62 protein-coding genes and 2 riboswitches (2 of these 64 running past the window's edge) are annotated in these 57,671 nt (G+C 41.5%); of the genes, 15 read left to right on the forward strand and 47 right to left on the reverse strand.

Annotated features, from left to right (window positions below):
* The 5 genes in view from thiM to cytX are tightly spaced (at most 25 nt apart) and all read left to right on the forward strand, a layout consistent with a single transcriptional unit that may run on beyond the window.
* Positions 1 to 213, forward strand: the 3' end of a protein-coding gene (gene thiM, locus MOZ64_RS00560) for a hydroxyethylthiazole kinase (RefSeq protein WP_320324675.1). The gene continues 609 nt to the left of window position 1, outside the view; only the last 213 of its 822 coding nucleotides appear in the window; its start codon lies beyond the left edge, outside the window; it ends in the stop codon at positions 211 to 213.
* Positions 200 to 847 (forward strand): thiamine phosphate synthase, encoded by a 648-nt coding sequence (gene thiE, locus MOZ64_RS00565; RefSeq protein WP_320324676.1) that lies wholly within the window; start codon positions 200 to 202, stop codon positions 845 to 847. Before thiM ends, thiE begins: the two co-directional genes overlap by 14 nt.
* Entirely contained in the window at positions 831 to 1,472 is a 642-nt protein-coding gene (locus MOZ64_RS00570; protein WP_320324677.1) for an HAD family hydrolase, read from the forward strand. Before thiE ends, MOZ64_RS00570 begins: the two co-directional genes overlap by 17 nt.
* A 25-nt stretch (positions 1,473 to 1,497) precedes the next feature.
* A complete protein-coding gene (gene thiD / locus MOZ64_RS00575; RefSeq protein WP_320324678.1) occupies positions 1,498 to 2,295 on the forward strand; it encodes a bifunctional hydroxymethylpyrimidine kinase/phosphomethylpyrimidine kinase in 798 nt (265 codons plus the stop codon).
* Positions 2,292 to 3,440 carry a putative hydroxymethylpyrimidine transporter CytX gene (cytX, locus tag MOZ64_RS00580; protein WP_320324679.1) on the forward strand — a complete coding sequence of 383 codons (1,149 nt, stop codon included), beginning with the start codon at positions 2,292 to 2,294 and terminating at the stop codon, positions 3,438 to 3,440. The genes thiD and cytX overlap by 4 nt, the downstream gene beginning before the upstream one ends.
* A 286-nt stretch (positions 3,441 to 3,726) precedes the next feature.
* Here the strand turns inward: cytX and MOZ64_RS00585 are convergent, their stop codons facing one another.
* The 20 genes from MOZ64_RS00585 to cls all read right to left on the reverse strand — a co-directional run bounded on the left by MOZ64_RS00585 (position 3,727) and on the right by cls (position 21,039).
* Entirely contained in the window at positions 3,727 to 4,131 is a 405-nt protein-coding gene (locus MOZ64_RS00585; RefSeq protein ID WP_320324680.1) for a hypothetical protein, read from the reverse strand.
* 5 nt (positions 4,132 to 4,136) lie between these two features.
* Positions 4,137 to 4,559, reverse strand: coding sequence for a PTS sugar transporter subunit IIA (locus MOZ64_RS00590; RefSeq protein WP_320324681.1), 423 nt, complete (start codon positions 4,557 to 4,559; stop codon positions 4,137 to 4,139).
* Positions 4,560 to 4,617: 58 nt separating this feature from the next.
* Complete coding sequence (locus MOZ64_RS00595; RefSeq protein ID WP_320324682.1) at positions 4,618 to 5,439, reverse strand: PTS system mannose/fructose/sorbose family transporter subunit IID; 822 nt, start codon at positions 5,437 to 5,439, stop codon at positions 4,618 to 4,620.
* Positions 5,440 to 5,443: 4 nt separating this feature from the next.
* The gene (locus MOZ64_RS00600) at positions 5,444 to 6,208 is read right to left on the reverse strand and encodes a PTS sugar transporter subunit IIC (protein WP_320324683.1); all 765 of its coding nucleotides are present in this window, start codon (positions 6,206 to 6,208) and stop codon (positions 5,444 to 5,446) included.
* A gap of 33 nt (positions 6,209 to 6,241) precedes the next feature.
* Positions 6,242 to 6,718, reverse strand: coding sequence for a PTS sugar transporter subunit IIB (locus MOZ64_RS00605; protein WP_320324684.1), 477 nt, complete (start codon positions 6,716 to 6,718; stop codon positions 6,242 to 6,244).
* A 29-nt stretch (positions 6,719 to 6,747) separates the two neighbouring features.
* Positions 6,748 to 7,773, reverse strand: a complete 1,026-nt coding sequence (locus tag MOZ64_RS00610; RefSeq protein ID WP_320324685.1) for a Gfo/Idh/MocA family protein — start codon at positions 7,771 to 7,773, stop codon at positions 6,748 to 6,750.
* 159 nt (positions 7,774 to 7,932) lie between these two features.
* On the reverse strand, positions 7,933 to 8,829 hold the full coding sequence (locus MOZ64_RS00615; protein WP_320324686.1) for a MurR/RpiR family transcriptional regulator: 897 nt from the start codon (positions 8,827 to 8,829) through the stop codon (positions 7,933 to 7,935).
* A 245-nt stretch (positions 8,830 to 9,074) separates the two neighbouring features.
* A complete protein-coding gene (locus MOZ64_RS00620) occupies positions 9,075 to 9,359 on the reverse strand; it encodes a hypothetical protein (protein WP_320324687.1) in 285 nt (94 codons plus the stop codon).
* Positions 9,360 to 9,377: 18 nt separating this feature from the next.
* Positions 9,378 to 10,013, reverse strand: a complete 636-nt coding sequence (locus MOZ64_RS00625) for a hypothetical protein (protein ID WP_320324688.1) — start codon at positions 10,011 to 10,013, stop codon at positions 9,378 to 9,380.
* Positions 10,014 to 10,110: 97 nt separating this feature from the next.
* Positions 10,111 to 11,331, reverse strand: coding sequence for an NAD(P)-dependent oxidoreductase (locus MOZ64_RS00630; protein ID WP_320324689.1), 1,221 nt, complete (start codon positions 11,329 to 11,331; stop codon positions 10,111 to 10,113).
* Positions 11,332 to 11,380: 49 nt separating this feature from the next.
* Positions 11,381 to 12,973 carry an FAD-dependent oxidoreductase gene (locus MOZ64_RS00635; RefSeq protein WP_320324690.1) on the reverse strand — a complete coding sequence of 531 codons (1,593 nt, stop codon included), beginning with the start codon at positions 12,971 to 12,973 and terminating at the stop codon, positions 11,381 to 11,383.
* Positions 12,966 to 13,604, reverse strand: a complete 639-nt coding sequence (locus MOZ64_RS00640) for an ECF transporter S component (RefSeq protein WP_320324691.1) — start codon at positions 13,602 to 13,604, stop codon at positions 12,966 to 12,968. The genes MOZ64_RS00635 and MOZ64_RS00640 overlap by 8 nt, the downstream gene beginning before the upstream one ends.
* A gap of 67 nt (positions 13,605 to 13,671) precedes the next feature.
* A riboswitch (FMN riboswitch) is annotated at positions 13,672 to 13,797 on the reverse strand.
* Between the two features lie 23 nt (positions 13,798 to 13,820).
* Positions 13,821 to 15,347, reverse strand: a complete 1,527-nt coding sequence (locus MOZ64_RS00645) for a 4Fe-4S cluster-binding domain-containing protein (RefSeq protein WP_320324692.1) — start codon at positions 15,345 to 15,347, stop codon at positions 13,821 to 13,823.
* Between the two features lie 70 nt (positions 15,348 to 15,417).
* The gene (locus tag MOZ64_RS00650; RefSeq protein WP_320324693.1) at positions 15,418 to 16,077 is read right to left on the reverse strand and encodes an HAD family hydrolase; all 660 of its coding nucleotides are present in this window, start codon (positions 16,075 to 16,077) and stop codon (positions 15,418 to 15,420) included.
* Positions 16,064 to 16,666 carry a DUF4230 domain-containing protein gene (locus MOZ64_RS00655; RefSeq protein WP_320324694.1) on the reverse strand — a complete coding sequence of 201 codons (603 nt, stop codon included), beginning with the start codon at positions 16,664 to 16,666 and terminating at the stop codon, positions 16,064 to 16,066. The genes MOZ64_RS00650 and MOZ64_RS00655 overlap by 14 nt, the downstream gene beginning before the upstream one ends.
* A gap of 12 nt (positions 16,667 to 16,678) precedes the next feature.
* Entirely contained in the window at positions 16,679 to 17,257 is a 579-nt protein-coding gene (locus MOZ64_RS00660) for a uracil-DNA glycosylase family protein (protein ID WP_320324695.1), read from the reverse strand.
* Between the two features lie 33 nt (positions 17,258 to 17,290).
* Positions 17,291 to 17,995 (reverse strand): phosphatase, encoded by a 705-nt coding sequence (locus MOZ64_RS00665; protein WP_320324696.1) that lies wholly within the window; start codon positions 17,993 to 17,995, stop codon positions 17,291 to 17,293.
* Positions 17,979 to 18,905 (reverse strand): NAD-dependent epimerase/dehydratase family protein, encoded by a 927-nt coding sequence (locus tag MOZ64_RS00670; RefSeq protein WP_320324697.1) that lies wholly within the window; start codon positions 18,903 to 18,905, stop codon positions 17,979 to 17,981. Before MOZ64_RS00670 ends, MOZ64_RS00665 begins: the two co-directional genes overlap by 17 nt.
* Positions 18,902 to 19,510, reverse strand: a complete 609-nt coding sequence (locus tag MOZ64_RS00675; RefSeq protein ID WP_320324698.1) for an alpha/beta hydrolase — start codon at positions 19,508 to 19,510, stop codon at positions 18,902 to 18,904. Before MOZ64_RS00675 ends, MOZ64_RS00670 begins: the two co-directional genes overlap by 4 nt.
* An 8-nt stretch (positions 19,511 to 19,518) precedes the next feature.
* Positions 19,519 to 21,039, reverse strand: a complete 1,521-nt coding sequence (cls, locus tag MOZ64_RS00680) for a cardiolipin synthase (protein ID WP_320324699.1) — start codon at positions 21,037 to 21,039, stop codon at positions 19,519 to 19,521.
* An 87-nt stretch (positions 21,040 to 21,126) separates the two neighbouring features.
* Here cls and MOZ64_RS00685 point away from each other — a divergent pair, with 87 nt between their 5' ends.
* The 4 genes from MOZ64_RS00685 to MOZ64_RS00700 are packed head-to-tail and all read left to right on the forward strand — an operon-like array spanning position 21,127 to position 25,728.
* Positions 21,127 to 23,379, forward strand: a complete 2,253-nt coding sequence (locus tag MOZ64_RS00685; RefSeq protein ID WP_320324700.1) for a pyruvate formate lyase family protein — start codon at positions 21,127 to 21,129, stop codon at positions 23,377 to 23,379.
* Entirely contained in the window at positions 23,366 to 24,235 is an 870-nt protein-coding gene (locus tag MOZ64_RS00690; RefSeq protein WP_320324701.1) for a glycyl-radical enzyme activating protein, read from the forward strand. Before MOZ64_RS00685 ends, MOZ64_RS00690 begins: the two co-directional genes overlap by 14 nt.
* A 1-nt stretch (position 24,236) precedes the next feature.
* Positions 24,237 to 24,992: a DeoR/GlpR family DNA-binding transcription regulator gene (locus tag MOZ64_RS00695; RefSeq protein WP_320324702.1), complete on the forward strand. Its 756-nt coding sequence runs from the start codon at positions 24,237 to 24,239 to the stop codon at positions 24,990 to 24,992.
* Entirely contained in the window at positions 24,979 to 25,728 is a 750-nt protein-coding gene (locus MOZ64_RS00700) for an N-acetylmannosamine-6-phosphate 2-epimerase (protein WP_320324703.1), read from the forward strand. The genes MOZ64_RS00695 and MOZ64_RS00700 overlap by 14 nt, the downstream gene beginning before the upstream one ends.
* 11 nt (positions 25,729 to 25,739) lie before the next feature.
* Here the strand turns inward: MOZ64_RS00700 and MOZ64_RS00705 are convergent, their stop codons facing one another.
* From MOZ64_RS00705 to tnpA, 3 genes are all read right to left on the reverse strand, one after another.
* Positions 25,740 to 26,624: a carbon-nitrogen hydrolase family protein gene (locus MOZ64_RS00705; RefSeq protein ID WP_320324704.1), complete on the reverse strand. Its 885-nt coding sequence runs from the start codon at positions 26,622 to 26,624 to the stop codon at positions 25,740 to 25,742.
* A 3-nt stretch (positions 26,625 to 26,627) separates the two neighbouring features.
* Complete coding sequence (locus MOZ64_RS00710; protein ID WP_320324705.1) at positions 26,628 to 27,623, reverse strand: carbon-nitrogen hydrolase family protein; 996 nt, start codon at positions 27,621 to 27,623, stop codon at positions 26,628 to 26,630.
* Between the two features lie 140 nt (positions 27,624 to 27,763).
* A complete protein-coding gene (gene tnpA, locus MOZ64_RS00715) occupies positions 27,764 to 28,258 on the reverse strand; it encodes an IS200/IS605 family transposase (protein ID WP_320324706.1) in 495 nt (164 codons plus the stop codon).
* Between the two features lie 339 nt (positions 28,259 to 28,597).
* On the opposite strand from tnpA, the gene MOZ64_RS00720 reads away from it, so the two are divergent.
* The gene (locus MOZ64_RS00720; protein WP_320324707.1) at positions 28,598 to 29,485 is read left to right on the forward strand and encodes a LysR family transcriptional regulator; all 888 of its coding nucleotides are present in this window, start codon (positions 28,598 to 28,600) and stop codon (positions 29,483 to 29,485) included.
* Here the strand turns inward: MOZ64_RS00720 and MOZ64_RS00725 are convergent.
* The 21 genes from MOZ64_RS00725 to MOZ64_RS00825 form a co-directional block, all read right to left on the reverse strand.
* A complete protein-coding gene (locus tag MOZ64_RS00725) occupies positions 29,482 to 30,618 on the reverse strand; it encodes a nitrogenase component 1 (protein ID WP_320324708.1) in 1,137 nt (378 codons plus the stop codon). The two genes, MOZ64_RS00720 and MOZ64_RS00725, sit on opposite strands and share 4 nt — an antisense overlap.
* On the reverse strand, positions 30,615 to 31,892 hold the full coding sequence (locus tag MOZ64_RS00730; RefSeq protein WP_128519283.1) for a nitrogenase component 1: 1,278 nt from the start codon (positions 31,890 to 31,892) through the stop codon (positions 30,615 to 30,617). Before MOZ64_RS00730 ends, MOZ64_RS00725 begins: the two co-directional genes overlap by 4 nt.
* The gene (locus tag MOZ64_RS00735; RefSeq protein ID WP_320324709.1) at positions 31,885 to 32,643 is read right to left on the reverse strand and encodes a nucleotide-binding protein; all 759 of its coding nucleotides are present in this window, start codon (positions 32,641 to 32,643) and stop codon (positions 31,885 to 31,887) included. The genes MOZ64_RS00730 and MOZ64_RS00735 overlap by 8 nt, the downstream gene beginning before the upstream one ends.
* A 9-nt stretch (positions 32,644 to 32,652) precedes the next feature.
* Positions 32,653 to 33,657, reverse strand: coding sequence for a hydrogenase expression/formation protein HypE (hypE, locus tag MOZ64_RS00740; protein WP_320324710.1), 1,005 nt, complete (start codon positions 33,655 to 33,657; stop codon positions 32,653 to 32,655).
* A gap of 6 nt (positions 33,658 to 33,663) precedes the next feature.
* Complete coding sequence (hypD, locus tag MOZ64_RS00745) at positions 33,664 to 34,707, reverse strand: hydrogenase formation protein HypD (protein WP_320324711.1); 1,044 nt, start codon at positions 34,705 to 34,707, stop codon at positions 33,664 to 33,666.
* Positions 34,704 to 34,913: a HypC/HybG/HupF family hydrogenase formation chaperone gene (locus MOZ64_RS00750; protein WP_128519279.1), complete on the reverse strand. Its 210-nt coding sequence runs from the start codon at positions 34,911 to 34,913 to the stop codon at positions 34,704 to 34,706. The genes hypD and MOZ64_RS00750 overlap by 4 nt, the downstream gene beginning before the upstream one ends.
* 4 nt (positions 34,914 to 34,917) lie before the next feature.
* Positions 34,918 to 37,131, reverse strand: coding sequence for a carbamoyltransferase HypF (gene hypF / locus MOZ64_RS00755; RefSeq protein ID WP_320324712.1), 2,214 nt, complete (start codon positions 37,129 to 37,131; stop codon positions 34,918 to 34,920).
* On the reverse strand, positions 37,128 to 38,102 hold the full coding sequence (locus MOZ64_RS00760) for a nitrogenase component 1 family protein (RefSeq protein WP_320324713.1): 975 nt from the start codon (positions 38,100 to 38,102) through the stop codon (positions 37,128 to 37,130). Before MOZ64_RS00760 ends, hypF begins: the two co-directional genes overlap by 4 nt.
* Positions 38,099 to 39,355 (reverse strand): nitrogenase component 1, encoded by a 1,257-nt coding sequence (locus tag MOZ64_RS00765; RefSeq protein WP_320324714.1) that lies wholly within the window; start codon positions 39,353 to 39,355, stop codon positions 38,099 to 38,101. The genes MOZ64_RS00760 and MOZ64_RS00765 overlap by 4 nt, the downstream gene beginning before the upstream one ends.
* Positions 39,352 to 40,104 carry a nucleotide-binding protein gene (locus MOZ64_RS00770; protein ID WP_320324715.1) on the reverse strand — a complete coding sequence of 251 codons (753 nt, stop codon included), beginning with the start codon at positions 40,102 to 40,104 and terminating at the stop codon, positions 39,352 to 39,354. Before MOZ64_RS00770 ends, MOZ64_RS00765 begins: the two co-directional genes overlap by 4 nt.
* Positions 40,105 to 40,106: 2 nt before the next feature.
* A complete protein-coding gene (locus MOZ64_RS00775) occupies positions 40,107 to 40,355 on the reverse strand; it encodes a TM1266 family iron-only hydrogenase system putative regulator (RefSeq protein WP_320324716.1) in 249 nt (82 codons plus the stop codon).
* 74 nt (positions 40,356 to 40,429) lie between these two features.
* Complete coding sequence (gene hydF, locus MOZ64_RS00780) at positions 40,430 to 41,596, reverse strand: [FeFe] hydrogenase H-cluster maturation GTPase HydF (RefSeq protein ID WP_320324717.1); 1,167 nt, start codon at positions 41,594 to 41,596, stop codon at positions 40,430 to 40,432.
* On the reverse strand, positions 41,587 to 42,639 hold the full coding sequence (hydE, locus tag MOZ64_RS00785; protein ID WP_320324718.1) for a [FeFe] hydrogenase H-cluster radical SAM maturase HydE: 1,053 nt from the start codon (positions 42,637 to 42,639) through the stop codon (positions 41,587 to 41,589). Before hydE ends, hydF begins: the two co-directional genes overlap by 10 nt.
* 94 nt (positions 42,640 to 42,733) lie before the next feature.
* Positions 42,734 to 43,324 (reverse strand): hypothetical protein, encoded by a 591-nt coding sequence (locus MOZ64_RS00790; protein ID WP_320324719.1) that lies wholly within the window; start codon positions 43,322 to 43,324, stop codon positions 42,734 to 42,736.
* Complete coding sequence (locus MOZ64_RS00795) at positions 43,321 to 44,184, reverse strand: patatin-like phospholipase family protein (protein ID WP_320324720.1); 864 nt, start codon at positions 44,182 to 44,184, stop codon at positions 43,321 to 43,323. Before MOZ64_RS00795 ends, MOZ64_RS00790 begins: the two co-directional genes overlap by 4 nt.
* Positions 44,185 to 44,257: 73 nt before the next feature.
* Positions 44,258 to 45,040 (reverse strand): class II glutamine amidotransferase, encoded by a 783-nt coding sequence (locus MOZ64_RS00800; RefSeq protein WP_320324721.1) that lies wholly within the window; start codon positions 45,038 to 45,040, stop codon positions 44,258 to 44,260.
* Positions 45,041 to 45,135: 95 nt separating this feature from the next.
* Positions 45,136 to 46,026 carry a ketopantoate reductase family protein gene (locus MOZ64_RS00805; RefSeq protein WP_320324722.1) on the reverse strand — a complete coding sequence of 297 codons (891 nt, stop codon included), beginning with the start codon at positions 46,024 to 46,026 and terminating at the stop codon, positions 45,136 to 45,138.
* Positions 46,023 to 46,742, reverse strand: a complete 720-nt coding sequence (gene dapB, locus MOZ64_RS00810) for a 4-hydroxy-tetrahydrodipicolinate reductase (protein WP_320324723.1) — start codon at positions 46,740 to 46,742, stop codon at positions 46,023 to 46,025. The genes MOZ64_RS00805 and dapB overlap by 4 nt, the downstream gene beginning before the upstream one ends.
* A complete protein-coding gene (dapA, locus tag MOZ64_RS00815) occupies positions 46,739 to 47,617 on the reverse strand; it encodes a 4-hydroxy-tetrahydrodipicolinate synthase (protein WP_320324724.1) in 879 nt (292 codons plus the stop codon). Before dapA ends, dapB begins: the two co-directional genes overlap by 4 nt.
* Before the next feature lie 17 nt (positions 47,618 to 47,634).
* Positions 47,635 to 48,897: a diaminopimelate decarboxylase gene (gene lysA, locus MOZ64_RS00820; RefSeq protein WP_320324725.1), complete on the reverse strand. Its 1,263-nt coding sequence runs from the start codon at positions 48,895 to 48,897 to the stop codon at positions 47,635 to 47,637.
* A 59-nt stretch (positions 48,898 to 48,956) separates the two neighbouring features.
* Positions 48,957 to 49,122: riboswitch (Lysine riboswitch) on the reverse strand.
* 37 nt (positions 49,123 to 49,159) lie between these two features.
* Complete coding sequence (locus MOZ64_RS00825) at positions 49,160 to 49,435, reverse strand: ArsR/SmtB family transcription factor (RefSeq protein WP_320324726.1); 276 nt, start codon at positions 49,433 to 49,435, stop codon at positions 49,160 to 49,162.
* Positions 49,436 to 49,543: 108 nt separating this feature from the next.
* On the opposite strand from MOZ64_RS00825, the gene MOZ64_RS00830 reads away from it, so the two are divergent.
* From MOZ64_RS00830 to MOZ64_RS00840, 3 genes are read left to right on the forward strand one after another with little or no spacing between them, the layout of a single operon-like run.
* Positions 49,544 to 50,140 (forward strand): YigZ family protein, encoded by a 597-nt coding sequence (locus MOZ64_RS00830; RefSeq protein ID WP_320324727.1) that lies wholly within the window; start codon positions 49,544 to 49,546, stop codon positions 50,138 to 50,140.
* A gap of 10 nt (positions 50,141 to 50,150) precedes the next feature.
* Positions 50,151 to 50,363, forward strand: a complete 213-nt coding sequence (locus MOZ64_RS00835) for a hypothetical protein (RefSeq protein ID WP_320324728.1) — start codon at positions 50,151 to 50,153, stop codon at positions 50,361 to 50,363.
* Positions 50,360 to 51,214 carry a GNAT family N-acetyltransferase gene (locus tag MOZ64_RS00840; protein ID WP_320324729.1) on the forward strand — a complete coding sequence of 285 codons (855 nt, stop codon included), beginning with the start codon at positions 50,360 to 50,362 and terminating at the stop codon, positions 51,212 to 51,214. Before MOZ64_RS00835 ends, MOZ64_RS00840 begins: the two co-directional genes overlap by 4 nt.
* A 298-nt stretch (positions 51,215 to 51,512) precedes the next feature.
* On the opposite strand, the gene MOZ64_RS00845 is transcribed toward MOZ64_RS00840, so the two are convergent.
* The 3 genes from MOZ64_RS00845 to MOZ64_RS00855 are packed head-to-tail and all read right to left on the reverse strand — an operon-like array spanning position 51,513 to position 54,563.
* The gene (locus MOZ64_RS00845; protein WP_320324730.1) at positions 51,513 to 53,240 is read right to left on the reverse strand and encodes a histidine kinase dimerization/phospho-acceptor domain-containing protein; all 1,728 of its coding nucleotides are present in this window, start codon (positions 53,238 to 53,240) and stop codon (positions 51,513 to 51,515) included.
* On the reverse strand, positions 53,233 to 53,928 hold the full coding sequence (locus tag MOZ64_RS00850; protein WP_320324731.1) for a response regulator transcription factor: 696 nt from the start codon (positions 53,926 to 53,928) through the stop codon (positions 53,233 to 53,235). The genes MOZ64_RS00845 and MOZ64_RS00850 overlap by 8 nt, the downstream gene beginning before the upstream one ends.
* Positions 53,925 to 54,563, reverse strand: coding sequence for a PIG-L family deacetylase (locus MOZ64_RS00855; RefSeq protein ID WP_320324732.1), 639 nt, complete (start codon positions 54,561 to 54,563; stop codon positions 53,925 to 53,927). Before MOZ64_RS00855 ends, MOZ64_RS00850 begins: the two co-directional genes overlap by 4 nt.
* Positions 54,564 to 54,695: 132 nt before the next feature.
* On the opposite strand from MOZ64_RS00855, the gene MOZ64_RS00860 reads away from it, so the two are divergent.
* Both MOZ64_RS00860 and MOZ64_RS00865 read left to right on the forward strand, forming a co-directional pair.
* On the forward strand, positions 54,696 to 56,969 hold the full coding sequence (locus tag MOZ64_RS00860) for a YfhO family protein (protein ID WP_320324733.1): 2,274 nt from the start codon (positions 54,696 to 54,698) through the stop codon (positions 56,967 to 56,969).
* A protein-coding gene (locus MOZ64_RS00865) for a glycosyltransferase family 2 protein (RefSeq protein ID WP_320324734.1) crosses the window boundary here: on the forward strand, positions 56,956 to 57,671 show its 5' portion. 169 nt of this gene lie beyond the right edge of the window; only the first 716 of its 885 coding nucleotides appear in the window; the start codon lies at positions 56,956 to 56,958; the stop codon falls past the right edge of the window. The genes MOZ64_RS00860 and MOZ64_RS00865 overlap by 14 nt, the downstream gene beginning before the upstream one ends.

Genomic DNA, 57,671 nt, shown 5'->3' on the forward strand with positions numbered 1-57,671 from the left:
GGAATCATGACCGCTTTCTTAGCTGCCAATCCAGACCATCCTTTGGAAGCTTGTGCTGCTGCGGTTTGTGACATGGGCTTGGCCGGTGAAATTGGCTATTCGCACTTAGCCGCTTATGAAGGCAACAGCACCTATCGCAATCGCATCATTGATGCCCTCAATCAAATGACGACCACGCAATTTAAAGAAGGGGCCAAGTATGAAATCAAATAACTATTTGGAACTCTATGCCGTGACCGATCGTCATTGGTTGGGCAATCAAACGTTGTTGGAACAAGTCCAGGAAGCTTTGGATGGTGGGGCCACATGCATCCAACTTCGAGAAAAACAATTGGATGACAAAACCTTCTTACAAGAAGCCATTGAAATTCAAAAGTTGTGTAAACAATACCAAGTTCCTTTTATTGTCAATGACAATGTTGCAATTGCCAAAGACATACATGCGGATGGCATTCATGTCGGCCAAAGCGATATGGAAGCCTTGGATGTAAGAAAAGCATTAGGCAACGATGTTATTTTAGGTGTATCCGCACAAACTGTAGAACAAGCTAAAAAAGCCGAAGCACATGGTGCGGATTATCTCGGTGTGGGTGCTGTCTTTCCCACTGGTTCTAAAGATGATGCGGAAGATGTCAGTTATGAGACCTTAAAAGCCATTTGCGAAGCCGTATCCATTCCGGTCATTGCGATTGGGGGCATCACCCAAGACAATGTCAAAGAATTAGCTGGTTCCGGTATTGTTGGCATTGCCGTGATCAGTGCCATCTTTGCCCAACAACACATTACCCAAGCCACCAAAGACTTAAAACAAGCCACGGAGCAGATGTTAGATGATCGCCCTCTTTGATGTGGATGGTGTGATCTTGGATTCCATGGCCATTTGGGATGCATTGCCCCTACGATACATTCGATCCAAAGGCAAGAAGCCAAAACTCGATCTTGCCAAGATCATTGCACCAATGTCTTTAGAAGAATCGAGTTTGTATATGAAAGAACACTATCAACTCAATGAATCTTCCATCCAGATCCAACATGAAATCATTGAAATGTTGGCAACGTATTATAAAGAAGAAGTGACATTAAAGCCAGGCATTGTATCGTGTCTACAAGCGTGTCAAGACCAACATATGCCCATGTATGTATTATCCATTGGCGATGAAACCTTGATTAATGCAGCCTTCAAACGATTACATATTCGTTCTTATTTTCAAGCCATTTTTACGGTCATGGATAAACGAGATCCACATATCTATACAAATGTAGCGAACACCTTACATGTCCAACCACAAGATCTTCTTGTGTTTGAAGATAGTTTAGATGCGATCCAATCGGCAAACCAAGCGGGTTGTACGACCATTGGCATTGCCGATCCATCCAACCAAGATAAACAAAAACTCATCCAATCTCGGGCCGATGATTTCGTGTCCGATCTGGAAGCGGTAGATTGGGGACACCACCTTTTATCGCTATAGAAAATACATGCAAAGGAGGAATTTGATGTTTACAGCATGTACGATCGCTGGTTCTGATTCCAGCGGAGGCGCCGGTATCCAAGCGGATATCAAAACTATGACAACCAATGGCGTATTTGCCACCAGTGCCATCACAGCTTTAACGGCGCAAAATACATTAGGGGTAACCGATATTTTCAATGCCACCCCCGAATTTCTAGGCCATGAACTCGATGCCATCTTTACGGATATTTTTCCAGATGCCGTCAAAATTGGGATGGTTTCCAAACAAGAATTGATTGAAACCATTGCCAACAAATTAAAGCAATATTCTGCCAACCATATTGTGGTCGATCCAGTCATGGTCGCAACCAGTGGAGCTCGTTTGATTGATGAAGCTGCCATTGATGCCCTAAAAACCAATCTATTGCCTTTAGCACTGGTTTGTACGCCAAATATTCCGGAAGCTGAATTATTAGCGAATATGTCCATTCAAAATGAAGCGGATATGGAAAAAGCCGCAAAAATCATTGAATCCACCTATGGATGTGCTTGTTTATGTAAAGGGGGGCATCAAATCAACGATGCCAATGATGTCTTAGTTGAAAACGGCCAAATCCATTGGTTCTATGGCAAGCGAATTGATAATCCCAATACCCATGGTACGGGATGCACGTTATCCAGTGCCATTGCTTCCAATCTTGCCAAAGGATACAATTTGGAAACAGCGGTCAAACGTGCGAAAGATTATTTATCCAAAGCCTTAGCTGCCATGTTGGATCTAGGCCAAGGCCAAGGACCCATGAATCATATGTTTGACCTACAAGGAGAATTTGCCCAATGAAACAAACCAGTAATTTTGAGAATGGATTGATCTGGTTTGGTGCTGCCATTTCCCTTGCCGAAATACTAACAGGTACCTATTTTGCTCCCCTTGGCTTTAGCAAAGGTCTATTGGCCATTATCATTGGTCATGTGATTGGTTGTATCTTATTGTTCTTATCCGGAGCGATTGGTGGAACGATGCGAAAAAGTGCCATGGAAAGTGTCAAAGTCTCTTTTGGCGAAAAAGGCGGCCAATTCTTTGCCGGTTTAAATGTGATCCAATTGGTCGGTTGGACCGCCATCATGATTTATGATGGAGCCTTAGCTGCCAATGGTATTTTAGCCAATGGCCAATGGTTTTGGGCCCTTTTGATTGGTGCTTTGATCATTGTTTGGTTATTGTTAGGAATTACCAATTTAGGCAAGGTCAATACCATCACCATGATGGCCTTATTCATCCTAACCATTGTATTGAGCTTTACCGTTTTTAAAAATACCGGCATATCCACCCAAACCAGTGATGTCTTATCTTTTGGATCCGCCGTTGAATTATCGGTTGCGATGCCCCTTTCTTGGTTACCTTTGATCAGTGATTACACCAAGGAAGCCAAAAAGCCCATTCAAGCAACGGCTGTAAGCAGCATTGCCTATGGATTGACATCTTGTTGGATGTATATGATTGGGATGGGCGCCGCCATTTATACCCAACAAAGTGATATTGCCCAAATTCTTTTAAAAGCCGGATTTGGTGTCATTGGCCTTTTGATCATTGTCTTATCCACCGTAACCACCACGTTTTTGGATGCTTATTCGGCTGGTATTTCCACCCAAGCCATCAAAGAAGATTGGGATGGATCTAAGATTGCGATCGGAGTGACCATCATTGGTGTGATCGGTGCCATCCTCTTCCCAATGGATGATATCACCAATTTCTTATATTTCATTGGCTCAGTTTTTGCCCCCATGATTGCCATCCAAATTGCGGATTATTTCCTATTGAAACATCAAACCAACCATAAACCAAATATGATCATCTGGATCATTGGTTTCATTCTCTACCGCTGTTTGATGCATATCGACTTCATTCTAGGAAATACCTTCCCAGATATGTTAATCACCATCCTGTTGTGTGTCCTGATCAATAAAGTAATGAAAAAGAACTAACCCCAATCGATAGATTGGGGCTTATTTGATTTTTTTCATGTTTATGGAATTTCACCTTGCTATTAAATCTTCAAATACTAAAAAATATCACCATCGTTAGGATATGTTAGGATATATTATTATTATATTTTCATAATGGTGGTATCAATGAAAATAAATATATTAAATTCGTGTGTTTGTTTCCTCATTAATTACGATATGCATGGAAATTACTGATGCAATATATTACTTTATCGAAGACATATCCTCAAAAAAATAAAATACAATTAGATCACAAAACCATTTTCTATCTACTAGTCGTTGTTGATTGCAACATAAGAAAGGATAAATTTTCTTTATGCCACGGACAACCAATCACATTTTTATGAACTTTAAACACTATATCTCCATTGGATGATGTAATGATCATTTTTATATGCGTTAAATGAATCTTCAAGTGGATTTGTATTGAATTCATAGGTAAAAAAATCAAAGTATCCGGTAATAATTGACCATCATTATCATCAATGGCAATGATTGTCAAACCTTCATTATTTAAATGGAGAATGTGATCTTTCATGACATACATGGTGCTTCCCAAACCATTTTTATATGCTCCAACCGAAGGTTGAAGCGTTGCATAAATCGAACCATGTCCTGCATATGCAATCTGATTTGCAAATAAGATGTTTTTGATATCGTCCTCTTTCATATTGATCATTTCTCTTTCGCTATTTTCGATTGTCGATATATATCAACGAAATCTTGAATGCCTTCTCGCCCCACATTTATGATCTCATCAGAAGATATATTTCTTTCACGAGATGCCAAGAATTCCATGACCATTGGCAAATTCATTCCAGTAATAATATCAACTTTGTTTGCCATCTTAGTATCTTTTATAAGAACACTGCTGCAATTACATGGAGAGCCAAATAACAAATCACAAAAAATTACAACTCCATCGCCTGTATCAACTTGACTCACCGCTTTTTGAATACGTTGAATGAATAACGGAATTTCCTCGCCGGGTAATAAACATAAAGCCTGCACTTGACTTAATTGACCATTAAATAATTCCAATGAGTCTAATAATCCATCAGCCATTTTTCCATGACTCGCTAAAATAATACCTTTCAATATTTGCACCTCTTTTCTTTAACCAAAATCCGGGAATCCAAAGATTCCCGAAATCTAGTTAAAACAATCCAATAGCAGCCGTAACAATACCAAAAACCAATGTAATTAAAACCAATTTTGCTACACTAACATGTTTTTTACTTATCAAAAAATAGTAAATTAATAATACCGATAAGGAAAGAATGCCTGGCATAATGCCATCGATTTTATCTTGCACACTTAAAGTAGCTTTATCAAAATGTGCAGTAATAGCTACACTTAGATTTACCATAGAGGCTGTTAGAGCACCCATCATTGTCATTCCCAAAATATTAGCGCCTTCTATCACATCCGTCATTAGTGATGAAGATAAAACGTCTTTGATAGCTGAACGTCCTTTTTGATAAGTTAATTTTGTTAAAACAATGAGTTCACCGAGTGTGTACATCGTTCCTAACAATAAGAGCCAGAATCCAGCAATGGAACCACTCTTTGCCAATGAACAAGAAGCTAAAATAAATAATGTTGTGATCGTACCTGCTGAAAAAGAATCACCAAATGCTGCAACAGGTCCCATCAATCCTGTTTTAATTGATACAATGGCACTGCCTGGAATCTTATCAGGATGATTGGCTTTTTCTTCTTCCATAGCCAATGTTGTTCCTAAAATCAAACCACCTGCAGTAGCGTTCGTATTGAATAATTCCAAATGTCTTTGTAATGCTGCAATATAGTCTTCTTCATTTGGATATAATTTTTTCAAAGCTGGCATAATCGAGTAAGTATAAGCAATAGATTGCATACGCTCATAATTTAAAGACATCTCCGTCGAAATATACCATCTGCGAATAGCTCGATTGATGTCTTTTTTCGTTAACGTGATTTTCTTTTCTTCAGTCATTCTTCTATGCTCCTTCCTTTGCTCGATCTCGTTTAGCCATTACAATCAAGAAAGCTGCACAACCTGCTAGTAACCCTGCCGTTAAGCTATTCAATCCCATAGATTTAACCAATATAAACCCGATAATAGTGTAAGGAATCATCTTTGGCTTCCCAATCATATTCATAATTAATGCAAATCCAATTGCAGGCATAACACCACCAGCAACTTCCAGTCCATGCATGACCCATGTTGGAACATTGTTCATAAAAGCTAACATGGCATTTTGACCAAACATTACAACTAAAAATACGGGTAGGAATAATAATGGCAATTCAATTAATGGTGGATAAATGATTGCACAACGTGTCAATCCTGCAGAATCTCCTCGAGCCGCACAAGCATCTGCACGGTGAACAAAAATTACATTGATCATTTTCCGAAGATTTGTGACAAATGATCCTACTAATCCCATTGGAACAGCAAATGCAATCGCTTGTTCTGCCGATAAACCAGTGGCTAAAGCAATAGGTATGACGGTTGTTGCTGCTAAAGCCGAATCTGTTGGCAAATTGCCTCCTGGTGCTATAATTCCAGCAAAAGCTGCAGCAATACCGCCTCCAATAATTAATCCTCGCGTTAAGTCTCCATAAATTAATCCAGCAACAACACCTACAACAATAGGACTGGCAATGAAGAAGAAGGCAAAATATCCACCAATCATTCCTCGGGCAATCCAATACATCAAGCCCATTACAATTGCCATAATCACTAATGTACTTCCACTCATTTTCTTCTCTCCTTTCTTAAAGACAAATGATCATTAAAATACTTTTTTCTCAATTGATTTCAATTCAATAGCATCATTTTCAGGAATTGGTTGTAAAAATACATGTACTCCGCTTGCTTGCATTTCTTCTAATTTTTTATATTCGGATTGGGAAAGAGCGACTCCTTGTAATACTGTCTTTCGATTGGTCGCATTTTCAATAGCACCAACATTCAATTCTGGTAATACTAATCCATTTTTCCATGCATTATATGCTGCATTTACATCTTTAAAAATTAATAGAACTTTATCATTTTTTGCATCAATTGCTTTTTGAATATCTGATATTCTAACAATATCTACATCTTTTTGTGGTACTGCCATGCGATAGATATCACCCATAAAATCATCTTCAACTAAAGCATCATCAGCTAGAATCAAACGATCCACTGGACGAAATTTGATCCACTTCGCCACAATCTGGCCATGAACCATTCGATAATCAATACGCACCATTTTTAAAACTCCCATAATGCATGCTCCTTTCTAATTTTCTTTACTCATTTTCGCCTCTCTATTTTTACTGCCTGATGGATAGAAGCACTTTTATGTACGGCTTCTGCGATCAATTCAGCTTCCAATCCATCGTTTAAATCTGCATAAAACGGCTTATCATTTAAAATACAATCTACAAAATCATTCAATGGTTCAATTCCAAATCCCATAGGTCGACCATTTGCGTTTTGAATAAAGCAAACATTTGGTGTTGTTTGTTTTTGATCATCAAAAAATTCCACACCTCGTTTTTGCGAATCAACACGAATCATTTCATTCTCGCATAAAATCTCTGTACATCCATCATCTGCTTTTGCAAATCCATTCGGTAATATCCAAGCATTTTCAACCGTCCAAGTACAACCATTTTCAAATGTCAAATTAGCAGTGATCGTATCCCACGTATCTACCCCTTTTGACTGTAAAATACCTTTATGACCAACGGCATAAACTTCAGTTACATCACAATTCATATAATATCGAATCAGATCATAACAATGTGTACCTACAAAATGAACAGGACTAGAATCTGCCGCCCATTTTAACCAACACAATGCCACATCATAAATATTATCCATACGCATATAGCCACGAATCGGTGCTCCCGTTGATTTATCCATTAATTTATTTTTTACAGCGATACTCGCTGGATCCCAACGTTTATGATAATCCACCATAACTCTGACATGTGCTTCTTTCGCTGCATCTATGATTTCATAGGCATCTTCTGACGAAGTGGCCAATGGCTTTTCTACCAATACATCTTTACCATGGTGTATTGCCGATAAGACTGGTTCTTTATGATATGGATCTGGTGTAGCTACTGAAACAGCATCAATATCCATAGAATCTAACATCTCATCCACATCATTATAAGTGGCCACCTTATAATCTCTTTCAACTGCATCTGTGATTTGTTTATTTTTATCACAGACCGCTACCAGCTCTGCATTCGGATTCCAGGTATACGCATTTAAATGATTGCGCCCATAAAGTCCTGCACCAACTACTGCAACTTTTAACTTTTGCATAATTAACTTTGACCCTCACTTTCATATGTAGTTTTACTACATAAAATATATCATAAATGTAGTTATACAACAATATTAAATTGTAAAAATGTAGTATTACTACCAAAAAATACTCTGATCAAACATTGATCAGAGCTCATATCCTTAAAAAATAGCATTTTACTTTTTGATAAAATCACCTTCCAAATGAGCATAGTGTCCATACTCATCGAATATTCTTCTAGCTTTGTATACACCTTCCGTAATTCTTTCATAGTCATGGAAAGCCAATGAGAAGAAAATTGTATCTATAATTAGATTTTGGACAGCAATAGCCGCATGCGAAACTAGCCTAGAACTATTTTCCATGACTGACGTATATAAAACAACATCAGCATACTTTGCGATTTTTTTATTTCCATATTGCGTCAACAAAATGATTTGTACCCCTCTCTTTTTGGCAACTTCCATTATTTGATAATTTTCAATAGCGGAACCTAGAGTTGTAATACAGATTAAAAGATCTCCTTTTTTTAAATTCGTACAAGCTTCTAATCGAAGATGAATATCATCATAGAATACAGCATTCATCCCTAACCTCATTAATTTGATTTGTAGGTTTTTTACTTGTAAACTACTAGCTCCCATTCCACTTAAAAAGATCGTTTTTTTCTTTTTATATGCTAATTCAATAAGATCAACCGCCTTTTGCAAATCCTCATTATTTAATGTGTCTTGTGTACTTTGAATAGAAGCAATGATATATGTTGAAAGTTTTTCATAGACTTCCAAAGGTGAATCACTTTCATAAATATTCATCGGGTACAATTCTGTTGATTGACTTCCCAAAGTTGCTGACAACATCAATTTAAACTCTTTAAAGCCACTCAATCCCAATTTTTTAGTAAACCGAATCAATGATGGTTCACTAACTCCGCATTTTTCGGAAAATGCTTTTGTTGATAAAAGAATCACATTTTTCGGATCCTCTAGGACCGTATCTGCAATCTTCATTTCTGTATTAGAAAAAAAAGGACGTATCGAATCAATTTTCACTAAAATATCATTGGAATTCATAAAGTATTGACCTCCTAGGAATCAAAATTTTAATAAATATAAATGTTTTTATGTCAATTTCAGTATCTCGCACAACCTCAAAAAAAGCAATAAACGCACATAAGAATGATAGTAAAACTACATTTTATGACCTATTCGAGAGAGCTATAAAAAGAAACTCCATTTCATCATTGAAATGAAGTTTCGAATCCAGGTAGTGCTTTCATAGTATGATCATGACGAAAAAAGAAGCGTGAACGCGCTTCTTATTGATTCTCTAATTCCTCTAATTTGTCGTAGTTAATAACATTCCCATTCAATTGATCATCTACTAAATGATAAACCACTTGCGTCATTGTTTGGATTTGTTCTTTTAATTCTTTTTCTACCTGTCCATTCATATCAACAATCGATGATAAACTCATCAAATCAATGGCACTTTGGCCATCGGCATGCGAAATATCATCAACAATGGAAAGATATTGTTGATACCATTTATTTGTAACAGGCCGCCGTATACAGGCATCTTCTAATTTTTTTGTGTGTTTCATAAACGCCTCTTTTGTTGGTTAAGAAAGCGATTTTTCACTGACATCACTATAACAATACATGGGTTGATCTTGTAACTGTTTGACATAGACCTTCAACCAATCGCCTGCATGTATGCCAAAATTCGGATCATATGGATCATTTAATAATTTGGCTTCGATATGATCATCGGTAACATCTTCCATACGAACCCAGACCGCTTCTGGTTCTAAATCTTGTCGATACAACAAGATTTGAATATCGTCGGGATATTCAATATTTTGATACGGTCGTATAAATGGAAACGTACGTGCATTCTTTAGCGTATCTTTGACTTCGTATTGTTTTAATGCATCAATTTTCGTTTGGAAACGGACATTCAGATCATCATCTTCATTTAAAATATAAAATTCATCATCCATGACTTGTCCAATGCGGATCTTGACCGAAATTTCATCATTGCCATCAAACAATTGAATCTTCGGAACCTTTTCTTGGATACAAGCCAGTACCTCTAAGCTCACACCCGCTTCATGATCAATATAACCATATGTCAGAATATGGGTTGCCACATCACTACCTGGAAAATGCTCCACTACTTTTCGTAACCATGGTTTCATCGCAAATACACAAAATTGTTGGTCGACTCCTTGAAATCCTGTTTCCTCATATTTCATCGCTTTATTCCAACTCCTACTTTGATGATACCATACTTTTCAAGCCACATCTATGCTTGGACCATATTCCCCAAATAATCGATTTATCTTGCCACACCTATTCGAGTCCCTGCATATATCGATCCATTTCATCCGCAATCTTTTTCGCATCTTCCACCGCATGGACGACCGTTTTGGCTCCGGTTACCACATCACCAGACGCAAAGACACCGGGCATGGTTGTTTCGCCTTCTTCATCCACGGCCAAATTGCCTCGTTCATTGAGTTTCAAATCTTTATTGTTGTCCACGATGCGATGTCTTGGCACTTGTGAAACCGCAATGACCACCGAATCGGTTGGCACTAATTGAGCTGTTTCTCTTAAAATTTCCACTTTCCCATCTTCTGTGACCATCGTATCGCAAATGACCGGTCCTTCATCTTTGATTTCAATCGCAATTTTGTTGAAGGCAAATTTTACCCCATCGATCTTTGCCAATTCATATTCATCTTCATTGGCTGCCACTTTGTTTCGACGCACATAGACCGTCACATCTCGACAACCTTTTCGAACTGCGGTTCGTGCCACATCCATAGCCGAATTCCCTGCGCCAAAAATAGCGGTAGAACGACCCAGATCCACCGAATCGGGATTGTTCAGATAATTAATACCATACTGGACATTGCCAAACGTTTCTCCTGGAATCATCATGCGTCTTGGTCGCCAAGCACCCGTACCAATGAAGATGGACTTATAGCCATCCTTCAAAAGATCGGTCAAGGTCACATTGCCGCCAATGGAAAAATTAGGTCGATACAAGATGCCCAATTCTTTCATCTTAAGCGCAATGCGGTCCAAGATACTATGAGGTAACCGGAATTCTGGAATGCCATAGCGCATGATGCCACCAATCTTATCCCGACTTTCAAATAAAGTGACCTTATACCCACGAGATGCTAAGATCATGGAAATCGTGATGCCGGCTGGTCCTGCGCCAATGACCGCTGCCTTCATGCCATTATACGGTTTTTGGGGAATTTGGACCCGCTCCAATGCCGAATCCGAAATATAATTTTCAATCGATGAAATATGAACCGGCTCTCCTTTGATGCCAAGCACACAATGCCCTTCACATTGTGAAGCATGATCACAAACCAACGAACAAACAACCGATAAAGGATTATTCTCAAATAACATTTGCGCGGCTTCTTCAACCTGACTCTCTTTAAACAAACGAATCATCTTGGGAACGTTTGTATGAATCGGACATCCCTGCTGACATCGAGGTATCTTACATTGCAGACACCGATTGGCTTCTTCAACTACATGTATTGCCATAAAATTCCTCCTACACTTCTACTTTTAGAGTACTATCAACATCTCTATATCACAAGCTTGCCATATCGATTCCTGCCAAACGACCTAACGTCTGAGCCATGCTGATGCTCTGCCCTGGAATCGAAGTCGTATACTGCAAGCCAAAACGACCCCCGCAACAATTGCCCGACGCATACAAACCAGGAATGGGTTCAAAATTCGCATCCAATACATTTTGATAGGCATCCGTCAAAAGGCCACTGACCGTCACCAATAATTTCATGGATTGTCCAAATGGCTTATGCGAATCTTTATATTGTCCACTCGCATAAAAAGGTGGTTTTTGGATGGGATGCATCAAAAAGGCTTCCTTGCCAAAATCTTCATCTTTACCCAACGCACACAATTGATCATAACGCGCTACGGCCTGGATCATATGTTGTTGATCTTCAATTTGTGGATATATCGTAGCTGCCAAGTCCTCGATCGTATCGGCACACGCAAACGGCCGTACATCCCCAGCCACATCCGTATGGAAGATCATCTCTCCTTTGTGTTTTTGCGCTCGATCCATCAGATCCACCAGATCCTGGACCCGATTCGAATCGGTATAATCAAACGAAGCATGACAGGCTGCCTGATAGGTTGTTTCCGCCAAAATATTCGAATCAAAGATTCCCCACAATAAACCATTGGGCTGTTTTGCACCCGGAATGGCCGCTAATACATGGGTGCCAAATCCTTCATTGGAATAGCGTTGCCCATGGGTATTCAAACGCAACGTCGCCGTCGAACCAATCGTATCAAAGCCAGGAAAGGAATAATTTCCACCCATACCGGCATGCGAACGAGGCTCCAAACGACCACCGGCCCAGACGCCCATACAGATGCCATCCCCATTCCATCCATGCCCACAAAAATCTCCCTCATCCACAAGATCCGCCATTTCCGTCAACAGATCTTCGCACATTTGGCGGTTCTTACTATAATCCCCCGCACTTAACAGAACGCCTTTTTTGGCCTTAAGACGAATGTAAGTATGATTGGCTGTTTCACATAAGACCGCACACACACGATGATTAGTTTTTTCCAGCTGCAAAGCCTTGGTTTCAAACAAAAACTGGGCCCCTTGTTCTTTCGCAATCTGTTGATTTTCTTTCATCACTTTACGCATCAAAGCCATGCTGAAATGTGGTGTACCCGTCCAAGAACGAAGATGATCTTGTGCAAGGGGCATATGTTTCGATGGCGGTGTCATCATGGGATGAATGCTCTTTTTTTCCGTTTGGTTTAAAGGCTCAATCAGCCAATCAAACGTTTCCCCACAATGTTGGGCATATCGACGAATCAAAGCCACATTGGAACGATTATTTGTACGTAATTGCCAATCCTTCACAAATGTATCAATATCGACTTCCGGTACGCCTTGCTCCTTTTGCCATTGAGAATTCATATAGCCCCACTCCCCAATGCCTAAGATCCATTGGGATGCATCCTTTTGTTGCTCCACCACAATAACAGAAGCGCCGGCTTCCGCTGCAGATCGTGCCGCACATGTACCCGCATGCCCTGCACCCAAAACGATCACATCCGCTTCTTGTTCTTGTACGATCTTCTCTTTTGGAATCGGTGCAGGTGGCAAAGCCCATTCAAACTTAGGCATGCTTTCGCTCCAAAAACGTAGGATCTGGCTCCATGCCAATCATGGTACGCAACACATTTCCGACTTTTTTATACAACAGATACGTACAGAAAGAGGTCACTCCATGTTTGATCAAATTGAATGGCAAGATGCCCAAGATCATCAAGCTCCAATAATTATGCACCAAAGGATTGGTCATCGATCCCATGGAAACAATCGTATCCATCGAAAGACCAAACATCTTCATATACATAGGAAAGGCCACCCATCCATTTAAGAAAATGGCTAAGATGCTTACCCCTATCGTGGAAATCGTTAAAGCAAGGATGGCTCCTTTCTTGGTATGGATCTTGCGATAGATCAAAGCCGCTGGCAAGACAAAGCCAATCGATCCCACGATATTCATGGCCTCGCCCACAAAAGCCGTCGTGGTGCCATTGATCATAAGATGCAAAAGATTTTTGATCAAGACGACAAGGCATCCAGCCCCTGGTCCTAAAAAGAACCCGGCAAACAAGGCTGGCAATTCCGAAATGTCAAAGGTTAAAAATGTCGGTACCAAAGGCAAAGGAAATGTAAATGCCATCAAGATGGCGGCCAAAGCACTCAATAAGGCGATCAAAGTGAATTTGTAGATTTGTGTTTTCTTCATGTTGTCCTCCTACTTTCGGGCCAACAAAAAAGCCCGAAGATCTACCTTCTCCGGGACGAATACTAAAAAAATTCTTCTCTCATCCGGACTCATGTTTTCACAAATACCGTCGGTACCGGAATTACACCGGTTCATGCTTGCGCTCGCGGACTATACCGCCGGTGGGGAATCACACCCCGCCCTGAAGAAATCTATGCTCATATTGTAACATACAAATTAGGACAATACAACTTTATAGACGAATTCATCGATATGGGTAATGCCCATTTTCAACAACATCTGCTTGGAACGATTCACATCTTCAGCTGTATTATAGTTTGGAATATGTGGGACACGGACCACCAAGCGATCTTGATACCCTTGTGCTACTACGAATTTAAGATTACGAATCACTAATGAATTTGTCATACCCGTATACGCCAAGTAGATATCGGGATTCATATCTTTGATGTCGACATACCAAAAGGATACAAATGGCAACAAGAGTGCAACGGCTTCGGTTTTTACATGGAAAGAGGTTTCAATCCCAATATCCCAATGTGGATACATCGTATGGACAGCCTTGATAAAATCAGCTTCCAAAAGAGGTTCACCCCCACCAAACGTAATACCACCACCACTAACATCCTGATAGACACGATCTTTTTTTAAATGATCCGTTAATTCTTTGACACTGATCATTTCAGTAACCGGCAAGATATTGACTGTTGCCTTGTTCAAACAATAAGCACAATGCATCTCACATCGATCAAAGAGCACCAAAGATCGAATGCCAGGTCCATCGATATCTTCGCGAAAACGCATGATTCCTGTGATGCGGGCATAGGGATTCGGTGCCCTTTGTGGTTGTTCCTCGGGATTTCGATCCACCAATGCATAAGCCATTTGTTCACAATATGGACATGGCCCTGTACAAATCTGTCGATGCGTACATTCCTTCTCTTTGGCCCATCCCCGTATCCAATGTTTATGTACATATGCTCTTCGTAATTTTCTGAATCGATCACAACATTGATCCGGTTGCTCCCATCGTGGAATCACTTCATGCAAATCATGATGCTCCTTTACCGCATTACATGCCGCCGTTACATCCACCTTATATTCCTTATATCCATCCTGATAAAACCAGATATGGTCCCGATCCGAATGATAAAGAGAAAAATGGATACTATTGACATCCTGCATCATCTGTTCGATCAAAAGCTGTCGTGCCGTCCTTCTATCTGTTTCACCATTTCCTGCTTCTATTAAATCTTTTTCATTGTATATATGGATGGAATCCACTTCAAAATAATAGGGGAAAATACGCGCCATGCCATCGGTAACGCCCTCACGCACATCATAATTGCCCAAAGCACAAACATGAAAATGATAAGGAAACTGTTTCTTATATTCACGAAACAGATCATAGAAACGAAGTTGTGCATCGATATCTTCGATCAAAAAAACAACATCATCCTCTTCTTGTATCTGTTCAAATATTTCCTTTGTATGCTGCTTAAAATACGATTCAATAGAAGATGAAAGATCAAAATCATAGTATCTACCACATTGAAAAAAATCTTCTTCTATTTTCTTGTTTTCATACGAAGTAAAAAGCCCTTTTTTAAAAGCTTTCATTCGTCCATAGCTTCCCAACAAAGAATACACATCTACCTTTGACACATCCAAACGATCGATCAAATTATCAAAATGAAAATAATCATCCAAATAATAGAATACCTTTGTTTTACGTGCTGTCATTTGAACCACCCACTTATCCAACTACACCTTATCATAGGATTTGTCCAATTTTAAAGACACCAAAAAAGCCTTAGTCGGTATCCAAATAAACTAAGGCTTCCTTTAAATTTTTACAGGTCATCCATGCTCTTTCTTTATCTTGTGTCGTTGGTTCTATCAAATCGGCAACATGGATCACAGGAATATTGGCACGATATGCCGCTTCTACCCCAATCGATGAATCTTCAATGACCAATGCTTGATCGGGTTCTAGATGAAAGTGTTCCAACATTTTCTGATAGATTTCTGGATGTGGTTTTTTATGTTCGATCTCATTGCCACACAGCACATAATCGATGGGTTCCCATAAATTCGCTTTCTTTAAACGATACTCTGTTTCTTGTCGATGCGTACTGGTCGCGACTCCCAGCTGTAGGCCCTGTTTTTTGACCCATTGAAAAAAATCATGACTTCCGACTTTGACAGGCACCGTTTCATCAATGGTTCGATTGGCCAACTGCCGCCATTCTGAAACAAACACATCACGAATAGAAGGATCCAACACTTCTTTATAGATGCGCTCTTCCTCTTGGCCACTCACACCCACCAAACGGGCAAACAATTGCTCTTCTAAATAGGGCATATGATAGGTTCGACCTACGATGCCAAGGGTTTCCTTCCAAATTCTTTCACTATCCAATAAGGTCCCATCGACATCAAAGATGATCAATTTTAAATCATTGAAATGCATATGTATATTCATCCTCTGGAAGCATTTGAGCAACCAATGCCTTCAACATCTTTTGCGCATTTTCTTTGGCTGCCTTCTTGATGCCATTGTGGATGGCCTGCGTTTGCGCATCCTCTTTCATCTTTTGTAACGCTTCATTGCTTTCCTTTAATTTTACCGGCGTAAACACACTTTCTTGTTCATGATACACCTTTAAAGAATCCGTATCGATCTCGGTACTTAAGATCTCACAAGTCGGCAAATGAAAAGTCACCGTTTTTTTGGCATCATCTACATGCACCGTGATCTTGCTAAAATCATAGCCCGCCTTTACCTGACAATCATAACTATATACATATTTGGTCTGCGTAAACGGAATCTGGAAAGACCCAAATAATTTCTGAGACTTATCGATGGTATTGACCGAAGTCACATAGGCTTCTTGCGTAGCCAATTCACCTATATCTTCTAATCGTAATTTCACTGCTTGACTGGACACCTCGGCCTTATTTTCGGGAAAAAAATGCTCTTTTACGATGGGAAAACCAATGGATACGATCAATAAAACACTCAATATAAAAATGATCCGATTTTTTCTATCTTTTTTCATACCCTTCCTTTTCTAGCCCAAGATCTGTGCAACTTGCCTTTGTAGATGGGGCACAACTTCCGCTTCAAACCAAGGATTCTTTTTCTGCCAACGAAAATTTAATGGACTCGGATGCACGATGGGAAAATAACGCGGCAAATACGACGCATAATTTTTGACCGTCTCCGTAAGATTTTTCTGCATGGTTTGACCCAAATAATACTTCATCGCATAATTCCCAATCAAGATCGTCAATTGAATTTGTGGCATACATGCCAATAACGATGCATGATATTCTTGCGCAATGAACTTTCGCGGTGGCTTATCCCCCGTTTTCGCTTTTCCCGGATAATAAAAATCCATCGGTACGATCGCAATGTCTTTGGAATAAAACATGTTCGCATCGATTCCCATCCAAGCCATCAATTTCTCCCCCGACTTGTCATGAAAAGGAATCAAAGATTCTTCTACTTTTTTTCCTGGTGCTTGTCCAATGATCAAGATCTTCGCTTGGGGATCCGCTTGAAAGATGGGTGGAATATCCCGTTGCGTATAGTCTTGATTTCTTGGATCTGTCATCAATTCTTGTTTGATTTTGTCAATTGTTTTCATAGTACCCATAGTATACAAAAAAAGAGCTTTTCATCAAAATAAAAAGCTCTTTAACTTCTCTAGATTGGTATTTAAGACCAAACTTGGATCAAACCCGACCGATTCCACAAGCGCTTTGGCTAAATTCAATTCGCCAACTTGACTCGGATCATGCGCATCGGAATCAATAATGACAGGCACTCGCCTTTTTTGACACAACGAGAGCATCGTTCGATAATTTTCCAAACAATTCCATCGCTGATTGACCTTTTTTAACGAACTATTGTTGACCTCTAAAGCCACATGATATTGTTTCGCTGCTTTGACCAATCGCTCATAATCCAACGGCGTATGATCATCATCCGGATGCGATACGATCTTCACCTTTTCATTTTTCATGCACGCAATCAAATTGGATGTATTCTGCTCTTTTCCAGCATTTTCATAACATTGCACATGGATCCCAACGATCGCATAATCCAAATGATCAATATACGATTGGGCCAACGATAAGGTCCCATCCTTTAAGACATTGATCTCACTGCCATGATACACTTGAACCCCATATAATTCTCGAGGGACAGCTTGTAGATTGTTATAGTAAAACGGATCCACCGTACCCGGTATGCCCGGGGCATGTTCGGTGAACCCGATCATTTCTAAACCTTTTGCTTGTGCGGCTTGCGCCATTTCGCGAATCGTACCATACGCATGTCCGCTCACCAGCGTATGCATATGCATATCACCAATCAAATCCATCTTTTATCATCTCCATATCTTGAATGGTTTCTTGCCATGGTCGTGGCTGGTATCCCAAGTCAACCGTTGCCTTTTGATGACTAAATTGCGAAGGAGACTGTAACGTATAAAACGCATAGGGACTCATATTTGGATACAAATGCTCGATCATTGGCGCGATCCTTTCTAACCATTTAGCCGATATGACTTTGGGTTCTTTATGCGTGATAAACCGCGTCAAATCGGCCATCGATATTTCATGCCCATTCACAATATAAACGGCATGATCTCTTCCCCTTTTTTCCGCTTGTAAGACAGCCAAAGCCACATCGCGCACATCCACAAAATCATACCCACCCGAAACGGTGATTGGCCACTTTCTTTTCATCATTTGATGAATCACTTGGACCATATGATTCTGTCCCAATACATCCCCCGGACCGATGATGCCCGAAGGCAATAACACGACGACGCGAAGATCACTTGCCAATACGCGCCGAATCGCTTCTGCCTTGGATTTGGCATATTGTCCCACCACAAGATGGGGATCAAAAATCAAAGGTTCTGTCATGATGCCTGCTTTTTCTTGTATGGCATGGACCGAACCAATATAAATCATCCAATCGATGGCATGTTCTTTGGCCAGATCCAAGATATTTTGGGTCCCCACTACATTGGTTGTCCACATCTTCGGTTCGGGTTTGGTGGCAATGGATATCTTTGCGGCACAATGAATCAAGACCACTTCATCATAGCCTTCCCGATCAAAGAAAGGCTCTAAGGCTTTTTTATCACATACATCCCCCACATAGGCATTTGGCCATCGATCATCTTTATGATGGATCCATTCGCGCACATCACCCGATAAATAGTTGCGGATCGTATGTCCCAAATGCCCATTGGCACCCGTCAATAAATAGAGTTTTTTCATCCCTCCAACAACCACAAAATGCCCTTCGCCGTTCTTTGATCCGTATCCTTGAAATGATTGCCGGGATTCCATTCCAAGATGGTTCGAATGCCTTGTTCTTTCATCTTTTCATACGTCGCTTCCGTATTCACTTGGACTTGTTTCATCAAAGGATGACGCGTCTTTGCTTCCCGATCCCCCAACGAAAAATAGATCGCATCTGGTATTCGTCTCATGGTTGCCTCTTGCACAAAGTCCAGCCATCCTTCAAACCAAAACGATCCCGAAGCACTCATGATCTTACGATAGGTATCCGTTTGATACGTCGCATACAAAGCCATCAGACCAGCTAAGGAATATCCTGCCAAATAGGTTTCGGTTCGATCATAACCTGGTAAGATCTGATCAATTTCCTGGATTCGATCCTTTGCCTTGCCATCAAACCCCTTGGCCGGCCAAGGACTACAATCGTTGTCCCAATCCAGATCCGTAATTTCTAATATCTGAAATGGATGATCCGTTTGTGTTTGAACACGTTCAAATACTTTTCTCCCTTCTTGTTCAAAAGTGGGTAAGACCACCAAGGGACTGTGTGTCGATTGATGAATAAATCGTTGTACTTTCATAACTCTCCTTACAACATCGGGGCAAAAATCCGCAAGATCGATAAGATGAAATTACGGAAGACCCCCAATTTAATATTTTCTTTATGCATTTGATCACAAGCTTTCAAGGTCATCTGCATATCTTGTACAACTTCTTGGACCGCTTCATTCTTAAATAATAAGGTCCCATTTTCAAAATGCAGATATAAACTCCGATAATCCAAATTGATCGTACCAACCGTGGCAATACGATCATCCGATACAAACACTTTCGAATGAACAAAGCCTGGACGATACTGATAGATCTTAACGCCACCATCCATCAATTGTTTATAAAAGCTGCGACCAATGTTCCAGATCACCTTCTTATCGGGAACACCCGGTAAAATCAAACGCACATCGACCCCTTTTTTCGCTGTATGGATCAACGTATTGACCATGCTTGAATCAATGATCAAATACGGAGTCATGATATAAACATACCGGGTTGCTGAATTTAAGATATCTTCATAAATACATTGAGATGTCAATTCATCATCCAAAGGCGTTTCCGCATAAGGCGCAACAAATCCAGAAGATGGCATCTCATGTCCTTCCACTTGAAAGATCGTATAGTCATTATCTTCATGGCGCAACGCATTCCAATTGGTCAAGAAGATTTTGAGATACCCCCATACGGCAGGTCCTTCCAACCGAATCACATTATCTTTCCAATGACCAAAACGTTCCTTTTTATTGATGTACTCATCCGCTAAATTGATACCACCCGAATAACCAATCACTCCATCGATGACCATGATCTTCCGATGATCTCGATGATTCATGACAATATTCAAAGCCGGATTGATGCGATTGAAAGAAGTCGCCTTGATGCCTTTGGCTTCCAATTCTTTCACATAATCAAAAGGCAACGTATTCATGGAACCCATATCATCATACATGACCCGGACTTCCACACCTTCTTTGACCTTTTCTTCCAATATTTCCAACATCTGATTCCACATACGACCTGGCTCTATGATGAAATATTCCATAAAGATATACTTTTTGGCTTGTTTCATATCGGCCAACATATGCGGAAAGCCCAATTCGCCTAGAGGATAATAATTGGTTTGCGTGTTTTTATAAAAACTAAATCCTTCATTGGGAATAAATCGAAACAAACTCGCTAACGAAGGCTCACTGTTTACCAGTTCTTGAAAGACTTGAGGATCTTGGTAGGCATAACGCTCTGTCTTCTTTTCTTCTTTGCGAATACTTTTAAACGTACGTGAAGAAACTAAATTCAAGATCAAAAATAAATAGAGTGCTGTACCACCCACTGGAAATAACAGGATCAAGATGATCCACATCAAATCACTCGATAAATGACGACTATTGCGGATGATTGCCAAAACAACCAAAACGGATAATACTCGCAAACCAATCGAGATATAGCCAGTAACCGCTGGGAACAAACTAAACAACCAAACTAGAATCAAAATTTCAAAAACGATCACATACAACATGACCATCATTCGACTTAATAAGACTTTTTTTACTTTTTCCATAGTTGTATTGTAGCACAAACATTTTACATATTTGTGGTTGTTTTTGAACGATTTTGGCTTATAATGAACGTGCAAGGAGGTAACCCTATGTCCCATATCAATATTGATGGCGAACAAAATGTCGAAGTTTCTCGTAAGATCCCTTGTGAAAAATCCATCGAAGAACAACTCAACATCATGATTGCCTATACCAACGCATACAAAACCCATCTACATAATGACAAAGCCCATCGTGAATTGGCTTGTTTAAAAGTCATCTATCCGCGCTTATTCCGTTCCATCGAACCCGATGATCGCATTGCCGGTCGGTTGGATTTTTTACCGATTGGCTTTGGTTCGGTCACCAGTTTAGGTGGTGTTGGTCATTATTGTGTCTTCCATAAACTGAGAGCATTCAAAGCCCAACTACAAACTGAACAAGATAAAGCTATCGTCGATCAACTCTATGATTTCTGGCAAGACCACGATGTCAAAACCATCTATTGCCAAGACATCTTAAATGACACTACGACCGGCCGGTTTATTGATTGTACCTATCCATTCATGGCTACGGCTCGTTTATCCGGGATGATGTTGAATTATGAAAAACTAGTCAACCTGGGTCTACCTGGTCTATTTGCCGAAATACAGAAACAAGAAGCCAATGATTTTATTGATGCATCGATAGGTGCCCTACATCTATTGGAAGATGTGATCGATGATCAAATCGAAAAAGTGAAACAATCCAAAGTTAAAGATCAAAAGCGTATGATCAACGATTTGATCTACATCAAAGATCATAAACCAAAGACCTTCCATCAAGCCTTACAGCTTTTCTGGTTGTATGCCCTCTGTGCTGGTTGTATCAACTACGGTCGCTTAGACATTGTCTTAGGTCCTTTCCTGCAACAAGATCTAGATAATGGCACCATCACTTGGCAAGAAGCCTATGAAGACATGCATTCGTTATGGACATTGATTGAAAATCGTCGAACTACGGTCAATGGCCGCATCATTGTCGGTGGTAAGGGTCGCAAAAACGTAAAAGCTTGTGATACCTTTACTCGTCTTTGTTTGGAAGTTTGTAGAAACACGCGCTATGTGGAACCGCAATTTACTTTGCGTTTTGATAAGAATACCCCACAAGACATCTTGGATATGGCCTATGACTGCATTGCCGATGGTGCTACCTATCCCACTTTATACAATGATGAAATCAATGTGCCTGCCGTTGCTTTTGCGATGCGTTTAGATGAAACCATTGCCGAACAATATGTTCCATTTGGTTGTGGCGAATATGTGATTCAAGCCAAAAGTGTCGGTACACCCAATACGTTATTGAATTTATTGAAGATCCTTCAAATCAGCATGAATCAAGGCATCGATCCGATGGACCACACATACAAAGCCGGACCCCTGGCTTTAAAACCCATTCATGAACTCAAGACCTTTGATGCCTTTTATGATCAATACAAAAAACTCTTAGACTATTATTTTGATCTAAGCATCGAAGCCCAAGTCCACAGTTACACCATCATGAATCAAGAAGTTTCATTCTTATTTCCTTCGATTTTGATGGATGACTGTATTCAGCGACGTAAAGCCCTCTTAGATGGTGGAGTGGAAATCTTAGGTGGCACCAACGAAACCTACGGTAACATCAATACCAGTGATGCTCTCTATGCCATTAAAACTTTGGTCTATGATCAAAAGAAATATACGATTGATCAATTGAATGAAGCAGCTTTACATAATTTTGAAGGCGAAGAATCTCTTCGTAAAGAGTTGGTCAACTTGCCAAAATATGGTAACGATATAAAAGATGTGGATGAAATGGCCAATGATCTCTATGAATACGTCGCCAAAGGCATTCGTAATCGTGGAATCCAAGCCGGACTGGGTTATTATTTGATTGTTATTTCCAACAATCAGACGAACACCGATTGGGGTCATCAAACCGCCGCTAGCCTGGATGGTCGAAAAGCTGGTGTCTATATGAATCCAGCCAATAATCCGCAAGGTGGCGCCGCCAAATCTGGACCTACAGCCGTATTGAATTCGTTGTCTTTGTTTGATGCCAAATATCATGGTGGCAGTGTCCAAAACATTAAATTTACCCCAAAGATGATGCATAAAGATGCTGACAAGATCAAAGCGTTATGGCGTACGTACTTCAAAAAAGGGGGATGTCAATTGATGGTGACCGTCGTGGATCATGGTACCTTGGAAGATGCGCAAACACATCCTGAAAAGTATCCCGATCTAATTGTTCGGGTTGCTGGTTATAGTGCTATCTTTGTGAACTTAGGCAAAGACGTACAAGACGAATTATTATCGAGGACCTTATATGAAAGTTTCTAATATTGAACGCTTTGCGACCCATGATGGACCGGGCATCCGCACCACCGTCTTCTTAAAAGGTTGCAGTCTCCATTGTCCTTGGTGTGCCAATCCAGAAACTTGGACGGTACAACCGGTCCTAATGCATGATGAAACCAAATGTGTATTGTGTCATCAATGCGAGAAACATTGTTCACAACAGGCCATTTCGATTCAAGACCAATGGACATGGGATAAAGAGAAATGTACCTATTGTCAAATCTGTATCGATACCTGCATTCCGCAAGCTTTATCGATGAATGGCAAAGACATGACTATTGATGAAATTTTAGAGGAAGTCCTAAAAGATCAAGACTATTATGAAGAATCCCATGGTGGCATGACTCTTTCGGGTGGAGAACCCTTGTATCAATGGGAAGAAGTCTATGAATTATTGAAACAAGCCAAAGAGAAACAATTGCACATGGCGATGGAAACCACGGGTCACTATTCATGGGATCTGCTTGAAAAAGCTTCTTCCTATGTTGATTTATTTTTATTTGACATCAAACATCTCGATAAGAATAAGATGAAAGCTTATACCGGTGCCAATCTAGATCGCATTCTCTCTAATTTTGAACGATTGGCTCAAACCCGTGCCAAAGATATCATCGTGCGTGTGCCTGTCATTCCTGGTTTTAATGATGATATATTACAGGACATAATTACCTATGCGAAAGCCCATCAGGTGCAAGCTGTTCATTTGCTTCCCTATCATTCGATGGGAAAGAAAAAATGGCATCAATTAAACAAACCTTATAAATATGAAAATCTTGACATGATGGATGAAGCAACTTTATCCATCTATGCATCGGATTTTGTCCAGATTGGAGGCTAATATGATCACCAAAGAACGACAAACCCGGATCTTAGAAATGGTCCGTAATCAATCTTTTGTATCGGTCAAAGAATTGATGGATCAGCTTCATGCTTCCCGCTCATCCATCGTCCGTGATCTGATTGAATTGGAGCAACAAGGCCTCTTGGTTCGCGAACGTGGCGGTGCCAGTGCCAATCGAGTCTATCAAGAAATTGCCACGGAAAAGAAAGCACATATTCATGTTAAAGAAAAACAGTGCATCTGCGCCCAAGCCGCTAAAACCATCAAAGAAAATCAATGTATCTATATCGATAGTGGTACAACCACTTCCTATATGGTCGAACACATCGCCGATAAAGATATCTTATTGGTGACATCATCGACCTATTTGATTCATCAATTGCCATTGACTTTTCAAGGACAAGTCTTTCTACTTGGTGGTCAATACGATCGTCGCTTAGATACCGCCTTAGGATCGACCACTTTAGAAATGGTCTCCCACTTTCATTTTGATCATTCCTTTCTTAGTGCGAATGGCATTGATCTAAAAACCAAAGAAATTTATACCGCCAATACCGAATTAGCGACTTTTAAAAAAGCCATCTTGAAACAAAGTACCCAATGTGACTTATTGGCGGATGCCTCCAAATTTGAAGTCAAGACCCATTGCACCTGGGCCTATATTGATGATTTCGACACCATCTTTGTGGATAATGGTCCGAAATATAAACCATTTACAATTTGTCAGAAAGGAAACAACTATGAAAACAAATGATCCAAGAAAAAAAGCAATTCTCGAAAGTATGAAAGGCGGTTTGATCGTATCGTGTCAAACCCAGAAAGACGACCCCATCTATACCGATACCATGCACATCAAGATGGCCCAAGCAGCCGCATGGGCTGGAGCCGTTGGCTTACGCGCCAATTCACCCAAACAAATCAAAGACATCAAAGCCCATGTAGATTTACCTGTTATCGGTCTATGGAAAGTTTGGCATGACGATACCGATGTCTTTATTACGCCAACGATGAAAGAAGTCAAAGCCATTTGGGAAGCCGGAGCTGAAATCATCGCCTTAGATTGCACCAAACAAAGAACCCATGAAGGCACCATTGCCTGGGATCTATTAGACCAAGCCAAAAAAGAAATTCCCGAAGCTATCTTCTTTGCGGATGTATCCAATTATGAAGAAGCCTTGCATGCGATCGAACATGGTGCCGACATTGTTGCCCCTACCCTTTATGGCTACACCCAAGAAACAGCCAGTATTGAAGAACCCAATATGCGTGAATTCGCTCGCATGTGCCGTGATTTCAAAGACGAAGCCTATGTCATGATGGAAGGCCATATCTATACCCCAGAAGATGCGATGAAATGTATCTTCTTAGGTGCGCATAGTGTTGTCGTTGGTTCAGCTATCACCCGTCCGCATCTAACGGCCAAACGATTTGTGGATCTATTGAGTGGCTACCAAGACAATTGGCGTGATGCCGAAAAAGCTAAACACTAAAAAATGCCAGATTACTGGCATTTTTTATATAAGTCTGCATATAAATCATTGCGCCAATCGCATTGACCCTTTGCATCTTTTCTAAAAATGGGAATATCCGTATATTGATCGGCCAACGATAAATCAATCGATCCACACATCATACCGGGTGTATCCGAACCCGCTTGCCCAAATGTCTTACCTATATAAGAAATGGCACCTCCTTTTGTATAGGCCGGCCCAACCACGGAACTACCGCCAATAAATCGGCTCCGTTTATCATAGCCACATAAGTTGGCGGATGCGATAAAGACATAATTGATATATGCATAAGCGGGTATCGTCAGTTTGGCAGCTCCAGCTGTACAAGGCACATCTGGACAAGCCGTCACATTCAAACACAATCGGGCTCCCTTGGCTCTATAATATCGAATCAATTCAGGAAAACAATAAGTGTCGTAACAAATCGATACACCAACCGGGCCAAAGGGTGTCTGTATCAAAACCGGTTGATTCCCATTGACAGCCCATTCCTTTTCATCAAATGGAAGATGGATCTTGCGATACGAATAAATCTTGCCAGAAGGCTCAATAATGGCCGCTGAATTATAGACCTTGCCATCCTTGCATTCAGGCATCCCAAATACGACATACATCCCATATTTTTTCGCTACCTTCGTCATCTTTTCCGTGGAATCACCCGGAATCGTTTCTGCCAATTGACAATGCATTTTCTCTTGTCCCTGATGGTCTAGATCATTATCATACCCCGTTAAGGCTGTTTCGGGAAAAACAATCATATCCATACCTCGTTTGCCCGCCGCTATCGTATATTCTTTGATTCTATGAAGATTTGCAGCTTTATTCCCCCAAACACAAGTAAAGTTGACGACGGCCAGATTGATCACATCTTTCATCACTCATTCCTCTTTCTGCAGATCATCGTATTTCATCCCATAGTCTTTGGGATTTCCGGTAAATGTCACGACCGGACTGGGCGTTTGATCCACGACCATGGAAAGAGTCTTATTGGAATAATGCCCTGCCGGATCAATTTGATACTTACAATCCACAATTTTTTCAAGATCAATATCCGCATATACAATACCTTCCGCATCTTTTGGCAATTTTTCCGTCAAGATCTTACCATTGGGAGCAATGATACAAGCATCTCCTCCCCCATACTCTACAAATGCTTCATAGGGATGCAATTGTCCCATCTTTTCATAAATTTCCTGCGTATGGATCTGGGTCGCACTGATCACAAAAGACTGGGTAGATAAGGCATAAAATCGCGCGGAGACTTCATTGGGATCTTGTGAAACCAATGCTTCATCGCCCGGTACAAAACAAGGCCAAGAAGCCACATGAACTTGTTCATTTTTGGCATTCATGGCTTGAATATTCAAAGGAATCCAATGTTCCCAACATTGTAAGCCACCCAATCGGCCAATTTCGGTATCAAAGACAGGCATCATGCTGGCTTCTCCTTCACCCCAAATCAATCGTTCACCACCCGATGGTTTCATCTTGCGATGTTTTCCCATCAAATTGCCACAAGGATCAAACCAAAGCTGGGTAAGATATAAAGATCCCCCTTCTTTTTCAGAAACCGAGATACAAACATAGATATTGTTTTTACGCGCCGCTTTACTGATCTTTTGCACGATCGAACCGGGAATCTCCACCGCATTCCCAAAAAGACGTTGTTGGAGCGCCGAACCCGTTCCCGGATCGGTAAGCCATACCCACCAAGGATACCCCGGAATAAAACCTTCTGGAAAACCAATCAAACGAGCCCCATGACGGGCCGCTTCTTCAATCAACACTACGGCTTTATCCGCCGTTGCCTCGGCATCAAGAAATACAGGTGCAGCTTGTACCGCCGCTGCTTTAAAGTTAGGATACATTGTCATCAACCTCCAAAATAAAAACTCCGTCTCAAAGGCGGAGTTTTCTCTGCGGGTACAACCCTTTATTGCCAGCTCGCGTCTCAAGGCGCTGCTTTCACTTCGTTCAAGCTACCGCTTTTGACTCTCGCTATCCCTCAAAGGGATTATTTTTTCTTATCGTTTCTTTTCATTGCTTCTTTTTCTGCTTGAGAAAACGGATTTCCATATTCTTTCACGCTTAATTTATCCAGTGCGATATCTCGCATTTCTTGTTCGCGAATATATTTTTTTACAGTAGCATCGTTAATGCCTACTGTACTCACATAATATCCTTCTGACCGGAAATGTCGATTACCAAATTTGTATTTCAAATTCGCATGTCTATCGAACATCATCAATGCCGATTTTCCTTTCAGATACCCCATAAAGGCAGAAACACTTAATTTTGGTGGAATCGACACAAGCATATGTACATGGTCTGGCATCAAATGTCCTTCAATGATTTCTACACCCTTATATCTGCATAATGTTCTCAATATTTCTCCAAGATCTTTTCGATATTGATTGTATATGATTTTTCGTCTGTATTTGGGTGTGAATATGATATGATATTTACACAACCATTTTGTGTGTGCCAATGAATTTGCTTTGTTGGCCATTATAATCACCTATCTTTCTTTCTGGTAGCTTGAACATCTCCATTATAGAAAGATAGGTGATTATTTTGTATAACTTTTTTATCTTCCACCCGCATAGCAGGTGGTTTTTTATCTCGTACATTTCATGTACTCGACACGCTAAAGCGAAATGTTTACTTCGTAAACATACAAAAAGAAAAACGCCATTCCACCTTGGAATGACGTCGTTGTCTTTATAGTCCATACTATAATCAATGATGAACCAATATACAAACAAAGAATCGTTGATACATATCAACCTACAAGTTGATTTACTGATGCGTATTGACTACAATCAAAAGAAAGATGGGAGGAATCACTTTGACAACTACCGAATTAAAATACTTTCTTGCCGTATATGCATCTCACAGCATCAAAAAAGCAGCCCAAAGCTTATATATCACTTCCCAAGCCCTCAGCAAAACCATCAAACGAATCGAAATGGAATTGGATGTCACATTATTTACACGCACCCATGAAGGTCTGCTCCCAACCCATGCTGCCGATCAATTAGCGAAACATGCCCACATCATCATCAATGAATTGGACAACATTCAATCGGATTTTTCATTGGCCGATGCCAACAACAGCATTGTCCTAACCATTCCTACTACGTATGGCGTATTGGACTATCTACATTATGATTTCATTCGTCAATTTTATATCGAATATCCCTACATCAAATTAAATTTGATTGAATTACCAGAAACCCAGATCCATGAATTATTAGGATCCAATACGGTAGAACTTGCCTTTTTGCCAGCTCCTATCGATTTTTCCGCCTATGAAGCGCATTATTGTTTCGCATGGAAACACTGTACGATCATCAATCGAAAACATCCATTGGCTTCTAAAAAAACCATTCAATATACGGATCTCGATGGGATCCCGCTTGCACTACGCGGTCGATCCTATTCGGTGTATCCCACCAATATCAGTCGCTTTCTAAAAGAAGGCGTCCATGTGAATGTCTTATTAGAAACAACCTCAGAAACCTTGATCCATGAATTTGCCCAAACCAACGCAGGCATTGGCATCTCGCTTACTTTTTTAGCCCAAAAACAACGAACAGCTAATACGGTGATTCGGGAATTTGAGGATCCCAATTGTCAAAAAGAAGTCTATCTCGTGAAAAACAAAGAGACCACAGTATCCAATGAAGCCAACTGTTTTATCGCGTATCTAAACAACTGGTTAACAACCTGTTAAAAAGACAATGGACGGATCATCGTCTCAAAGCCATCTCCAATGAGTACCGGCATCTGATCTTTAAACAAACGTCCGGAACAAGCCCAATGCGGACAATCAATAAATGGAATATCCTTGTTCATCAAACGTCGATAGATAGGATCCGCAATCACCATATCGGCTGCGTTCAGTTTATTGCGAATCTCTTCTTCTTCTTGCGAGTGCAAATCGCCTGGTTGTAGCTGCCAGCCAATTTCAGTTGGACAAATGATCTGGACTTCATCATTCAAGGCCAAACGCATGCTTTGGGCCATGACGGGTTCCCCAATCAAAACAATATGTGAGGCATTGGGTCCTACTTTGTACAATTCTCGATCTTGCTGATCATGAGCGGATAAAATGATATTTTCTGCTAATAATTGGGCACACTTTCCCACCGGTACACCCACCACATAGGGAATCCCAAATCGTTCTTTTAAAACGTTGGCGGCTGCCAAGGCACAAGAAGACACGACCACATTCACATCGGCTAAGGCACTTTGTTGAATTTGTTCCAAACTCGTGCCCATGGACCAATTCGCAACAATGGAAAAATTATGGTCATGGGCCCAAGAATCGATGGCTTCTTTATTACCGGAATACCCCAGATCCAAAGGGGTCATACCCAAAAGATTGATACGAATTTGCGAACGCTTTGGTCTTACTTGGGGTTGCACAAAGTGTTTTGCCAACATTTCATACGCTTGACTCGCCCCTCGAATATACGAATACATCCCCGAAGTCTTAAAACCAAAGGTAGGAATGCCTGTTTCTTGTTCAACCACATGGGCAATGCCCTTGAAATCGGTTCCCATTACCAACGCGATGGGCGAACCAAATAAACAAATAAAGTTTGGCTGGGTTTCCTTAGCGGCTTCTACAACATTTTCAATCAACTTATCATCATTACCAAGAATCGCATCGTATTCTTCCAACGCACTGATATAGATCAAACTAGGCATTTGGGTCCATCGTGGTTCATCATGGGTCGCATACGTAGAGTTACATCCCGAAGCATCATGCATGATGATCAATCCACCCAATTCATATAAAGCCGAATTGATTCCGGCTAGATCGGCTGCATAATTGCACACATCACGAAATACCTTTCTCATAGTACACACCCTCTAGCTTTCACATCCAAGATGCGTTGGGTTTCTTTTGGATAAATATAGGCATCCAACATTTTTTCACATAGCTTGCGAATAGCTACAAATCCATACATCCCATCATTGACGATCATATTCACAAAATGGTCTGTACCACTATAGTAGGCTGCCTTTTGACCAATGGCTAAAACTGGTGTAGTACTCTTCTGCCATGTTCGACAACGAAAATCGACACAAGCACAAACCATAAGATCGGGATGATGTTCCTGAAGCCAAGCCAAAGCCTTTTCTTCTCCTGGTAAAATGGTATCGGTATAGACCGTTGTTACATGGAATCCATGCTCTAAAAGTAATTTGGCTAAACTCAAAGGACGTGGCGTGGCACTCATATCGATTTGAATTTCGATATCCTTGATCGCATCGTGCAGTTTTTCTAAAGCACGAAGCGCATCTTTTTCATAGCGAGAAAGATCCGGATAAATGCCTAAGATCTCCATCAACTTGGCTTCATCCTGTTTGATTTCTTCGATATCCCATGAATAGGGCATATAGATGGGTTTTTGGTTCAATCGTTTCTCTAAATCTTGCACACATTCAATCGCTACGGGTGCATTATAGATATTATACGAAGAAGCAGCCATTTCTAAATATTCATCAAAGGTTCGCATCTGACACAAATCTTTCGCATCTCCGATGATTTGAAAGATCTCACTATCTCGATCTAGGGTAAAATAATTGCCAATGATATTGATGGAACCATCCTGTTTGGTGGGCTGTAAGCCCGCATACAATTGTTTGGTCGTCATCGATTCATAATGCACCTTGGAATGGCGCATCGTACAGTTCATATAATTTTCTACAAAACAGATATCTGGGAATCGTTGATTTAATTCTTTGAAGACCAAATCCAAATCAATGGCCACAAAATGATGCACACAACTCGTAAACGTCATCACCAAAGGGGGTTGGGGATCCAAATGTTCCACAATATCACTGACTCCGTCGATGAACAATTCTTCGATCTTACCATTGTATAAATCGTCTTCCGTTACAGTGACCATGGAAAATCGATCCATCCCATGGGCTTCAGCGGCACTCAAGACAACCCCACGCAAACAACCTTGCGGACACACAAAGATCTCATGACTTTCGGGAATCAAAAGCGGGGTATGCGCAATCGTCCATGTTCCTCGTGTTTGGGGCGTAAACTCCAATCCCGCATGAAACGGTGTCGAGGATTGAATGTCTTTTACTTGGATCTTCGCTACATGCTCATTCATTTTGATTGCTTTCTAATAAGACCTGGGCCAAATGGCGATAGTGGTCTGCCGCATCACTTTGTGGAAAAGCTTCTAAGACGGTCTTATGCATCTCATCGGCTTCTTGGATCAATGGATCATATTCCAAAGTGGAAATCACTTGGGAATGGATATCTTCACACAATTGTTCGATCCGTTCTTCTTCCTTTTTCACATTTCGTTTGTTGACGATCACTCCGCCCAAGGTGGCATAGCCTCGTTTTTGAAAGGTTTCGACCGCTAGGGCAATATTCATCGCCGCATGAATGGACATGGCTTCACCGGATGTTAAGATATAGACTTGATCGGCATAGCCTTCCCGAATCGGCATCGAAAAACCACCACACACAACATCCCCCAAGACATCAAACAACACAATATCGGGTTGATAGATGTCATAGGCTTTCTTTTCATCCAAAAATTCCATGGCCGCAATGATGCCACGACCGGCACAACCAAGCCCTGGAATGGGACCACCCGCTTCAACCAAATACACCCCCGCATAACCTTGGGTAATCACATCTTCTAGGGTCGCTTCTTTATTTTTTTCCCGAAGGATATCTAAGACGGCTTGTTTCTCTTTGCCTTCACGTAAATTCATCGTGGAATCCGCCTTCGGATCACAACCAATCTGCATCACTTTATATCCCATTTGGGCAAACGCAACCGCCACATTGGAAACCGTCGTTGACTTTCCAATTCCACCTTTTCCATAAAACGCTAATTTTATCATTAGAGCCTCCTAACAGATACGTGGTAATAACTCGCCCGATGGACTTGGCAACAACGTTTCCGAACCAATCGAAGTTTTCATGACTACTTTGCCTACATGATCTTGCGTCACTTCACCAATAATGGCCGCATTTTGCGAATACGGTAAGGTATGCAACGTATCCACGATGGCTTGGGCCTGTTCAGCCGGTACGATCACGACCATACGTCCTTCACAAGCCAAATACAAAGGTTCCAATCCCAACATACCACAAACGCCTTTCACATGATTCTGAACAGGAACCGCTTCTTGATCGATTTTCACGCCGACTTGCGATTCATCGGCAATTTCATACAAGACCGTACCAACACCACCACGCGTTGCATCCCGGATCACATGGATATCCTTGGTTACCTGGGACATCGCTTCGACCGTATGCCATAAAGGGGCACAATCACTGGTCACATCGGTTTGAATTTGAAAATCATTGCGCTCCAACAAGATCGTACAACCATGACGACCGACATCACCGGTCACCAAAATCTTATCCCCCGGTTTGGCTTGATTGCCTTGGGGATGAAAATCCGGTTGAATCTGACCTACTCCCGTTGTCGTGATAAAAATGCCATCCACTTGACCTTTACCAGCCACTTTGGTATCACCAGCCACAAAATGTACACCGACTTCTTTGGCTGTCTTCGCCATCGATTGAACCACTTCATCTAATTTTTTTAAGGGATAGCCCTCTTCAATCTGAAAGGCACAAGTCATGTATAACGGTTTGGCCCCCATACAAGCCAAATCATTGACGGTTCCACAAACACTCAATTTGCCAATATTGCCACCCGGAAAAAAACTTGGTGAAACGATAAAGCCATCGGTTGACATGGCCAATTGTCCCGAAGGACTGGTCAAAACCGCGGCATCATCGGCCGTAAAATCCGGATTGCCTAAATATTTTTTAAAGATATCATGGATCAAGGCCGAGGTTTGTTGACCACCGGCTCCATGCGCTAACGTTACATATTTTTCCATACTCTACTACTCCATATATTTATAAAAAGCCGAACACGATCCTTCATTGGAAACCATACAAGCACCCACTGGATGTTCTGGCGTACACACTTTGCCAAACAATGGACATGCATTCGGCATACAATCCCCACGTAAAATATCCCCACAACGACAAGCTGGATTCGGATGTCCTTGGGTATTTTCTAAACCATATTTCTTACGGGCATCAAAGTCTTGATAAGCCGCTTTGATTTGTAGGCCCGAACCGGGAATATTGCCAATACCACGCCAAATGGAATCACACGGTTCCATGACCGATGCGATGATCTTTCGAGCCGATGGCGAACCTTCATCGCGTACCACCCGTGGGTAACAATTCATGAAAAAAGGTTGCCCTTTTTCTAACTTTTTGATGATCACAGCCAAAGCCGTTAGGATCTCGGGTCCCGTAAAACCCGTCACGACTCCGGAAATTCCCTCTTCACAAAGATCACGATAAATCTGACAACCTGTGATCGTCGATACATGCCCTGGATATAAGAAGGCATCGGCACTATCTTTTAAAGCCAAATAAGCGTTATCCATCGTTTTATTGGCTACCAATGCCGAAAAATTCGTTAAATTATTTTTCTTGGCATCGCGAATGGCCATACAACTCGCTGGTGTCGTGGTTTCAAAACCAACCGCTAATAAGACAACTTCTTCATCCAAATGACTTTGAGCATAAGTAAAGGCATCGGTTGGTGAATAGATCATGACGATCTTCGCCCCTTTGGCCCGGGCTTGTTGTAAAGACATATCAGAGCCAGGTACCCGAATTAGATCACCAAAGGTACAAATCGTACAATGATGATTTAAAGCTAGATCAATAGCTTGATCAATATAACCAACCGGCGTTACACAAACCGGACAGCCTGGTCCACTGATCAAATGAATGTTTTCGGGCAACATTTGCCGAATCCCTAAGCGAAAGATTTCATGGGTATGCGTGCCACAAACTTCCATGATTCGTAGCGGTCGGCCGTCATAGTTTTCCACGATTTGTTTGGCTTTTAAGACTTGTTCGTTCACTCTAAAGCCTCCATGATGGCACTGGCTTCGGTTTCATCATCTTCGGTGATCTTGGCAATGGCAGCTCCCGCATGCACCATCACAAAATCCCCCGGTTCTAAACCGTCCACCAATTCACTCGATACCACACGAGTGGCACCCATCGCATCCACGATGGCTTGTCCATCTTTTACTTTTTTTACTTTAGCAGGTAATCCTACACACATAACTTTATTCCTTTCCATTCATCATGCCATACAAGGCTTGTCCCAAACCGATGCCTCCATCGTTACAAGGAATCATCGAATGCGACAATACTTGAAAGCCATTTTCTTCACATTTATTTCGAACCAGATCCATCAACAATTGATTCTGCATGACACCGCCACTACAAGCCACGGTAGATAGACCGGTTTCTTTTCTTACTTCTACGACACGATCGACAATATAATTGGCCAGTCCTTCATGAAAACTGTAGGCCAAATAGGATCGATCATCCTTATAAAACATTCGTTGGGCAATAGCTTGCACCAAAGCCGTCGTATCACCATAAAAGTTCATACCTTCCCCTTGCCACTTACGTGCTTCAAATTCCAACAACATCGATGCCTGCGCTTCGGTCGTATTGATCCGACACAATCCCAAAATGGCACTCACTGCATCAAACAATCGTCCCGCACTGGTTGAACCAACACTATTGATCTGCTTTTGGATCATTTGAAAAACGAGATCATATTCAAAGGCACTGCATACTCCCAATTGTACACACAGATCTTTATCTTGCAGAAGGGATACGGCAATGCGCCATCCTTCTTTGGAAGATAGATCCCCACCCGCCTGCATAAACGGCGTGATATGGGCTTTTCGCTCAAAATGATGCACATCACAAACCAGGATCTCACCACCCCAGATCGTACCATCCAAACCGTAGCCCGTTCCATCCATAGATACACCAATGACTGGATCTAAATAATCATTTTCCGCCATACAAGAAAGAATATGGGCATAATGATGTTGGATTGGAACAACTGGCAAACCATATTCCTTGGCCAATTGGACCGAATTATACCGCGGATGCAGATCACATACGATCGTTTCCGGTCGTATTTCCAAGAGTTCTTCCATCCGCTCAATGGCTTGTTTTAGGGCATCCACACTGCGAATATCGCTCAAATCGCCCACATAAGGCGAACAATAATAGAGATCTTTGGTAGCCAAACAAAAGGTATTCTTTAATTCGCCACCAATGCCCAATACCTTTTTATTTATACTTTTGGAAATCATCATAGGTAAAGGGGCATACCCACGAGAACGACGAATCATCGAAGGCTTGTCATGGATCCAGGCCATCACACTATCATCGGCTCGTAAGCGAATATCACGATCATTGGATAAGACCACATCACAAAGATCACCTAGATTTTCGATCACATCGGCATCCTCTTTGCAGATGGGAGCACCTTTGGGATTGGCACTGGTCATGATCAAACAATCGGGCATATCGCCTTCAAACAACAACAATTGGACAGGGGCATAGGGCAACATCACTCCCAACATCGGATTATCTGGTGCGACCAAATCCGAGACCAAACCATTCTTTTGTTTTTCCAACAATAAAATAGGTCGTTGGGGACCGGTCATATATTTTTGTTGGGCTTCATTGACCTTACATTCTCGTTTTACTACATCCATATTTTTGGCCATGATCGCAAAAGGTTTAAAGGGACGATGTTTCCAAGATCGTAGATAGGCAATGGTTTTCTCATTGGTCGCATCGCAACACAAATGAAAGCCACCAATGCCTTTGATGGCAGCAATACCTCCATTGCGAATGATGGATTTTGTGTATTGTAAGGCGGCATCACCATGGATATCTTTACCGACAATATACAATTCAGGTCCACATTTGTTGCAACAAACGGGTTGGGCATGATAACGACGATCATCGGGTGTTGTATATTCCCGTTCACAATCGGGACACATAGGAAACTTTTTCATACTGGTGCGCACCCGATCATAGGGCATCGAATCCAAAATGGTCAATCGAGGGCCACACGCCGTACAATTGATAAAAGGATGATGATACCTTCGATTCTGGGGATCAAACAATTCTTTGGCACATGCATCACAAATCGCAATATCCGGAGAAACAAAGATATCTCCCTTTACTTTTTCGGAATGAAGAATCGTAAATTCCGTTTCCGATTTCACTTGTACCGCTTGACTATCCATTTTTAAAATAGCCGATCGTTGGGGCGCTTTGGTTCGGATCCAAGTCGTAAATAAGGCCACTTGTTCCGCCGTTCCTTGTGCATAGATCTCAACATAGGGCCCCTTGTTGCATACCGAACCGGTGATATGTGCATCTTGGGCTATGCGATAAATGAACGGTCGAAAGCCCACACCTTGCACGATGCCATAGACGCGAATCTGTTTACGAATCATAAAGCTCTCTCCACATCGGCCAAATAGGTATCAATATTTTCTTTTTGGTACAATTGGCCCGATACCGCAAAATGCGGCAAGGGGACAAATTCCCCCGTATAATCGGGTAAGGCCCGCATCAATAAAGGATCACATAGGATGCGCTCATACTTTCGTGTGCAAACCAATTTTACCAGATCCATCTCGCCATCCAAATGCACATCGTTTTCTTGCATATAGGCTTGATCCATCATAAAGAAAGACGCGACATCGCCTTGGCCAATCCATTGACGGATCATGTGGGCCCAAACTTGTTGGGAAAGGATCAAAGTCTTTTTGGGTTTAACATCAATATGTCCCAGATCAAAACCAAATGTATAAGGAATTTGGTATTTCCGCACCAAAGATAATCCAGATACCGACATCACGATGGCTTGTTTGGCTTGGGGCAAAGCCGCAAAAGAAGCTAAAGACGTTAAGGTATTTCCTTCTACATACGGAACATCCAAAGGAGTTGCTCCCACATAGACCGTATCGATGCTTCCTTGCTTTTCAACCATTTGATCAATGGCGGCATAGGCCATTTGTTGACCCACATCATAATATTTCATACCCGTGGTTTCCATATATAAACAAGGTAGGCCAAAGCGTTTTTCACACAATTTGCTTAAGGCATGATAATCCGTGGCAATTACGGCAGGAACGGGCGTGCCCACCAAAGCAATAAAGTTGGCTGAAGTGGTTTCTACCGCTTGGCCAATCTTATCTAAGAGTTCATCATCTCTTCCTAAGATTGCATCTAGATCTCGTAAGCCCGCCGAATAAATGGCACTCTTTTTGGAAAACCAGCGTGGTTCATCAAACCCACAAGTATTGCCGGCACATCCACCGGCATCTAAAATGACAATGATACCACCGAGTTCATAGAGCACGCTGACAGCCCCGGAAATATCGGGAGCAAATGGGGATAAATAGCGAAATAATCCTTTCATAGAATGGCCTCCATTTCCGCATATAAACCTTGAATTCCTTTATAGCCATAGGGTTGGATTTCGGCATTCCACAAAATAGCGGGTACTTCTGGATAATAGTCCGATGCGTCTTTGCCAATCACAAAATCAATATCAGTACGAGGTTGATAATGGATCATGGTTGGTGAAATGCCCGTGTAGACTTTGGTTTGCGGAGCTATTTGTGCCAATCGCTGAATCCATGGTTTATCGTAGTCGGTCACATTCGCAAAGATCTCACAAATGATCGCACCTTTTTGCGATAGGGCACATGCCAATTCAAACGGATTCGCATTGCACATTTCGCCAATACAGATCTTTTTATGCGTTAGATCGACCCGATCTACCTTTTCTTTGGTTTCCAAATAATCGCTTTCATCGCCTATTTCTACGCCAATGGCTTGTCCAAACAAATGATACAGACGATGGACTCTTTCCACATCGTATAAGCGTGGCAATTCAATATAGGGCATACCCAATCGTTTCTTGAGATCTTCGGCCGCAAAAATCGATTCGGGATCTAAGACCAAATTAAAATTGGCACGCCCCATTGTGTAATATTCCTCCAATGTCTTCATTTCACTAACTTGGTTGATCGTCGAAAGACCAGCTGCTTGAAGTAAATCGATCAATTCACTATCGACAGGCGAAAAGAAGCCCATCAAATTGACCATGTGTGGATCGATTCGATCTCGTTGCAATAAGGAATAAATCGTTTGCCGAATGGCCATCATCGGTGGTTTGCGCCCTTCTCTTTCCAAGGCATACATATAGCTAGGAACGACGATGACGCCCGTTTTTTCTTGACATTGTTTGGCAATGTGTTCCAAGTCAGTGGCCAATAGTGCATCGACACATGTAATACACAAAACCACAACTTTGGGATCACACACTTCTAAGATTTCTTCGATGGCTTGGGGAATCTTTTTTAAATGGCGACCTGTGACCAGATCGGTTTCACTCATCAATAAATAGAACATGCGTTTGGCATAGCCTTCCTGTGCAGAAAGGATGGTCGAGTTTCGGCCACAACTTGCCGGACTGATCAACAACATCACACTTTCTGGGATCACCAGCCCAGCTCGTTTGACGCCAAATCCCAAAGCGCCGGGTGAATTATACGATAAAGTTGCCGGTGAAGAATAAATCAAATGACAAGCCGGGATATATTCACTTGGAATCTTTTTGGCTTGGGATAATTGGGCAATGGTTTGAAAATAGGGTTGAGTATTCATGATGCATCCTCCATGAGTTTTTTAGCGAGATCAAAAAAGATCTGGGCAATTTCCGAATGGGGATCACCTTCCACCACGGTCTTTCCTTGATCTTCCCATTCATTGATCGCATCACTTCGGGGTACATCACAAACAATCGATAGGTGATTTTGATCCGCAAAGGCTTGGACTTTTTCTTCTTCGGAAGGCACATTGCGACGATTTAAGATCAAGCCTCGCACTTGTGCATAGGAACGATCTTTAAAATTATTCACGGCCGTATTGATATTATTGGCCGCATACAAAGCCATTTTTTCACCACTGGTCACGATCAAGATCTCATCGGCATAGCCTTCACGAATCGGCGCGGCAAAGCCACCACAGACTACATCACCCAACACATCAAATAAGATGACATCGGGTTTCACTTTTTCAATGAGTTCCAGATCATCCAAAAGATTGAAGGTGGCAATGATGCCTCGTCCGGCACAGCCAATGCCTGGTGTGGGTCCACCGGTTTCAATGCAGTGGATCCCGCCAAACCCAATTTTCATGATATCTTCCAAGGTGGGGTCTTCATCGTGTTCTCGTAGATAGTTCATGACCGGTTCCAACGGATGGCCACCCAATAAGTTAATGGTGGAATCCGCTTTGGGATCACAACCAATTTGGATCACGCGATAGCCAAGACTCGCCATGGCGGCAGCCAAATGACTAGTCATGGTCGATTTCCCAATGCCCCCTTTTCCATAAATTGCGATTTTTTTCATTTCTACACCTTCGTCAACATGGATTTGACTTGTACCCTTTCCAATCGGCCTAATTTGCCTGTTAAGGCATTGATACGATCGGTGGTTCCATCGACCATCAAAGAAATCACCGATATATTTCTTTCTTTATAGGGAATGCCCATACGCCCTACCATCAAATCATTGTATTCGTGGATCAAAGCATTGACTTGTTCGACTTGTTCGAGATCTTCGATCACGATCGCAATGACGCCTAATCGTTTATTTTCCATATTTTCCTCCAAAAAAAACAGACTCCTTCCAAGAGTCTGTGATAAAACAGCTTTCTGCTTGGAAATCCTTACAGTTAGATGTCAAATAGTGCAATGGAACGATCTAAGATACCATGCATTTGCGCAATGGCCGTTCCATAATTTGTCATATACGTATGTTGTGCTTTCGCTTGTTTCAACCGATTCTGCATGGTCTTTTCATTCAACATGCAACCGCCACAATGAATGATCAGATCATAATCGGACACATCCTCGGGAAAGTCTTTTCCCGAAGAAAGATCATAAGGAACCGTATAACCGGTATATTCATGGATCCAATGCGGTAATTTCACATTGCCAATGTCACCACATTGACGATGATGGGTACATCCTTCACTAATCAATATTCTTGATGAATCCGTCAAGTTTTTGATGTGTTGTGCCCCTTCGACCACTTGTTTTAAAATGCCTTTATAACGGGCCATCAAGATCGAAAAGGAAGTCAGCGGGATCGATTCAGGAACCACTTTGGATACGCGTCCAAATCGTTGCGAATCGGTGACCACCATTTTCGGATGCAGATGGGTCAAGGCTATAGCCAATTCATCATCTTGACAAACATAAGCCAAGCCATGATGATCCAAGATATCACGAATGACCAATTGTTGGGGCAAGATCAAACGTCCTTTTGGCGCTGAGCCATCAATGGGAATGACCAAGATCACACTATCACCGGGATCGATCAGATCGCCAACGATCACTTTGGAGGATTCCACATCTTTGGCTAAATGGCCAATGGTTTCTTTCAGTTGTTCAATGCCGGTTTTTTCTTTGGCACTGACCCATAGACCATCGATAGGATAGGTATCCACATCGCCTTTATTGTATACCACCAAATACGGAATAGACATGCTTTGAAAAAGATCGATCAACTGGCCATCCAATGGTTGTAAACCTTTTTGGCCATCTACGACCAATATTGCCACATCGGCTTCTTTTAAGATTTCTTTGGTGCGTGCCTTGCGCTTTTCGCCTAAAGATCCGACATCATCAAAGCCAGGGGTATCGATGATCTCAACCGGTCCTAATGGTAGAATTTCCATCGCTTTACGAACTGGATCTGTCGTGGTTCCTTCGACTTCCGAAACAACCGACATCGACTGATTTGTGATCGCATTGACCAAAGAACTTTTTCCGGCATTGCGCATACCAAAAAATGCGATATGTACGCGATTGGCCGATAAACTTCCATTTAATCCCATACTTTTATATCTCCTCTATCGGTCACGACCGTATAGCCAATACGGTCCATCCGATTTTCTAAACAATGACGGCATTGTGCACTTTCATCCCCAATACAAATCTTATTGTCGTAGAGCTGATATTTGCGTCGTACACTTACTGGACTTAAATTGGGCATCACCACATTGGCACCGGCCAATACCCCTTTTTCCCGTCCGACAGGATCCATCGTTCCTAAAGCGGTGGTTGCCGGGATCAACATAGGCGGATAAATCAGTCGCAAGAGACTGATCAAATACAAGGTCAATTCCACACTGCCCGATGGTTGATCATGAAATGGGGTATCTTGAGCCGTAATATAGGGACCGATTCCACACATTTCCGGATGAAAGGTCTCTACAAATTTTAGATCTTGGGCTAAATGATGAGCCGTTTGATACGGTGATTGCACCATCATGCCAACGCCGACGGCATAGCCGATATCGCGTAAATCTTGAATGCATTGCATCCGATGCGTAAACGACATCGATGCTGGATGCAGCTGATGATAATGTTGCTGATTGGCGGTTTCATGGCGCAATAAATAACGTTGGGCCCCCGCATCGTATAATCGTTGATAACTTTCTTTGCTTCGTTCCCCTACCGATAGAGTAATGGCACAATCGGGATAGGAAGCATGGATATGCGATACGATGTCGCATAAGCGATCATCATCAAAATAGGCATCTTCGCCACCTTGTAGGACAAAGGTACGAAAGCCAAGATCGTAGCCTTCTGCACAACACGAAAGAATATCATCCATATCTAGACGATATCGACTACAATGTGCATCTTTACGAATTCCACAATAGAAACAATCGTTCTTACAAATATTGGTAAATTCGATCAAGCCACGTACATAGATGGCTTTTCCATAAATGGATTGGGATAGATTCCGCGCTTTTCGTGCGGCCAGTTCCATCGCTTCTTCATCACGATGGGTGATCAAATATTCATAGGCATCCAAAGATAATTGATGGGTAGATGCCAATTTTTCAATATATTCATTCACTTTTGTATCCATAATTTATCATGTGAATAATTTCACGATACTATCCTAACATAACTAGGCCCATATAGCCAATCGAATGCAAAAAAATTGCCTGTTTCCAGGCAACCTATATTTGGCCAATCATTTGTAAGAAGATCAAGGCCAGTCCCAAATGGCTGATCCAACTCCCTCCCATCCAGATCGTAGGGTGCTTGAGCTGGAGGTCTTCACAGGCAAAGAACACAAAAAGCAGAGGCAAGAGGATCTCGATCCACCACAAGCCATAGCTATTGGTGTTTCCCGACTCAATAAACAAGATTTCTAAAATGACACAGAGCCCAAACAAAGGCAAATTGCGCAACAAGGTATAGCCGCGATACTTTTTCTTCTTCCATTGTTTCCAAGGTACAAAACACAGCACGATACGAACCAAAAGGCAAATCGTAAAGAGCAAGGAAAGCAGGGATGGTATGGTCAACATCGTATAGAGTTGGATCCATGCTTGATACAACATGTATAAGCCTAAAGTAATGGCAAAGGATTGGATCAAACGGTTATCTTTATATATCACATCGACAACATCACACATATACAAGCCAATCAAGACCCAGGCAAAGCGATGAAAAATATCAAAGGGTTGTTCCAATAAATGAACGATCAAGGAAAACATCACCACAAGATAAAGAATACAAAGGATCGTCTTTATCTTTGTTTTCATTGGGCATCCCCGATAAAAGCTTGCAAGGCTTTTTTCAATTTCACATAATCATACATGCCTAAGGAGTACAATTGTTCATTTTCTTTGGGATCCATCGATGTGGTGCTCATTGGTAAATGTTCACTAGGTGCAAAAATAAAGGCTTTTTTTTGTTTTTCCAAATCAAACATCAAATCTTGTTCTTTTTTATACATGATATGTCGACGATCCAGATCCTTGATCGTAGCTGGATATTTGGCACACAAAGCATGATACAACTTCTTATGGGCTTCGGGTTCTTTGACATAATCCCGTGGCTTGGATGTGATTACGACCAATTTATCACAGCCTTGATCCAAGGCTCTTTGACAAGGAATCGCATCCGATACCCCGCCATCATAATAATGGCCATTGCCAATTTGAACAGGATGACACGCTGCCGGAATGGCACTGGAAGCCATGATGGCTCGATAATCATTTTGTTTCATCACCGTTTTATCAAAATAAACCGGTTGTCCGGTTTTCGCATCCGTGGCCACCAATTCAAATTGCGTGGGATTCTGGATGATGGCTGCATAATTGATGGGATCTTTTCCATCGGAATTTGTCAAGGTTCCATATATATATTGAAGACCAAATAAATCACCGGTTTTTAAGAAACTTTTTTTACCAAAAAATTCGGGATCTTTGATCCATTTTGTATAAAATCGAATATTTCGTCCGCGTTGGCCGGCTAAGTAACTGGCAAGATTGGCACTGCCTGCTGAGGCGCCAATACAATAGTCAAACGAAATATCATCATCTAAAAATTTATCTAAGATGGCAGCACCATAGGCACATTTCATGCCGCCGCCTTCACATACTAAACCAATTCTTGTCATATGATCATCCTTTACTTATGTGTATTTATTCTAAATCATTTCCATCAAAAAAGAAATGGACATGAGCCATTTCTTATAGATTGGAAAAATCAATAAATTCACCGCCAATGGATTTAAATTGATCGGCATTAAAGATATATTCATGATGGTGCTTGGTGCCTTGATAGACCAACTCGCCATCTTGATAGGCCAACAGCTGGGTCAATGGGACGGGTTGCCAATCTTCATCCGATAAAGGCTTGGTCGAAAAATAGCGTCCTTCTGGTGTTTCTAATTGATGAAGCGTATGGGCTTCGTTGGTATGGACATAGAAATTGTCGCCATCATAGATGATCAAATTTAATTTATTCCCTCTGGATACGTCACAAACTAAGGTATCCAAGAGTTCAAAGCGTTCTTTTTGATTCAATTCTTTGCCTAATTCAATTTCTTTGCGGTTGATCGCATCCACAATATACAAAAGGACCCGTTCACTGTCGGTTTCTCCTTCTTGGACTTTCTTATATTGATTCAAAGGTTCATAGTTAAAGATCGTGCCATTATGGATCATCGTCCAGGTGCGACCATATCGATCGACCCAGCGATAGGGGTTGCAGTTATTGCGTTTCATTTCGCCTACGGTCGCATAGCGAATATGAGCAAGACACGTCCGAGCATAAATCGGCTCGGATAAGCGTTCAGCCAAATAGAAAGAGCGCGAGGCTTGTTTGGACTCTTTTTCTACGCGTGAAACCTTCCCATCCAAGATGGCCAATCCCCAGCCATGAGGATGACGTACACTATGTGAATAGAACACATCCAAATAGTCATTCATTTCTTGATAGGTATTTCCCGAAAAGCCAAACAATTCACACATGATCCTTCCCCTTTCAGAATTTTATTATAGCTAAAAACTCTTGATTTGTGAAAGTTCTATGCATTGTTTCTTTTTCTAATCTATATAAATATTCTTTAGAACGCCGCTTCTATGGCTTGGATCCGTTTGGCTAGATCTTCCAATACCGGTGTTTGGATGCCAAGCTGTTTGGCAATGGGAACGACCGTTCCAGAAAATAAGGCCAGCTCGGTCTTGCGATGGGCAATGATATCTTGTCGCATGCTGGGCATGCCTTCATTGGACATGGTTTTCATCACTTCGAACCAATGTTGTACATCCGCATCGGTAATGGCAATGTTTTGGGCATTGGCCACCGCTTTGACTTCCAACATGGCTTTCATATAGATGTCTTGGAGCGGGCCATCGACCTTGATCCCACCATATGTTGTATAATAGGCAGCACATGTTTGATTGAGGCCGCAATTCAACATCAATTTGTTCCATTGTTCTTTGATGATATCGTCGACCCATCGATGAGGAATTGCACAACTCGTATACAATTGATTCAGTCGTTGACAGGCTTCTTTTTGATCCGGATCATCTGGGCCAAATACCAATTCCCCCACCACATGATAGGTACATTGATTCTGTAAATAGGTCGAATCCATGCCTTGGACAATGGTACGAATCACCAAATTGTTCGGAAAGGCTTGGCGCAATTCGTCTTCGGATCGAATGCCATTTAAGGCCGAAACGATCAACGTATGCGCATCAATCGATGGGCCAGCCAAGGCTATGGCACTGTTTAGACCGGCATATTTGGTGGCAAGAAATAAAAGATCAACAGGTTCTGTTTGGGTTTCATAGTGAAAATCTACGCTTTTGCCGTTACAAATCAAGGGATCGGCTTCGTAACGTTTTTTACGTGTTTCATCCACTAGAAAGATGACATCTTGCCCTCCTTGCTCAAACAATTGGCCATACAAAGTGCCAATGGCACCGCGCCCGATCATCGCAATTTTCATGCGTGATCGACTCCTAAAAGATCGTTCATGCCATACAATCCAGCTGGTTTGTTTTCGAGCCAGGCAGCGGCTTTTAATGCGCCATTCACAAAGATCTGCCGATTGGTCGCATGATGCGTGATAGTGATGGATTCATTATCCCCAAAGAAGTGCACGGTGTGTTCCCCAGCTTCGGTGCCACCACGCAAAGCATGCACACCAATTTCCTTTTGACGCGGACCAATCAGGCCATGACGACCATAGACTTCTTTGAAGGCACCATCGGGATTCATGATTTCCAGGATGGCTTTGGCCGTACCACTGGGGGCATCGGCCTTTTGATTGTGATGGGTTTCGACCAATTCCATATCAAACGTATCTTTTAAAAGAGGAACAGCGACTTTCAGGATTTCCGAAAAGACCGCCACACCATACGAATAATTGGCCGAAAAGAAGACGGGATGGGATTTTGACAAAGTGACCAATTGTTCTTTTTGATCATCCTCCAAACCGGTCGTTCCATACACCAAGGCACAATCATGCGCTTGGACATAATCCAGGATCCAACTTAAATTATCGCGATGGGAAAAATCAATGATCATATCGGCCGTTTCGATTTGATCTAAAATATCCAGATTGGATGTATCCACATTCGCCAAGACAGTATGGCCTAAATTTTGTGCAGTTTCTTTGATGAGCGAGCCCATTTTTCCGTTGCCACCAATGATCAATTTCATGCGATGATGCCTACTTTCTTCATTTCTGCTTCCAAATGATCGTGATTTTTTGGATCCATTGGATACAGTGGCAAACGATAGCCACCCACATTTTTGCCCATCAAGTTTAAAGCGGCCTTGACAGGGATAGGATTGACTTCACAGAATAAGGCATGGATATAATCCAAGTATTTTTGTTGGATGGATAAGGATTGTTTTAAATCACCCTCCAACCAGGCTTGTACCATATCATGGGCTTCCTGGGGGTTGGTATTCGCAAAGACCGAAATCACGCCAGAACCGCCCAAGGAAAGAATAGGTACGACCATATCATCATTCCCGGAATACATCACAAAATCATCGTTGAGATAACGAGAAATGCGAGTGGCATAACTGATATCGCCACTGGCTTCTTTGATGCCACAAATATTTGGGTGTTGGGATAAGACGGCTACGGCGTGTTCACTCAATTTACATCCGGTACGACCCGGTACATTATAGAGAATGATCGGGGTATGGACGGAATCAGCAACGGTGGTAAAGTGTGCGATCATGCCACCTTCATTGGCCTTGTTGTAGTAAGGAGTGATGATCAATAAATAATCGGCACCCATATTTTCATATTTTATGCTCTTATCCACTGCGGTTTTGGTGTCGTTTGAACCCGCTCCAACCACAACGGGAATCCGATGATCGATCTTATCGATCGTATAGCGGACAACGGCATCGTCTTCTTCATGGGTCATGGTACTGGATTCACCGGTTGTTCCTAGAACCAAGATGCCATCGGTATGATTGGCCACATGGAATTCCAACAATTCACCTAATTTATCAAAATCAACGCTGCCATCTTCATGAAATGGCGTAATTAATGCAACAATAGAACCTTTGATCATTGAAAACACATCCTTTCTTATTCATCGGTTTCGAGATCGATCAAATGCGCATAAGATTCACGACGAATCACTTCACGCACTTTTCCTTGTCGGCAAAAGACAACGCCAGGCAAAGGGTTTTTATTGTAGTGAGAAGCCATGGCATAGCCATAGGCACCGGTTGTATAGGTGATCAAAAGATCGCCGGGTTCACATTTTGGTAAGGCAATGCCTTCAATCAAAATGTCACCGGATTCACAAGCTTTACCCGCAACGGTATAGATCGTATCTTTTGGGGCCTCCATTTTATTGGCAATATCGGCATTGTATTTGGCTTGATACAAAGCTGGTCGGATATTATCGGCCATGCCTCCATCCACAAAGACATAGTTTTTATTGGGTGTTTGTTTCATAAATCCTACCGTATAAAGGGTAGAACCGGCTTCGGCCACCACACTGCGGCCCGGTTCGATCAAGATCTTTTGAATGGATAGACCCAATGCTTGATTTTGTTTTTCACAATGGGAAAGAATGGTCGTACAAACTTCATCCAAAGGAATGGGGTGATCTTCGGATGTATAGGTGGCCGCAAATCCACCGCCTAGATCCAGCGTGTTTAAATGGATGTCATAGGTATCTTCTAGGTGTTTGATAAAGCCAAACATTTTTTCAATTTCGGCGACAAACGCATTTTTATCAAAAATTTGCGATCCAATATGGGCATGTAAACCATCAAACGATAGATGTTCATCTTCATCAAAGGTCTTGATCACTTCGACCAATTCTTTTTCTTGTAGTAAAGAAATGCCAAACTTACTATCGACATGTCCCGTTACGATGTATTTATGGGTATGTGCATCAATACCGGGATTGACACGAAGCAAGACATGGATCGTATGATCAATAGTCTGACTCATTTCATGAAGCATTTGCGCTTCCATCAAGTTATCAACAATGATGGTACCTACGCCATACGCCATGGCCATTTCCAATTCATCCTTGGATTTATTGTTGCCATGAAAATAAACCTTGGACATATCAAAATCAACGGCTTTTGCGGTATACAGTTCGCCTCCGGATACGACATCCAAACACAAGCCATATTCTTTGACCAATCGCAACATGGCTTTGCAGCTAAAGGCTTTGGACGCATATAAGATTCCCGTTTCCATCGTATGGGATCGAAACAAGGTCGCAAATTCCTGTAAACGAGATCGTAATTGATCTTCATCATAGACAAACAAGGGTGTTTTATATGTTTTTGCGAGAGTATCCACTCTCACGCCACCAATTTCTAACATCACTTTCCTCCTTCATACAAAAAAACCAGTAAGAGCTATCTTACTGGTTACATAAAAGGCAATCAGATAGCTCTCCTACCAAAGGTAGACAGTCTTACAGATCTTCTCTGCAAGCCCACCACATATCCATGCCTGCATATGTAGTTCGGCAAAATCGCTACCATAGAAAATCAACATCTGCCGACTCCCTTCCTATGGTGTCTTTTTTGCGCCTCTATCGTTTGAACCTAGTGTATCACTTTCGTTGATCATTGTAAATCATTCACTTTGAAATGATCACATTCAGATGATGCACGACATCTTCTAAAACTTCTCGATTCACAGAATAAACCACATTTTTTCCTTTTCGTTGTTGCTTGATCACACCGACTTCACTCAATACTTTCATATCATGCGATAAAGTGGGTTGTGTCACTTCAAATAAAGGTAACAATTCATAAGCACAATATTCTCTTTCCATCAATCGATCGACAATTTCCAATCGCTTTGGATCCGATAAAGCTTTTAATACCCGTGTTGTTTGTGCATAGGATTCCATTCTCTCACCTCGCTATCGGTCTCAAACTTCTTTTAACCATATAATCATATTTTTCTATGTTTCCTAAAAAAAAGGACAAAACGGTCCTTGGCATGGTAGAATCAGTCTATGAGAATCATGGAAGATGTGACCCATACCATCGAAATCAAGAAGAGCAAATTCATCACCTATTTGCATCGAACCAATGACGAACAAGAAGCCAAAGAATTTTTGAAACAAATCAAAAAACAACATCCCCAAGCTCGTCATTATTGTACGGCAATGATCATTGGCAACATTGTGCGTTCCAATGATGATGGAGAACCCAGTCAAACAGCTGGTCATCCGATGTTGGATGTCTTATTACACAACCAGATGGAAGACATCTTTGTGGTCGTGGTTCGATATTTTGGTGGCATCAAATTAGGAACAGGCGGCTTGGTTCGCGCCTATAGTTCCAGTGTCAAAGAAGCCTTGGATAAAGCCACCAAATCCGAAACCAAACGATTGGAAGAATACACCATTACGTTTGGCTATGATCTGATTGGTAAGTTGGATGCGTATTTTCGTACCCATGAAATTGAGATCACATCCAAAGAATACAACGAACAAGTGACGTATCAATATGTAACGGATCGGGATATCACACCCGATCTACAAGAAATGTCCAATGGATCGATTCATCCCATAGCCATTGGTCAGATGGAATGGGAAACCCCCATCTAAAGGAGAGTCTATGCGATTTTTTTATACTTATATCCTATTGTTTGCCCTCATGATCCTTCTCATTCAATTCTTGCCTTTCTTATTGCCCGTTTTATTGGTCCTTTATATCGTTTCGCTTATATATGGTGCTTGGCAACAAAGAAAGAAAACGGTCCAATCAGAAAAACGCAATCCGGATGCGATCGATGCCGAATATACGGAACACGATGAGGAGGACCAATGATATCCACATTTACCAATCAGACAGAGGATATCCAGCAACTTTTGGAAGTATCGATGATCCAATGGGAACCTCATCAAATACAAGCTTGGATGATGCATCAATGCGATCCTCATCATTTATATGGCTATTGGCAAAATGATCATTTGATCAGTTTGATCCAAACCATACCAACCAAGATCCAATTGGGCGATCATAGGGTTTCGGCTCTTGGAATCTGTTTAGCTTGTACCCATCCCAATCATCGGCAACACGGCCATTTTAAGGCTTTATTAAAAGTCATATTGGAACAAAGCCACTACAATCATGTGTTGACCTATTGTGTAACGGATTTTCCGCAATTATTCGAAAATTATCGTTTTCAACCCGTAACCTATGGCAAAGTGGCTTGGATCGAACCCCATAAAAAAGGAAATGCGACACACGTATCAACGACATTTCATGATTCCTATGATATCTATACTGCATTTATGGATCATTTTGAAGGAACCCCTATCCTCAATCACGAACAATATTTAGCGTATTTGCGTTATCAAATGGCTACGAAGAAACAAGTACTGACCACCAATAAAGGAATTGCCATCGTATCGGATCATTCCATTGATACCATTTGGTACATCGATAGTACAGCTATCGATGATTTTTTAGCGTATTTAAAGGAAACCAATCTACGGATCCATACCAGTGCCAGTGAGCATTTAGAAAAATATTATATTCTGCATCATCCTCGCAAGACCAAAACATTGATGGTCCGTTTAAATGATCCCAAACTCTATGCACGCGCTAGTCATGCTCCTTTAAAAAGTATCCAGACCATCTATCAACAATTGCGTCATCCCATTTGGACACGTTAAACAAAACAACCCTTTCTCCTTCCGAGATGACTCATTATGGAAAGGTTCAAAATATATACCCTATCAACCTTTTTCAATCGAAAGGGTTTCATTGAGCTATCCCCCCAAAAAAAGTTGGGCCAAAAATCGAACAGATTTGAGGTACTTCATCATAGTAATGAATCGTGCTCTTTCTTATAAAGATTTGATTGCCATTGCCCCTTACGATGGCATTTTAAAGAAACATGAAACCCAAGCGCCTTGTCTTGGCTGGCTTTTACATCGAAATCAAGATAAAAAAAGAGCTATCCCTATCGATCTAGGTGATTGCTCTTTCATCACATAATGGAAAGGTCAATACGATCAAGAAATAATTTTTGGTTTGTTCACAAAAATAGGTGCCATGCATCTGTTTCATGCTGAGTTGCACACTTTGTAGACCAATATGATTGCTTTCCACATCTTGTTTCGGTGCAATAAAATTCTCAAACCGGATATACAATTCCCCTTTCTCGATCTTGATCAAGATATGTACCGGCCTTTTTTTATCTGCATATTTGATGATATTGGAAGATAAATTATCAAAGATTCGATGGATCAAAGGTAGATTTCCTTGGATAGATCCTTGTGGTTCCATTTCGGTCAACTGGATATCGTATCCTCTTTTTTTTAGATCTTCGATTTGATCTTTCAATAAAGCCATGATTTCATAGATCCGGATCCGACCTATATACATCTTCTCTTGATCGGCCACATGTAGACTTTGTTTAAACAAAGCCTCGGATAGATCGATCAATTCATCCGTCTTTTTCAAACATCGCTGAATATATTGTTCTTGCCTTGCTTCTTCCCCTTTTTTTAGCGACAATATTTCTAAATACCCCTTTAATGTCGCTAGTGGTGTTCGAATATCATGCGACATGGATGTGACCAAATCATGATTGGCCTGAATGGCCTGTTTTTCTGTCTGCATATTCTCATACGTATACAAACGCATCTCATCCATTTGTCGAGCCAATTGACTTAACTCATCTTGACCATGGACTTGAATGGGATGGGACCAATCCCCATTTTCTAAATACGCAATGTCATTGGTCAATGTTTGAATGATCCGTACTTGTTTTTTCATAAAGGCATACAGGATCAAAACATAAAAAGAAAAGATAATGGCCATTTCTCCAATCATCATCTTATTGAGCCAATACAATTCTGGATAGGTATTCACATAGACCCATGTCTTTTTATTCTTCCATTGAACCAAAAATGAATGAGAAAAACCATAGGTATCACTATCTACATGTTGACTTAATTCTTTTGGTTTCCAAGTTGGATCAATATTGATCCATTTTTGATCATTGGCAATACTGACACTTTTATATTGTGAATCAATCTGCTTTTGAATGGTTTGTGAAATGATCCTTTTATTTTTCGTCGTTAATGAAACCGTTTTGGCATAGCTTCGTAACTCCTTTTGGAAAGGAGTTATATCTGGTTGTTGCGTCACATTTTCTTGATACCATTGGATCCATACTTGATTGATGCGATACGTACCTAAATACGCAACGAAACAAATGCCAATGGCTGCCACACTACAAAGAAATAGTTTTTGTGCCAAGCCTTGTCGTTCATAAAAAGCCGGTAAATGGATCGAATGATTTTTTGAAGTGAAGCGAAAACCAAGATAGCCAATGGCTAGAGAACAACCCGCTACCATCCCGCTCCATAAATGCGCGGCTTGATATTGGGTCGGACAAACCACCAAAAAGACCGATTGTCCCTTGGCATCCGTAAATGCATATGATTGTTGTGGATCATACACGGTTCCCACGACAAGAAATTGCTCATTGGATTCCACATAAAAGCCAGCTTGTTGCGTATGTTTTTCCAAGAGGGATGGAAACGTATCAAAAGAAGCTTGTTTTAATTGATCGACCAATGGTTCGACCTTAAATTCTGGTTCATTGGTTAGCCATATCGCATGCAAAGGATAAAGCAATACAAAACATACGATCCCTAAAAGAAGCGAGAAGTACAAACGCTTAATCAAAACGATACCCCCTGCCCCAAACGGTATGAATGTATCTTGGATGATCCGGGTCTTGTTCGATCTTCTTGCGTAAATTGCGAATATGGACCATGACTGTATTATTAGCGGAATAAAAATACGGTTCGTCCCATACTTTTTCATAAATCATGGCAGCAGAGAACAATTGTCCACGATTGGTCATTAAAAGTTGTAAGATGGCACATTCCGTATCGGTCAGATCCACCCGTTTTTCATCGATCAGCACTTGTTTCTGTGCTGGATCCAACGTCAATCCCTCACAAGAAAGCGAGGGGGTTGGATGATGATCTTGTGCTTTGCCTTTATAAATTTGATACCGTCGCAATAAAGCCTTGACCCGGGCTGTCAATTCATTGTAGGAAAATGGTTTGGCCAAATAGTCATCCGCCCCAAAGGAAAAGCCAAGGGTCTTATCGGCATCCAATCCTTTGGCTGTCAAAAACAAAATGGGAACATTGCTGATTTGTCGAATTTTTCGACAAACTTGATAACCATCCATATCAGGCATCATGACATCTAAGATGACCAAATCAATATCTTCTTCCATGTGTTCCAACGCCGCTTTCCCATCTGGCACTGCAACCACGCGATAGCCTTCACTCGACAATAACACCGATACGATTTCTCGAATATCGGCATTATCATCCGCAATTATGATTTTTGTTGTCATTGTTTGCTCCAATCTTTATATTTTACCCATTTTTCATATGGTAACATATGATGAAGATGTTGAAGCACAAGTTTTTGGGATCCATACGCTTTCAATAGATTCTTCTTTTCCACGCTCATCTTTTTCTGACGCATCGAAAACGGTAAATTCCCTTTTTTGTAGTATTTCCCAAAATAAACCAAACGATTGGTTTCATGGATCTTTTTCACTTCTTTGGTGACCATTTCGGAAGTCATCCGATGATGCTGATGCCCATATTCCCCATCGGGATTATGCGTTACGATCTTGGTCCAATGCTTCTTTCTGACCCAATAACGAATGGTCTTTTCGATTTGTTTGTGTTCTTTTTTCCATTGGCTCCTCTTCCCCTGGACCTTATCCGGATACGCATACATCACCCCTTGATCATGGGCTTGTTTGATGGCTTGATGAAATTCTTTATTGCGGGTTGGATTGTTCTTGCTGGTCAAACAAACCACCACATATTCTCCTTTCTGATCTAATAAATGTTGTCCACCCCAAATGGATTCATCATCCGGATGGGCGACGATCATTAATGCATGGGGTTCTTTGACTGGCTGCTGTGGTTTGGCCATGCTCGTACCCAAAAACAAGTTGGCCGTTAACAGCATCATACATATTTGTCTCATGTGTTTATTGTAGAATAAAATATTCCTTTCAAATCTTAATTTTCTTTAAGAAATACATTCAAAATTCTTTAACTCTTCTTTGGGTATTTCTTAAGATATGCCATGTATGCTTTCGGTATGAAACGAAAAATACATTTGACCATCTTAGTGATCGTTCCCATTTTATTGATCGGTTGTTTAAGCCATGGCTATTGGTTTGGAAGTCGGGTGGATTGGTTGAATCAACACATTGTCTTTCCTGACTACTATCGCCACATGGTATGGAAATATCATACCCTATGGCCCGAATACTACCCCCATCTACAAGCCGGATCCAATGCCTTTGCCTTTAGTTATTATGGCTTTATGCGTCCAGACGTACTGCTATCGATCCTCTTGCCTCAAGTATCGATGGCCACCATCCTTATTGTCTATATGGTTGGTCTGATCGATCTAGGCGCTATCAGTTGTTATCGATGGCTTTGTGATAAAGGCTATCCATCCAACTGGTGTTTCTGGAGTGCCTTTTTCTATATCTTCAGTACCGCTGTGATCTTTCAATCCCATCGCCAGATCATGTTTGTCAATTTCCTGCCCTTCTTATTCTTGGCGTTGCATGCCATTGATCAAGAAAACTGGCATCCATTGACCCTATGGCTGGTCCTCATTGTATTCCACAGTTATTTTTTCAGCATGGCCGCCTTTATCGTTTGTTTTTTGACCATTCGCATTGAAAAGAAACAATGGAAATGCACACCCTTCCTTTTTGCGATAGGGATTAGCGCCATCCTTTGGCTCCCATCGCTTCTCTATATTATTGAAAATAAACGGACCGGACCCAGTCCATCTCTGATCCAATTATTTTTGCCCGATGGTCGTATGAAAAGCTTATTCTACGATCCCTATGGATGTGGATTGACCATGATGGCTTGGATCGCAATCATCACCCACACCAAACAAGAGAAAAAAGTCTATGCCTGGATCGTAGTGGTTTGCATGCTCTTTCCTTTAGCTAGCTACATACTCAATGGCTTTCTCTATGCACGCGTCAAAATATTGATCGTTTTCCTACCATGGATCTGTCTGTTATTGGTCGATGTCTTTGAACAACACATCGACATATGGATGTGGCCATTGATCGTTTTGCCCATCTTCTTTCAGACCCAACCGGTATGGCTCATGTTGGATACGTATTTCTGTGTCTGTTTGTTGAAACGAAACAAAGGAAGATGGCTCTATCTATCGGTTCCGTTGATTGCTGTACTTTGCACCAATACACCTTCCACCTTTGTTTCACCGCAAACCTATCAAAAGATCACCCAGAACATCCAAGTCCCTGCCGGACGAACAGCGTATTTTTCACATAGCTATCGAACCGTCAATCGCATCTATGACCTGCAAGCTCCCCGATTGAGTGCTTATTCTTCCACGTATAATAAACGCTACAATCATTTCTTCTATGATGTGATGAAAAATCCCATGGTGGCCAAACATCGAACGGGCATGATGGATGCTCCCAATCGGTTCTTTGAACAAATGATGGGGATCCAAAATATCGTGACAAAAGGCCCCCTACCCGCTGGTTATCACTGGATCGATACCCAAAAGGGCCACCGAATCGGCCAAAATAAAAACGTCTTGCCCCTGGCCTATGTGACCCACACAACCATGAATCAAAAGATGTATGATCACTTGCCTTGGATCCAACGCCTGGATACGTTAATCGAACGGCCCTTGGTTTCCAACAGTCAGCCAACACCTTATACCTCAAAGATCCAATTGGCAGCCACTCTGCCAAACCAAAATATGCATTCGAAACACACCACGATAAAGACAATCGATATACCGACCATCAAAAACAAACAAATTGTGATCATTGATTTTAAGGTCAAACCCAAAGATCCGACCAAGACCACAACCATTACCATCAATGGCATTAAAAATCGATTATCCAGCATTCATTCACCGTACTACAATCACAACACGCATTTTGTCTATATCCTGAGTCAAAATCATAGAAATGGCCATGTATCGATTCAATTGTCCAAAGGAAATTATCAACTTCAAGACATCCAGATCCATGTCCGTACGGCAAACTTTCAACCGCAAATACAAAAAGTGACATCCCTGCCCTTGAAAGATCACGAAGTCTATGCCGGCCATGTCCAACTGAATCAGAAAGGCTATTTGATCACCAGCCTGGCCTATCAAAACGGATATACCTGTAGGGTAGATGGTAAAATCGTGCAACCAAAATTGGTAAATACAGCTTTTGTGGGTATTCCCCTATCCAAAGGGACCCATACCATTCGTATATCGTATCACGCACCGGGCTTTCATGCCGGTTTATGCATCAGTTCGATCAGCCTGCTGATCTATATATTAAGGAGGAAGATTTATGCATTGCATTAGTGTTATTGTTCCCTGCTTCAATGAAGAAGATGTGCTCCAAGCCTTTCATCAAGAAGTCACCAAAGAACTACAAACCATTGATCATACAACCTATGAACTCATCTTTGTGAACGATGGCAGTAGCGACCATACCCAAGATATCTTGGAAAGTTTATCACAAGTGGATCCACATTGTTCGTACTATACGTTTTCTCGCAATTTTGGCAAAGAAGCCGCTATGTATGCCGGCCTTAAACAAGCCAAGGGCGATCTGGTCGTCATCATGGATGCCGATCTCCAACATCCACCACGCCTTTTAAAACCTATGGCCCATGCGATCCTGGATGAACATTATGATTGTTGTGCAGGCAAACGCATCGACCGTCAAGGCGAAGGCAAATTACGAAACTTCCTATCGCACTCGTTCTATAAGATCATTCATATGCAAGATGGAGCCGGTGATTTTCGCATGATGTCCCGTCAAATGGTGGATGCCATCTTGGAATGCAAAGAATACAATCGCTATATGAAAGGCATCTTCTCTTTTGTAGGCTTTGACACCAAATGGATTCCTTTCCATAATGTCGAACGGGTAGGAGGCCGCTCCAAATGGAATTTGAAAAGCCTATTTACCTATGCCCTACAAGGCATCTACTCCTTTTCCGATGCCCCCATTCAATGGTGTATGGGGATTGGCCTTATCAGCCTGCTTGCTTCGTTTGT

Origin of the sequence: Absicoccus intestinalis, from assembly GCF_033971885.1 — a bacterium.
Taxonomy (GTDB): domain Bacteria; phylum Bacillota_I; class Bacilli_A; order Erysipelotrichales; family Erysipelotrichaceae; genus Absicoccus; species Absicoccus intestinalis.

Bases quoted from the DNA above. Each gene is read 5' to 3' on its own strand.
- thiE (WP_320324676.1), top strand. From the start codon at position 200: ATGAAATCAAATAACTATTTGGAACTCTATGCCGTGACCGATCGTCAT.
- MOZ64_RS00570 (WP_320324677.1), top strand. From the start codon at position 831: ATGATCGCCCTCTTTGATGTGGATGGTGTGATCTTGGATTCCATGGCC.
- thiD (WP_320324678.1), top strand. From the start codon at position 1,498: ATGTTTACAGCATGTACGATCGCTGGTTCTGATTCCAGCGGAGGCGCC.
- cytX (WP_320324679.1), top strand. From the start codon at position 2,292: ATGAAACAAACCAGTAATTTTGAGAATGGATTGATCTGGTTTGGTGCT.
- MOZ64_RS00585 (WP_320324680.1), bottom strand. From the start codon at position 4,131: ATGAAAGAGGACGATATCAAAAACATCTTATTTGCAAATCAGATTGCA.
- MOZ64_RS00595 (WP_320324682.1), bottom strand. From the start codon at position 5,439: ATGACTGAAGAAAAGAAAATCACGTTAACGAAAAAAGACATCAATCGA.
- MOZ64_RS00600 (WP_320324683.1), bottom strand. From the start codon at position 6,208: ATGAGTGGAAGTACATTAGTGATTATGGCAATTGTAATGGGCTTGATG.
- MOZ64_RS00605 (WP_320324684.1), bottom strand. From the start codon at position 6,718: ATGGGAGTTTTAAAAATGGTGCGTATTGATTATCGAATGGTTCATGGC.
- MOZ64_RS00610 (WP_320324685.1), bottom strand. From the start codon at position 7,773: ATGCAAAAGTTAAAAGTTGCAGTAGTTGGTGCAGGACTTTATGGGCGC.
- MOZ64_RS00615 (WP_320324686.1), bottom strand. From the start codon at position 8,829: ATGAATTCCAATGATATTTTAGTGAAAATTGATTCGATACGTCCTTTT.
- MOZ64_RS00620 (WP_320324687.1), bottom strand. From the start codon at position 9,359: ATGAAACACACAAAAAAATTAGAAGATGCCTGTATACGGCGGCCTGTT.
- MOZ64_RS00625 (WP_320324688.1), bottom strand. From the start codon at position 10,013: ATGAAATATGAGGAAACAGGATTTCAAGGAGTCGACCAACAATTTTGT.
- MOZ64_RS00630 (WP_320324689.1), bottom strand. From the start codon at position 11,331: ATGGCAATACATGTAGTTGAAGAAGCCAATCGGTGTCTGCAATGTAAG.
- MOZ64_RS00635 (WP_320324690.1), bottom strand. From the start codon at position 12,973: ATGCCTAAGTTTGAATGGGCTTTGCCACCTGCACCGATTCCAAAAGAG.
- MOZ64_RS00640 (WP_320324691.1), bottom strand. From the start codon at position 13,604: ATGAAGAAAACACAAATCTACAAATTCACTTTGATCGCCTTATTGAGT.
- MOZ64_RS00645 (WP_320324692.1), bottom strand. From the start codon at position 15,347: ATGACAGCACGTAAAACAAAGGTATTCTATTATTTGGATGATTATTTT.
- MOZ64_RS00650 (WP_320324693.1), bottom strand. From the start codon at position 16,077: ATGCATTTCAATGATTTAAAATTGATCATCTTTGATGTCGATGGGACC.
- MOZ64_RS00655 (WP_320324694.1), bottom strand. From the start codon at position 16,666: ATGAAAAAAGATAGAAAAAATCGGATCATTTTTATATTGAGTGTTTTA.
- MOZ64_RS00660 (WP_320324695.1), bottom strand. From the start codon at position 17,257: ATGAAAACAATTGACAAAATCAAACAAGAATTGATGACAGATCCAAGA.
- MOZ64_RS00665 (WP_320324696.1), bottom strand. From the start codon at position 17,995: ATGGATTTGATTGGTGATATGCATATGCATACGCTGGTGAGCGGACAT.
- MOZ64_RS00670 (WP_320324697.1), bottom strand. From the start codon at position 18,905: ATGAAAAAACTCTATTTATTGACGGGTGCCAATGGGCATTTGGGACAT.
- MOZ64_RS00675 (WP_320324698.1), bottom strand. From the start codon at position 19,510: ATGAAAGTACAACGATTTATTCATCAATCGACACACAGTCCCTTGGTG.
- cls (WP_320324699.1), bottom strand. From the start codon at position 21,039: ATGGAAAAAGTAAAAAAAGTCTTATTAAGTCGAATGATGGTCATGTTG.
- MOZ64_RS00685 (WP_320324700.1), top strand. From the start codon at position 21,127: ATGTCCCATATCAATATTGATGGCGAACAAAATGTCGAAGTTTCTCGT.
- MOZ64_RS00690 (WP_320324701.1), top strand. From the start codon at position 23,366: ATGAAAGTTTCTAATATTGAACGCTTTGCGACCCATGATGGACCGGGC.
- MOZ64_RS00695 (WP_320324702.1), top strand. From the start codon at position 24,237: ATGATCACCAAAGAACGACAAACCCGGATCTTAGAAATGGTCCGTAAT.
- MOZ64_RS00700 (WP_320324703.1), top strand. From the start codon at position 24,979: ATGAAAACAAATGATCCAAGAAAAAAAGCAATTCTCGAAAGTATGAAA.
- MOZ64_RS00705 (WP_320324704.1), bottom strand. From the start codon at position 26,624: ATGAAAGATGTGATCAATCTGGCCGTCGTCAACTTTACTTGTGTTTGG.
- MOZ64_RS00710 (WP_320324705.1), bottom strand. From the start codon at position 27,623: ATGACAATGTATCCTAACTTTAAAGCAGCGGCGGTACAAGCTGCACCT.
- tnpA (WP_320324706.1), bottom strand. From the start codon at position 28,258: ATGGCCAACAAAGCAAATTCATTGGCACACACAAAATGGTTGTGTAAA.
- MOZ64_RS00725 (WP_320324708.1), bottom strand. From the start codon at position 30,618: ATGAGAAAGGTATTTCGTGATGTGTGCAATTATGCAGCCGATCTAGCC.
- MOZ64_RS00730 (WP_128519283.1), bottom strand. From the start codon at position 31,892: ATGAATGAGCATGTAGCGAAGATCCAAGTAAAAGACATTCAATCCTCG.
- MOZ64_RS00735 (WP_320324709.1), bottom strand. From the start codon at position 32,643: ATGATAAAATTAGCGTTTTATGGAAAAGGTGGAATTGGAAAGTCAACG.
- hypE (WP_320324710.1), bottom strand. From the start codon at position 33,657: ATGGAAAAATATGTAACGTTAGCGCATGGAGCCGGTGGTCAACAAACC.
- MOZ64_RS00750 (WP_128519279.1), bottom strand. From the start codon at position 34,913: ATGTGTGTAGGATTACCTGCTAAAGTAAAAAAAGTAAAAGATGGACAA.
- hypF (WP_320324712.1), bottom strand. From the start codon at position 37,131: ATGATTCGTAAACAGATTCGCGTCTATGGCATCGTGCAAGGTGTGGGC.
- MOZ64_RS00760 (WP_320324713.1), bottom strand. From the start codon at position 38,102: ATGAAAGGATTATTTCGCTATTTATCCCCATTTGCTCCCGATATTTCC.
- MOZ64_RS00765 (WP_320324714.1), bottom strand. From the start codon at position 39,355: ATGAATACTCAACCCTATTTTCAAACCATTGCCCAATTATCCCAAGCC.
- MOZ64_RS00770 (WP_320324715.1), bottom strand. From the start codon at position 40,104: ATGAAAAAAATCGCAATTTATGGAAAAGGGGGCATTGGGAAATCGACC.
- MOZ64_RS00775 (WP_320324716.1), bottom strand. From the start codon at position 40,355: ATGGAAAATAAACGATTAGGCGTCATTGCGATCGTGATCGAAGATCTC.
- hydF (WP_320324717.1), bottom strand. From the start codon at position 41,596: ATGGGATTAAATGGAAGTTTATCGGCCAATCGCGTACATATCGCATTT.
- hydE (WP_320324718.1), bottom strand. From the start codon at position 42,639: ATGGATACAAAAGTGAATGAATATATTGAAAAATTGGCATCTACCCAT.
- MOZ64_RS00790 (WP_320324719.1), bottom strand. From the start codon at position 43,324: ATGAAAACAAAGATAAAGACGATCCTTTGTATTCTTTATCTTGTGGTG.
- MOZ64_RS00795 (WP_320324720.1), bottom strand. From the start codon at position 44,184: ATGACAAGAATTGGTTTAGTATGTGAAGGCGGCGGCATGAAATGTGCC.
- MOZ64_RS00800 (WP_320324721.1), bottom strand. From the start codon at position 45,040: ATGTGTGAATTGTTTGGCTTTTCGGGAAATACCTATCAAGAAATGAAT.
- MOZ64_RS00805 (WP_320324722.1), bottom strand. From the start codon at position 46,026: ATGAAAATTGCGATGATCGGGCGCGGTGCCATTGGCACTTTGTATGGC.
- dapB (WP_320324723.1), bottom strand. From the start codon at position 46,742: ATGAAATTGATCATTGGTGGCAACGGAAAAATGGGCTCGCTCATCAAA.
- dapA (WP_320324724.1), bottom strand. From the start codon at position 47,617: ATGATCAAAGGTTCTATTGTTGCATTAATTACGCCATTTCATGAAGAT.
- lysA (WP_320324725.1), bottom strand. From the start codon at position 48,897: ATGTTAGAAATTGGTGGCGTGAGAGTGGATACTCTCGCAAAAACATAT.
- MOZ64_RS00825 (WP_320324726.1), bottom strand. From the start codon at position 49,435: ATGGAATCCTATGCACAAACAACACGGGTATTAAAAGCTTTATCGGAT.
- MOZ64_RS00830 (WP_320324727.1), top strand. From the start codon at position 49,544: ATGAGAATCATGGAAGATGTGACCCATACCATCGAAATCAAGAAGAGC.
- MOZ64_RS00835 (WP_320324728.1), top strand. From the start codon at position 50,151: ATGCGATTTTTTTATACTTATATCCTATTGTTTGCCCTCATGATCCTT.
- MOZ64_RS00840 (WP_320324729.1), top strand. From the start codon at position 50,360: ATGATATCCACATTTACCAATCAGACAGAGGATATCCAGCAACTTTTG.
- MOZ64_RS00850 (WP_320324731.1), bottom strand. From the start codon at position 53,928: ATGACAACAAAAATCATAATTGCGGATGATAATGCCGATATTCGAGAA.
- MOZ64_RS00855 (WP_320324732.1), bottom strand. From the start codon at position 54,563: ATGATGCTGTTAACGGCCAACTTGTTTTTGGGTACGAGCATGGCCAAA.
- MOZ64_RS00860 (WP_320324733.1), top strand. From the start codon at position 54,696: ATGAAACGAAAAATACATTTGACCATCTTAGTGATCGTTCCCATTTTA.